Annotated in this window: 57 protein-coding genes (1 of these 57 running past the window's edge); 42 read left to right on the top strand and 15 right to left on the bottom strand. The window is 55.6% G+C overall.

Annotated elements, in window-relative coordinates:
* Both AC0LWM_RS23305 and AC0LWM_RS23300 read right to left on the bottom strand, forming a co-directional pair.
* Window positions 1-96 carry the start of an ATPase domain-containing protein gene (locus AC0LWM_RS23305; RefSeq protein WP_474677400.1) on the bottom strand. The gene continues 1326 nt to the left of window position 1, outside the view, so the window shows 96 of its 1422 coding nt (coding positions 1-96); it begins with the start codon at window positions 94-96; its stop codon lies off the left edge, out of view.
* A gap of 115 nt (window positions 97-211) precedes the next feature.
* Window positions 212-2293 carry a response regulator transcription factor gene (locus AC0LWM_RS23300; protein ID WP_474677399.1) on the bottom strand — a complete coding sequence of 694 codons (2082 nt, stop codon included), beginning with the start codon at window positions 2291-2293 and terminating at the stop codon, window positions 212-214.
* A 202-nt stretch (window positions 2294-2495) separates the two neighbouring features.
* Here AC0LWM_RS23300 and AC0LWM_RS23295 point away from each other — a divergent pair, with 202 nt between their 5' ends.
* Window positions 2496-3026: an HD-GYP domain-containing protein gene (locus tag AC0LWM_RS23295; protein WP_474677398.1), complete on the top strand. Its 531-nt coding sequence runs from the start codon at window positions 2496-2498 to the stop codon at window positions 3024-3026.
* Between the two features lie 158 nt (window positions 3027-3184).
* Here AC0LWM_RS23295 and AC0LWM_RS23290 read toward each other — a convergent pair whose 3' ends face one another.
* From AC0LWM_RS23290 to AC0LWM_RS23270, 5 genes are all read right to left on the bottom strand, one after another.
* A complete protein-coding gene (locus tag AC0LWM_RS23290) occupies window positions 3185-3502 on the bottom strand; it encodes a GNAT family N-acetyltransferase (protein ID WP_474677498.1) in 318 nt (105 codons plus the stop codon).
* Between the two features lie 193 nt (window positions 3503-3695).
* Entirely contained in the window at window positions 3696-5282 is a 1587-nt protein-coding gene (locus AC0LWM_RS23285) for an MDR family MFS transporter (RefSeq protein ID WP_474677397.1), read from the bottom strand.
* A 20-nt stretch (window positions 5283-5302) separates the two neighbouring features.
* Entirely contained in the window at window positions 5303-5977 is a 675-nt protein-coding gene (locus tag AC0LWM_RS23280; protein WP_474677396.1) for a bactofilin family protein, read from the bottom strand.
* Between the two features lie 26 nt (window positions 5978-6003).
* Window positions 6004-6744 (bottom strand): polymer-forming cytoskeletal protein, encoded by a 741-nt coding sequence (locus AC0LWM_RS23275; RefSeq protein ID WP_474677395.1) that lies wholly within the window; start codon window positions 6742-6744, stop codon window positions 6004-6006.
* 19 nt (window positions 6745-6763) lie between these two features.
* On the bottom strand, window positions 6764-7387 hold the full coding sequence (locus AC0LWM_RS23270; protein WP_474677394.1) for a YhbD family protein: 624 nt from the start codon (window positions 7385-7387) through the stop codon (window positions 6764-6766).
* 199 nt (window positions 7388-7586) lie between these two features.
* Here AC0LWM_RS23270 and AC0LWM_RS23265 point away from each other — a divergent pair, with 199 nt between their 5' ends.
* From AC0LWM_RS23265 to AC0LWM_RS23235, 7 genes are all read left to right on the top strand, one after another.
* The gene (locus tag AC0LWM_RS23265; RefSeq protein WP_474677393.1) at window positions 7587-8348 is read left to right on the top strand and encodes a sigma-70 family RNA polymerase sigma factor; all 762 of its coding nucleotides are present in this window, start codon (window positions 7587-7589) and stop codon (window positions 8346-8348) included.
* Window positions 8349-8615: 267 nt separating this feature from the next.
* On the top strand, window positions 8616-9200 hold the full coding sequence (gene cysC, locus AC0LWM_RS23260) for an adenylyl-sulfate kinase (RefSeq protein WP_474677392.1): 585 nt from the start codon (window positions 8616-8618) through the stop codon (window positions 9198-9200).
* On the top strand, window positions 9197-9919 hold the full coding sequence (locus AC0LWM_RS23255; protein WP_474677391.1) for a Stf0 family sulfotransferase: 723 nt from the start codon (window positions 9197-9199) through the stop codon (window positions 9917-9919). The genes cysC and AC0LWM_RS23255 overlap by 4 nt, the downstream gene beginning before the upstream one ends.
* 190 nt (window positions 9920-10109) lie before the next feature.
* Complete coding sequence (locus AC0LWM_RS23250; protein ID WP_474677390.1) at window positions 10110-10499, top strand: VOC family protein; 390 nt, start codon at window positions 10110-10112, stop codon at window positions 10497-10499.
* 241 nt (window positions 10500-10740) lie between these two features.
* The gene (locus AC0LWM_RS23245; protein WP_474677389.1) at window positions 10741-11949 is read left to right on the top strand and encodes an aspartate aminotransferase family protein; all 1209 of its coding nucleotides are present in this window, start codon (window positions 10741-10743) and stop codon (window positions 11947-11949) included.
* A gap of 243 nt (window positions 11950-12192) precedes the next feature.
* Complete coding sequence (locus AC0LWM_RS23240) at window positions 12193-12432, top strand: thioredoxin family protein (protein WP_474677388.1); 240 nt, start codon at window positions 12193-12195, stop codon at window positions 12430-12432.
* A 55-nt stretch (window positions 12433-12487) separates the two neighbouring features.
* Window positions 12488-13120 (top strand): MarR family winged helix-turn-helix transcriptional regulator, encoded by a 633-nt coding sequence (locus AC0LWM_RS23235; RefSeq protein ID WP_474677387.1) that lies wholly within the window; start codon window positions 12488-12490, stop codon window positions 13118-13120.
* Window positions 13121-13767: 647 nt separating this feature from the next.
* Here the strand turns inward: AC0LWM_RS23235 and AC0LWM_RS23230 are convergent.
* Window positions 13768-14067: a DUF2935 domain-containing protein gene (locus AC0LWM_RS23230; protein WP_474677386.1), complete on the bottom strand. Its 300-nt coding sequence runs from the start codon at window positions 14065-14067 to the stop codon at window positions 13768-13770.
* Between the two features lie 328 nt (window positions 14068-14395).
* Between AC0LWM_RS23230 and AC0LWM_RS23225 the strand changes: the two genes are divergently transcribed.
* From AC0LWM_RS23225 to argD, 5 genes are all read left to right on the top strand, one after another.
* Complete coding sequence (locus tag AC0LWM_RS23225; RefSeq protein WP_474677497.1) at window positions 14396-15865, top strand: aminotransferase class I/II-fold pyridoxal phosphate-dependent enzyme; 1470 nt, start codon at window positions 14396-14398, stop codon at window positions 15863-15865.
* Between the two features lie 80 nt (window positions 15866-15945).
* The gene (locus AC0LWM_RS23220; protein ID WP_474677385.1) at window positions 15946-17202 is read left to right on the top strand and encodes a serine hydroxymethyltransferase; all 1257 of its coding nucleotides are present in this window, start codon (window positions 15946-15948) and stop codon (window positions 17200-17202) included.
* Between the two features lie 13 nt (window positions 17203-17215).
* Window positions 17216-18532 carry a glutamate-1-semialdehyde 2,1-aminomutase gene (hemL, locus tag AC0LWM_RS23215; RefSeq protein ID WP_474677384.1) on the top strand — a complete coding sequence of 439 codons (1317 nt, stop codon included), beginning with the start codon at window positions 17216-17218 and terminating at the stop codon, window positions 18530-18532.
* Window positions 18533-18540: 8 nt separating this feature from the next.
* Window positions 18541-19761: a cysteine desulfurase gene (locus AC0LWM_RS23210; RefSeq protein WP_474677496.1), complete on the top strand. Its 1221-nt coding sequence runs from the start codon at window positions 18541-18543 to the stop codon at window positions 19759-19761.
* 12 nt (window positions 19762-19773) lie between these two features.
* Window positions 19774-20967 carry an acetylornithine transaminase gene (gene argD / locus AC0LWM_RS23205; protein ID WP_474677495.1) on the top strand — a complete coding sequence of 398 codons (1194 nt, stop codon included), beginning with the start codon at window positions 19774-19776 and terminating at the stop codon, window positions 20965-20967.
* Between the two features lie 489 nt (window positions 20968-21456).
* Here the strand turns inward: argD and AC0LWM_RS23200 are convergent, their stop codons facing one another.
* A complete protein-coding gene (locus AC0LWM_RS23200) occupies window positions 21457-22365 on the bottom strand; it encodes a LysR family transcriptional regulator (RefSeq protein WP_474677383.1) in 909 nt (302 codons plus the stop codon).
* 230 nt (window positions 22366-22595) lie between these two features.
* Between AC0LWM_RS23200 and serC the strand changes: the two genes are divergently transcribed.
* From serC to AC0LWM_RS23175, 5 genes are all read left to right on the top strand, one after another.
* Window positions 22596-23696 carry a 3-phosphoserine/phosphohydroxythreonine transaminase gene (serC, locus tag AC0LWM_RS23195; RefSeq protein WP_474677382.1) on the top strand — a complete coding sequence of 367 codons (1101 nt, stop codon included), beginning with the start codon at window positions 22596-22598 and terminating at the stop codon, window positions 23694-23696.
* A 38-nt stretch (window positions 23697-23734) separates the two neighbouring features.
* Complete coding sequence (locus tag AC0LWM_RS23190; protein ID WP_474677381.1) at window positions 23735-24418, top strand: MOSC domain-containing protein; 684 nt, start codon at window positions 23735-23737, stop codon at window positions 24416-24418.
* 41 nt (window positions 24419-24459) lie between these two features.
* Window positions 24460-25185, top strand: a complete 726-nt coding sequence (locus AC0LWM_RS23185) for a type 1 glutamine amidotransferase (RefSeq protein ID WP_474677380.1) — start codon at window positions 24460-24462, stop codon at window positions 25183-25185.
* A 62-nt stretch (window positions 25186-25247) separates the two neighbouring features.
* A complete protein-coding gene (pdxS, locus tag AC0LWM_RS23180; RefSeq protein WP_474677379.1) occupies window positions 25248-26129 on the top strand; it encodes a pyridoxal 5'-phosphate synthase lyase subunit PdxS in 882 nt (293 codons plus the stop codon).
* A 229-nt stretch (window positions 26130-26358) separates the two neighbouring features.
* Window positions 26359-27045, top strand: a complete 687-nt coding sequence (locus AC0LWM_RS23175; protein WP_474677378.1) for a YggS family pyridoxal phosphate-dependent enzyme — start codon at window positions 26359-26361, stop codon at window positions 27043-27045.
* Window positions 27046-27374: 329 nt separating this feature from the next.
* On the opposite strand, the gene AC0LWM_RS23170 is transcribed toward AC0LWM_RS23175, so the two are convergent.
* A complete protein-coding gene (locus AC0LWM_RS23170; RefSeq protein ID WP_474677377.1) occupies window positions 27375-28289 on the bottom strand; it encodes a LysR family transcriptional regulator in 915 nt (304 codons plus the stop codon).
* Window positions 28290-28433: 144 nt separating this feature from the next.
* Here AC0LWM_RS23170 and AC0LWM_RS23165 point away from each other — a divergent pair, with 144 nt between their 5' ends.
* The 10 genes from AC0LWM_RS23165 to AC0LWM_RS23120 all read left to right on the top strand — a co-directional run bounded on the left by AC0LWM_RS23165 (window position 28434) and on the right by AC0LWM_RS23120 (window position 36734).
* Window positions 28434-29327 carry a DMT family transporter gene (locus AC0LWM_RS23165; protein WP_474677376.1) on the top strand — a complete coding sequence of 298 codons (894 nt, stop codon included), beginning with the start codon at window positions 28434-28436 and terminating at the stop codon, window positions 29325-29327.
* 182 nt (window positions 29328-29509) lie between these two features.
* Window positions 29510-31522: a GTP-binding protein gene (locus tag AC0LWM_RS23160; protein ID WP_474677375.1), complete on the top strand. Its 2013-nt coding sequence runs from the start codon at window positions 29510-29512 to the stop codon at window positions 31520-31522.
* 92 nt (window positions 31523-31614) lie between these two features.
* Complete coding sequence (locus tag AC0LWM_RS23155; protein WP_474677374.1) at window positions 31615-32412, top strand: VOC family protein; 798 nt, start codon at window positions 31615-31617, stop codon at window positions 32410-32412.
* Between the two features lie 83 nt (window positions 32413-32495).
* On the top strand, window positions 32496-32870 hold the full coding sequence (locus AC0LWM_RS23150) for a VOC family protein (protein WP_474677373.1): 375 nt from the start codon (window positions 32496-32498) through the stop codon (window positions 32868-32870).
* Between the two features lie 54 nt (window positions 32871-32924).
* Entirely contained in the window at window positions 32925-33989 is a 1065-nt protein-coding gene (locus AC0LWM_RS23145; RefSeq protein WP_474677372.1) for a cysteine peptidase family C39 domain-containing protein, read from the top strand.
* Window positions 33990-34036: 47 nt separating this feature from the next.
* Window positions 34037-34450 carry a VOC family protein gene (locus tag AC0LWM_RS23140; protein WP_474677494.1) on the top strand — a complete coding sequence of 138 codons (414 nt, stop codon included), beginning with the start codon at window positions 34037-34039 and terminating at the stop codon, window positions 34448-34450.
* Window positions 34451-34488: 38 nt separating this feature from the next.
* On the top strand, window positions 34489-34965 hold the full coding sequence (locus tag AC0LWM_RS23135) for a GyrI-like domain-containing protein (protein WP_474677371.1): 477 nt from the start codon (window positions 34489-34491) through the stop codon (window positions 34963-34965).
* Between the two features lie 216 nt (window positions 34966-35181).
* The gene (locus tag AC0LWM_RS23130) at window positions 35182-35967 is read left to right on the top strand and encodes a VOC family protein (RefSeq protein WP_474677370.1); all 786 of its coding nucleotides are present in this window, start codon (window positions 35182-35184) and stop codon (window positions 35965-35967) included.
* 2 nt (window positions 35968-35969) lie between these two features.
* Window positions 35970-36365 carry a VOC family protein gene (locus tag AC0LWM_RS23125; protein WP_474677369.1) on the top strand — a complete coding sequence of 132 codons (396 nt, stop codon included), beginning with the start codon at window positions 35970-35972 and terminating at the stop codon, window positions 36363-36365.
* Window positions 36366-36377: 12 nt separating this feature from the next.
* Window positions 36378-36734, top strand: a complete 357-nt coding sequence (locus AC0LWM_RS23120; protein WP_474677368.1) for a VOC family protein — start codon at window positions 36378-36380, stop codon at window positions 36732-36734.
* Window positions 36735-36834: 100 nt separating this feature from the next.
* Here the strand turns inward: AC0LWM_RS23120 and AC0LWM_RS23115 are convergent, their stop codons facing one another.
* The 3 genes from AC0LWM_RS23115 to AC0LWM_RS23105 form a co-directional block, all read right to left on the bottom strand.
* Window positions 36835-37311 (bottom strand): GNAT family N-acetyltransferase, encoded by a 477-nt coding sequence (locus AC0LWM_RS23115; protein WP_474677367.1) that lies wholly within the window; start codon window positions 37309-37311, stop codon window positions 36835-36837.
* 126 nt (window positions 37312-37437) lie between these two features.
* A complete protein-coding gene (locus AC0LWM_RS23110) occupies window positions 37438-38820 on the bottom strand; it encodes a DUF4179 domain-containing protein (RefSeq protein ID WP_474677366.1) in 1383 nt (460 codons plus the stop codon).
* Complete coding sequence (locus AC0LWM_RS23105; protein ID WP_474677365.1) at window positions 38813-39256, bottom strand: RNA polymerase sigma factor; 444 nt, start codon at window positions 39254-39256, stop codon at window positions 38813-38815. Before AC0LWM_RS23105 ends, AC0LWM_RS23110 begins: the two co-directional genes overlap by 8 nt.
* Before the next feature lie 546 nt (window positions 39257-39802).
* Here AC0LWM_RS23105 and AC0LWM_RS23100 point away from each other — a divergent pair.
* The 6 genes from AC0LWM_RS23100 (at window position 39803) to AC0LWM_RS23075 (ending at window position 47002) form a co-directional block, all read left to right on the top strand.
* Window positions 39803-40771: a sugar-binding transcriptional regulator gene (locus tag AC0LWM_RS23100; protein WP_474677364.1), complete on the top strand. Its 969-nt coding sequence runs from the start codon at window positions 39803-39805 to the stop codon at window positions 40769-40771.
* A gap of 62 nt (window positions 40772-40833) precedes the next feature.
* Window positions 40834-41787, top strand: coding sequence for a sugar ABC transporter substrate-binding protein (locus tag AC0LWM_RS23095; protein ID WP_474677363.1), 954 nt, complete (start codon window positions 40834-40836; stop codon window positions 41785-41787).
* 125 nt (window positions 41788-41912) lie between these two features.
* Window positions 41913-43469 (top strand): sugar ABC transporter ATP-binding protein, encoded by a 1557-nt coding sequence (locus AC0LWM_RS23090; RefSeq protein ID WP_474677362.1) that lies wholly within the window; start codon window positions 41913-41915, stop codon window positions 43467-43469.
* Entirely contained in the window at window positions 43453-44445 is a 993-nt protein-coding gene (locus AC0LWM_RS23085) for an ABC transporter permease (RefSeq protein ID WP_474677361.1), read from the top strand. Before AC0LWM_RS23090 ends, AC0LWM_RS23085 begins: the two co-directional genes overlap by 17 nt.
* Entirely contained in the window at window positions 44442-45497 is a 1056-nt protein-coding gene (locus AC0LWM_RS23080) for a tryptophan synthase subunit alpha (RefSeq protein ID WP_474677360.1), read from the top strand. Before AC0LWM_RS23085 ends, AC0LWM_RS23080 begins: the two co-directional genes overlap by 4 nt.
* A complete protein-coding gene (locus AC0LWM_RS23075) occupies window positions 45494-47002 on the top strand; it encodes a xylulokinase (RefSeq protein WP_474677359.1) in 1509 nt (502 codons plus the stop codon). The genes AC0LWM_RS23080 and AC0LWM_RS23075 overlap by 4 nt, the downstream gene beginning before the upstream one ends.
* Window positions 47003-47211: 209 nt before the next feature.
* Here the strand turns inward: AC0LWM_RS23075 and AC0LWM_RS23070 are convergent, their stop codons facing one another.
* Both AC0LWM_RS23070 and AC0LWM_RS23065 read right to left on the bottom strand, forming a co-directional pair.
* On the bottom strand, window positions 47212-47694 hold the full coding sequence (locus AC0LWM_RS23070; RefSeq protein WP_474677358.1) for a GyrI-like domain-containing protein: 483 nt from the start codon (window positions 47692-47694) through the stop codon (window positions 47212-47214).
* Window positions 47695-47795: 101 nt separating this feature from the next.
* Window positions 47796-48602, bottom strand: coding sequence for a protein phosphatase 2C domain-containing protein (locus tag AC0LWM_RS23065; protein ID WP_474677357.1), 807 nt, complete (start codon window positions 48600-48602; stop codon window positions 47796-47798).
* Window positions 48603-48807: 205 nt separating this feature from the next.
* Between AC0LWM_RS23065 and AC0LWM_RS23060 the strand changes: the two genes are divergently transcribed.
* The 8 genes from AC0LWM_RS23060 to AC0LWM_RS23025 all read left to right on the top strand — a co-directional run bounded on the left by AC0LWM_RS23060 (window position 48808) and on the right by AC0LWM_RS23025 (window position 57317).
* Window positions 48808-49335, top strand: coding sequence for a hypothetical protein (locus tag AC0LWM_RS23060; protein WP_474677356.1), 528 nt, complete (start codon window positions 48808-48810; stop codon window positions 49333-49335).
* 234 nt (window positions 49336-49569) lie between these two features.
* Complete coding sequence (gene uxuA, locus AC0LWM_RS23055; protein ID WP_474677355.1) at window positions 49570-50625, top strand: mannonate dehydratase; 1056 nt, start codon at window positions 49570-49572, stop codon at window positions 50623-50625.
* Between the two features lies 1 nt (window position 50626).
* The gene (locus AC0LWM_RS23050) at window positions 50627-51547 is read left to right on the top strand and encodes a sugar phosphate isomerase/epimerase family protein (protein ID WP_474677354.1); all 921 of its coding nucleotides are present in this window, start codon (window positions 50627-50629) and stop codon (window positions 51545-51547) included.
* Window positions 51548-51618: 71 nt separating this feature from the next.
* Window positions 51619-52788 carry a Gfo/Idh/MocA family protein gene (locus AC0LWM_RS23045; RefSeq protein WP_474677353.1) on the top strand — a complete coding sequence of 390 codons (1170 nt, stop codon included), beginning with the start codon at window positions 51619-51621 and terminating at the stop codon, window positions 52786-52788.
* Window positions 52789-52890: 102 nt separating this feature from the next.
* On the top strand, window positions 52891-54243 hold the full coding sequence (locus tag AC0LWM_RS23040) for a glucuronate isomerase (RefSeq protein WP_474677352.1): 1353 nt from the start codon (window positions 52891-52893) through the stop codon (window positions 54241-54243).
* Window positions 54244-54246: 3 nt separating this feature from the next.
* Window positions 54247-55350: a Gfo/Idh/MocA family protein gene (locus AC0LWM_RS23035; RefSeq protein WP_474677351.1), complete on the top strand. Its 1104-nt coding sequence runs from the start codon at window positions 54247-54249 to the stop codon at window positions 55348-55350.
* A gap of 120 nt (window positions 55351-55470) precedes the next feature.
* Window positions 55471-56448, top strand: a complete 978-nt coding sequence (locus tag AC0LWM_RS23030) for a helix-turn-helix transcriptional regulator (protein ID WP_474677350.1) — start codon at window positions 55471-55473, stop codon at window positions 56446-56448.
* An 86-nt stretch (window positions 56449-56534) separates the two neighbouring features.
* Window positions 56535-57317, top strand: coding sequence for an SDR family oxidoreductase (locus AC0LWM_RS23025; protein ID WP_474677349.1), 783 nt, complete (start codon window positions 56535-56537; stop codon window positions 57315-57317).
* Window positions 57318-57671: the final 354 nt, after the last annotated feature.

Here is a 57671-nt window from a genome sequence, read left to right as displayed (position 1 = left end):
CGGGGAACCTTCGAGAACGATTTGGGCATTGGCGGGAAAACCGCCATGCAGCAGCGGGTCAAGTCCCGGAATGCCCGATAAGACGATGTCGCCCATCGATGTGCTTGCTCCTCTCAAATATAAGACTAGATCCGTTATAAGCTATAGCGATCTTATATTTATCGGTTAACGAAAGCCCAATTCGCGGAGCCATCCGTTTCCCCCAGTTGTATCAGCTTCGCACGGCTTGATGCCGGAACTTCCATTCGTACAAAATAGCTGTCGCTTGGCTACGATCCGTAATATCGAGTTTTTGAAAAATTTTGGTGACGTGATTTTTCACCGTATGCTCGCTGATGAACAGCTGAGCGGCGATCTGCTTGTTGTTCAAGCCTTGCCCGATATATTCCAGTACCTCATGCTCGCGAGACGTCAATGCGGACAGCAAGCCGATTTTATCATGAGCCGGATGCGGAGGAGGCGAGGCGCCGACCGGCATCACGACAATCTCTTGCTCGACGATTTGCTGCTGCAGAATGTAACGGAGCAGCGATTGCTTCAATGCGGGATCGCCATGCGGCAGCTCCCGAATGACCTCGGGATCTTCGTTATGCCGAAGAAATCGATCCAGCATTTGAAGCACGGCGCCTTGCCTGCCCGCCGCCATGCCAACGGACTCGTCGCTCTGGTGCAGATTCGGATTCCGGTAGGCCGCCACGATGCGGACGACCGAAGGATCGATCTCTTCTTCCTCGAGCAGCTTCGGATCGTAGCCCGACAGCCAGGCTGCTTGCCGGAGAACGTTCCATTCCGTCTGGCTTGCGCCGATCGACTCGGCATAACCAACCGCCCATTCCGCGAGCCGGGTCGAGGAACGATACATCTCCGGATTCCAGTGCTTCATGGACTTGTGCAATGTTCGCACCGCGCGGTCTTGGCGGCTGAAGCGCTCCTTTGTTTTCTCCAGCGCGATCGAAGCGACGATCGAAAACCCATGGAAAAACGTGATCGCTTCATTCGGCTCGAAGTCGGCTTCCACGTTCAGGCACAATACGCCGTACCAATGCCCAAAAGGCATAAGAGGCACCTCGATAATTCGCCCCATCGCAGACGAGCTTCGCATCACCGGAGTCAGAGGCTCCGGCTTGGCGGCCGGCCGGCTATCGCTTGAAGCGATGTACCGTCCGGTGAGCTCCCGGCTGTATGCGCGAATTTTGTCAGCGTCCATCCCGCGGGAAACGAACAGCATTTTGTCGGCGGAATCGCTGTCCGTATTGTGGCACAGCACGCAGGCGAACGTACCGCGTCCGATATGCAGGGCCATGTCGACCAAGGAGTAGATCAGCTTTCGCATGTCGGCCGTATCCGGCAGCAGCAGCTGGCTGACGTCCAGCAAAGTGGAGAGACGCAGCAGCGAGCTTCGCGCCCGCTTGTCCGACAGCTCGTTCTGCATGAGCAGCCCTGCGATCCGGGCGAAAATCGAAACCGTATGGTTCAACGTATCCGGATGTGCCGTCAATTTCTCTTGGCGGCTTCCGCCGAACAGAATGCCGGCCACCTCGCCGCAACGAATGACGGGGAAAACAAACAGATGGTTGATCTCGATCCCCGCCTCGATCAATAGCGTTTCGGCGGCGCTTTCCTCCGGGCTCGGCCACAATCCCCCTTTTTCCGTAGCCGCGACCATGCCGAGCTTGCCTTCGCCGATCATAAACCTTCGGTCCTTGAGCGGCTCGAAGCCGCCGGCCCCATAAACGACGACATATTCTTCGTCGCCGTCCTTCACCGCAAAGCCTAGGAGCGGAAAATCGGGCAGCACGACAGGGCTTAGCCGGATCCAATCGAGCGCAGAGCCGATAGATGGATCGGCCGCTTGCGACAATCGGCCTAGCGCGCTCCGTTCCGTTAGCTCAAACCGTTCCCGCTCGCCTAGCCGGTGCAAGGATCCGAGCAGCTGCGACAAACTCCCGAACCTGTGAAGCATCTCGCGGGTGGTATCCGACGATAGATAAGCGGAAGAGGTCGGTTCGCTGAGCGAACCGGATATGATTAATTGGTCAAGGGGACCCGATACGGGGGCGACAAAAAAATATTTGCCGTCCTTGGCGGCCGAAACTGTCGGTACCTTGACATGGCCGTAATCGGCGATAAAGCGCTGCAAAGTGTCCGTGTCGGGAAAAGCGGCATCAACCTTCATGCAGGATGCGCTCCTGGCAACGACATGGCTCTGCAGATCGACGACCGCGATCGGCAGTCCGCACCATTCGGAAAACGCATTCAACAAATCGATGGATTTGTCAGAGCCTTCGTGCATGCAATCACCTGCCCGCGTAGGATTTCGTTCATATTTTTCACTGTGAAATAGTTCTACAAAGCATGACAATTTCCTGCTCCATTCATCAAAAACGTAGGAGCAGGTTCCTATATGCCCGTCGGTCAAAAAAATGAGAAACGTATGCCATTACGCAATCGGCTCGATTGCCCGATAATGGAAAGGAATAGAAAGGATGAGGCGTATGCAATTACCGGAGTTATTGCTGAAACGGTTTCGGCTCGATTATAAATCGGCTTATCGCCACAGTCTGCGGGTAGCCCAATATTGTCGGAAAATGGCGGATGATTGGAGCATGGATGCCGCTGCCGCGGAGCGCTTGTCCGGCGCGGCGATGCTGCATGAAATCGGGCGATTGATGACGGATGACGAATATGAAATTCCGCTGGCGAACGTCGAGATTGCGCGGCAATGGAGGCTGGAGTCCGTTGTGGATATGGATGCCCTGCTGCAATATGGCGAAAATCTGGACGGAACAGGATTTCCGCACGGTCTAGATTGGCAGCGTATTGGATTTACGGCACAGCTGCTGCGCGTCGCGGACAGCTTCGATCGGATGACCGTATCGCCGGCGGGCAACCCGCTGCTGCCGATGCCTGCGGCCATTGAAGAGCTATACCGATGGGCCGACGTGCTGTATGATGCTGAGGTGATCCGCCGCTTCGGCCGTCTGTTGCGGGATCCTCAGCAGTCGCAGTATTCCAAGAAATTTTGAGCAGGCGTCCCAAAACGTGTTTTTATAGAAAGAGGGTGCCCCTGAATCATATTTATGACTCTGGGGACACCCTTCTTCTGTATCAATCGATCAGGAACGCTCCGAATCGTTCATCGTATTTGGTGATTTGAAAATCGATGATTTCGAATTCGGGCCAATCAGGTTAAACTTTTTTCATAGCAAAGACTCATCTCGCAATGGACATACTCACCGAACTTATCGATTTCTTTGTACCCATGATTTTTATAGAAAAGGATTGCTTCCGGTTGCTCGGTTCCCGTTTCCAGACGGATCTTGTGGAAGTCCATCTGTCTTGCCGTATGTTCCAAGAAGCTCAGCATTCTTGACGCGATGCCCATCCTTCGATAAGACGACTCCACAAAAAATCTTTTTAATTCCGTGCTCTCTTGATCGATCGGCCGGATCGCCCCACAGCCGACTGGCAGGCTGTTCCTATAGGCTACGACAAAAACGATATCCTTGATATTAGGGTCGTTGACACTCCTCCCGATGTTCTTAATATTAATGCATGCTGCGCCGAATACAAGAACAAATTGGTTTCAGCCTTGCAAAGGAACGGAAAAGCCTCCTGACCACTTGAGGTGGCCGGAGGCTTCGATCCGATCGTTGTCGCGCCTTGACGAGAGTGAGGCGAAGGACAGAGGCAAACTATTCCGTCGCTTCTGCGCGTTTCAAAGCTTTCCCGCCGCGTTCTTGCGGCTGTACGGCACCGACTTCGGCCGCTTCCGGCGCCGGGGCGCCCCAGCCGTTGCCTTCCATTCTCGTTTTGCCCATTCGGAAGACGAAGAAGAGCGCGATGACAGCGGGCACAAGTCCCCAAAGGAACGTCAGCGCAATGGAGCCCGACAGCGCTTCGGTGATTTGCTTCAGAATGCCTTCCGGAATTTGGGCTCGCGCCTCTGGCGTCAACAGCGCCCGCGGATCGGTCGTCTGCGGCGCCGCGCCTCCGGAACCGGCGAATATATCGGTTAGCTTGCCCGAGAAGTCGTTGCGCTGGAGAATGCCGAAGATCGTGATGCCAAGCGTCATGCCAAGCTCCCGCAAAAATCCGAGCGTTGCGTTCGCCGAGCCGCGCTGCGTCGCCGGCAAGTTGTTGATCGCGGCCATGTTGAGCACCGAGAAGGAGGCGCCTACGCCAAGACCGGCAAGAATCATATAGAGGGTGACCGTCAATCGCGACGAGTCCGCTGTTAACGTGCTTAACAAAACCAAGCTTGTTATAAAGACAAGAGCCGATACGACCATGATGTTGCGGAAGGACGTTTTGCTGACGAACACCCCGCCGAGCTGGGCGGAAATCGTCGTACCGAGCATCATCGGCAGCAGCACGAGACCGGAATTGGTCGCCGATCCGCCGAGAACGCCCTGGACGAAGATCGGAATGTAGATCGTTCCCGCAATAAAAGCGGCGCTATAGAAAAACCCGATAATATTGCTCGAGGCGTACAGCTTATTTTTGAACAGGTTGAACGAAATGATCGGTTCTTGCGCTTTCGTTTGCGCAAGCAGGAACATAACGGCCAACACGGCAAAGCCGGCGAACATGCCGATAATTTGCACCGAATCCCATGCGTACTTTTGCCCTCCGAGTTCAAGCGCGAACATGAGGCAAACGACGGCGCCGACAAGCGTTGCCGCGCCGACCCAGTCGATTTTTTGACGGGTGTGCATCGGCGATTCGCGGTAGAATGCCGCGATCATGATGAGCGCGATAAAGCCTAACGGCAGATTGATGTAGAATACCCAGCGCCAATGAAGGTAATCGGTGATGTAAGCCCCGAGCAGCGGGCCGAAAATACTGGATAATCCGAATACGGCGCCGAACAAGCCGCCCATCTTGCCGCGTTTCTCGGGCGGGAAAATATCGAACAGGATCGTAAAAGCAATCGGGATGAGCGCCCCGCCGCCAATCCCCTGGATGGCGCGGTAGATGCTAAGCTCTACGATGCTATTTGCCGTGCCGCACAAAATCGACCCGGCAAGAAAGACGATCAAGCCAAAGATGAAAAACCGTTTGCGTCCGTACATGTCGGACAATTTGCCGAAGATCGGCATGCCGGCCATCTCGGCGACCATGTAAGCCGACGTAACCCATACGAATTTGTCGAGTCCGCCGAGCTCCCCTACGATCGTGCCCATTGCCGTGGCGACGATCGTGTTGTCCATCGACGCCATCAGCATGCCTAGCAGCAGGCCGACGACGACAAGGGCAAGATTATTTTTTTTCGCAGTCATTTGTTGATTCTCCTCCACACCTATATTTTAATTTGGTGAATCACTTTAGCATGCTTATGCTGGTTATACTCGGTTTTATATTCGACCGTCTTGATTTGACAGCCGGGGCCGATTGTCACGCGGTTTCCGCGGACGATATCGGCATGCGTATGCTCCAGGTAGATATCGTCGCCTTCAATCGTATCGGCGGTAAGCCGAGGCGAGGCGGGCGTTTTGAACATCATGCGCAGGAAGGTGAGCTTGCCGAGTTTGCCTACGCGGATCGTTCCGCCGCCGATTTCGGCCGCGCGGCATTCGTCGTGAATGCGAAGCTTGACCGTTCCGCCGTTCAGCAGTCCGTCGATCGCGAATTGGCCATCAAGCGATAATTGCTCCGCTTCGCAGTTGCCCTTCACGATCGTATTGCCGCGAAGCTCGACCGTATTTCCGGCGATCGAGCCGTCGACCTTGGTTTCGCCGTAAACTTTGGCGCTTTGAACCGCCAGCTGTCCGCGAATGTCCGCCACGCCCTGGACGCTGAGCGTTTCCGCCTTGACGCTGCCAATAATCTCCGATGTGCCGACGCAGCGCAAATATTGGCACTCGATGCCACCGCTGATTTTGCCTTCGCCGACGATTTTTACTTTGTTGAACACGCCCCCCGTTGCGCTTCCCGTACCGGTGATGCTCAGGTTGCGGTTCATGTTCTTGTCCATGGCGATCCCTCCTTTATACGTTGTCGTCATGCTTTTTTCGAGCTTCCTACTCTTGCTTTGGCGTCGCGATGGAATTTGTTTTTATATTCAACCTTATCAATCCGGCAGCCGGGTCCGATCGTTATGTTATTGCCGCGAACCGTTCTTGCCTTCGTGTACTCAAGGTATATATCGTCGCCCTCGATCGTATCGACGTTCAGTGTATTGGAGAAGCTGTAATAGATGTAGCTGAACAATCGATGGAGGAAGTTTCCTTGCGCCTCCCGCCGAATATCGATCGTTTCCCCGCCGATTTCCTGCGCGCTTGACCCGCCGAACAGCCGGATATCGATTTGGCCTGCATTCAATAACCCCGCGATCTTGAAACCGCCGCGGGCGATGAAGCGCTCGGCTTCGCAGTCGCCGCCCGTCTTGAGCAATCCCTCGAGCCGTATTTCTTCGCCGTTCATGCTTCGCTTCGACTGAATCGTTCCTTGAACGTTCATCGTGGCAAAAGCGACCCTCCCGCCGATTTTGATCGTTCCTTCGATATGGATCCGGGCCGCTTCGAGTTTGCCTGCGATGTTGGACATGCCTTGTATGGACAGCGATTGCGACGTAATATTGCCGCTGGCCCGCATCGTTCCGTTCACCAGCATGTCGCTGCATTCGAGATCGCCGCTCACCCGGGCCATGCCCTCGATCTTCGCATCGTTGTATTGCCCGCCCGATGCCTGACCGATCCCGCTAATAACCAGATCCGGTTTCCCTGAAATGATGTGCTCCATTGATGCGCACCTCCCTGCACTAAGATAATTTCATCTTCAGCTCTTCCAGACAGCCGTTGACATTCAGGCGTATTACCACTTTGATGCCGGTCTCGAAATAAGCCTCATTCGGACTCGACAACAGCATGAACGCGGAGACGCCCATCTTGCGCAGCATGATCAATTCGCATGATTTCCCCTCGTACTTCGGGTAATGCGCGGCGAGTGTGCCCAGCAAATGCTTGCCTTCGTCAAGACTCATCTCTCCGGTTTGCAGCAGCTTGTCGAAGATCGAAACGAACAGCAGCTTGTCGAACGTAAATACACCTGGCTCGCCTTGCTGAGCGATGTAGAAGTCTAAGGCAACCATCGAAACAATGTTACGATCGATTAATTCGTTTTTGTCGATGCTTGCTTCCGCCAGATAAGGAGAAAAGACGTCGGCCAATTCATCCAAGGACAAATCCTCTTTCATGTTCATGATTTTATCGATGCGAGCGAGTATTTTATCCTTCGGGAAAAACGTTTCCTGGCCGGTAAACGTCGATTTTCGGATGAACCAATCCTCGGGGATCAAGTTTTTTCGTTTCCATCTGTACAGCTGCCCGTAGGAAATTCCGGTAAGCTCAAGCAAATCTTTTTTGGAAATCAACTGGAGTTCCACGTGTCGACACCTCCTACGCAAAACAGTGTAACATAACATTGTTACGTTGTATATCAGTCTCGGGACTGAGGGGGAAAATATTTTTCCGACGGCAAGAAGGGGCTTAACACAGATCAGCTACAAAATAGCGACGAGTAATGTTAATCTTTATTTATTAAGCGTGGAAGAAGCTGGATTAAATGCATAGGGAGTCGAACTCATGCCGGCACATTCTAATTTTTTCGTGCAACAGCGGTTTCAGCAAGAAACGGAGCAGCGACAGGCTTTTTTGCGGGCCTATTGCCGGAAGCTTGCGGGTTCCGCCTGGGATGCCGAAGATTTGATGCAAGAGACATTGATGAAGGTTTATCGATCGCTAAAGCATTGCGAGGCTCGTCCGATTACAAGGACTTATTTATGCCGGATCGCCCATCATGCGTGGATCGATATGGTGCGGCGCAGGAAAAGCGGATGGGAACCGCTGGAGGAGGAAGCCGTTGCGAATGCGACGCCGACGGATGCCGCGGAAGTGCGGGAAGCGCTCGAGCTGCTCTGCGATCAGCTCCCTGCCCGTCAGGCAGTAATCGTGCTTATGATGGACGTGTTCGATTACACCGCCCGGGAAACGGCGGAGCGTCTGGAGGCGACGGAGGGAGCGGTGCAGGCCGCCCTTCATCGCGCCCGGGCAAAGCTGAAGTGGATCGCCGCGCAGAGTAAGCAGACGGCTGATCGATTGGCGACTGGGCGCAGCGCAGCGCCGTTATCTGCCGGCAGTCAAGCTAGACCGCTTGGGCTCGCCGATTTGCTGCAATCGTTCCTGCATGCGTTCCGGCATGGGGAACCCGAAGCGATCGTTCAAGCCTACCATGTGCTCAGCCAATCCGGCGTTTCCGTTCGCAAGACCGAGCGGCAAGCGGGCGTGCTGCGGCTTTATTTTCGCGATCCGGACGGTCATTTGCTCATGGTGACGTCGCAAGCGTGACGGCGAGAAGATTATGAGATTTCTCACGAATGTTACGAGCGAGAGATTGCCGCTCACCCCGTTCTGGCAAATGAGAAGCTTTTCTTGTAACCAAACTCTCCTTTGAAAAGCGAACGGCAGAGTTATATGCTGGAAATAGACCTCATATAGACGCGAGTGGACCTGCTCTATCATTTCCGTAATGGAAAGCCGTGGGTGAACGGTGTTCATCGACGGTTTTTTCGCGTTCGTTCGATATTCACTTGATCGTTGCAAGGAGGGATAGCTATGCATAGAAATTGGATCGAAAAACTTAACGGTCACAAGGGCGGCGTCGTCTGGTTCACCGGCTTGCCAGGTTCCGGAAAAACAACGATTGCGCTGGAAGTAGAGAAGATGCTGCTGGAACAAGGCATCCGGTGTGTGCTGCTCGACGGAGACCGTCTGCGCAAAGGATTGAACCGGGATCTGGGATTTTCCGAAGAACAGCGGATGGAAAATATACGGCGCTCAGCCGAAGTGGCGCATATGTTCATGGAAGCGGGGGTTCTCGTATTGGCGCCGCTCATATCGCCTACGGAATCTTGCAGAGAAATCGTCAGACAGCGGTTTTGTCCGGAAGATTACACAGAGTTGTATATTCGATGCTCGCTTGCGGAATGTGAACGGCGCGACCCGAAAGGCATGTACCGTCTTGCCAGAGCGGGCAAAATTGCGGAGTTCACCGGAATTTCCGCGCCTTACGATCCTCCGGCCGAGCCGGATCTCGTGCTGGACACGGAGCTTCTGGATGTGCGGCAGTGCGCAGAAAGTCTTATCGGCTTTCTGCAACCTAAGATAAGATTAGAAGCCTTGGAGGAGGGAACGAAATGAAGCCGACACGCGGTTATACGATCTGGTTTTCGCAGCGGACGGGAAGTACTTTGTTGAATAAAGCGCTTGAATCGACCGGTGCTGCCGGTAATCCGGCTGAATGGCTAACATTTAAGGACCCGGCTGCATACCGCATTGAGGATATGCGGCAGATGTGGCAATCGGCGACGCCAAACGGCGTAATCGGGGTGAAACTGAACACGTATCGGTTGGATCAATGGATCGATGCTTTTACGCGTGTGCTGCAGCTGCCGGAAGGGCTGTCCAAACGACAAGTGTGGGAAGCCGTATTTCCGGAGTGCAAACATATTTATATGACCCGGCGCAACAAGGTTCGATTGGCCGTATCCTGGTGGAGGGCGATCGTTTCCGGCGAATGGCATCGGGAACACGGAACGAAACCGACGGAGGAGCTTCTCGAGGACAAGTATAATTTTGACGCCATTAATCATTTGCTTGTTGCTAGCACGATGTACGAGGCGGCTATTGAAGCATTTTTCGCGGAAGGCGGGATTGTGCCGCTTACGATCGTGTACGAGGACTTTATTCGGAATTACGAAGGGACGGTTAAGCAGGTGCTGGACTTCCTGGAGATCGAGGCGGATTCCGTACCCGTAGCGCCACCGTTCTACGATCAGATTGCCGACGAAATTGCGGAAAGCTGGGTGCAGCGTTTTCGCAAAGAGCGGCAGGATGGCTGGGAGCATGTGTCCTGGTAGCTCTGTCATTAATTTATCGGCATAATGGATTTGTGCAAAAGTAAGGAGTAGTCGCTGCGGCTACTCCTATTTTACTTGCGGTTTGTCCTGTTAAGCATACTTTTGCCCAACTTTCGTGATAGATTTTTGGCAGAAGTCGTGTCATTTTATTTGGAATGTAAAAAATGAACTGATGAGGAGCGCGATCAAGATGAGTTTGCAAAATCCTTTATTTGAGCGCATCGACGGAGTTTTCTTGCCTGTGACCGATTTGCAAGCGTCGCTGCGATGGTACGAGACCGTACTTGGTTTGCAGCTGTTGTACCAGTGGCCGGGCGGTGCCGGGTTCAAGGTCGGTCAAGGGGAGAGCTTGCTTGGCCTCATTGAAGTGCAGGAGTTTCAACCCGCGCAATTTAAGAGCAAGGAAGGCACGATGCATTACTTCAATTTCAAGAGCAGCGATATCGAGCAGTCGCAAAGGCTGCTGCGGGAAAGAGGCGTCGAAACGTCGGATATTATGGATTCGGGCAGTATCAAGGTTGTTTATTTTCGCGATCCGGACGGTAATTATCTCGGCATTTGCGAAGAGGTTCCGGCCTGACGGGAGAAATCGGAAGGAATCGAGGGTGCAGCATGCATCAATTTTAACCGATCAGGGGGACAAAAGATGAGCGAAGATTTTTATTGCGAAGAGGTGCTGAGCGGGCGTACGCCTTCGAAGCACCTTCATTTCCATGTCGTTTTTGGCAAGCCTTTGGCGTAGTTCGATCCCCCGAATTTATATTGAATAAATATACATAAATATGTATAATGAATCATCAATGTGCGGGGGGAAGCTTATCATGATTCTTAATGACAGCAAGCAATTGGAGGAAGCGAAGGATTCGATTTTATTCACCGCGGTGCGCCCGGAAATCGTCATGGAACGTGGCGACGGCATGTACTTATGGGATACGGACGGGAAACGGTATCTGGATTTTATCGGAGGGTGGGCCGTAACATGTTTGGGCCATTCTCCGGCCGTGATCAAGGAAGCTTTGCAGAGTCAGGCAGCGTTGCTGGTTAACGCCAGTCCCGGGTTTTACAACAGGCCGATGCTCGAACTGGCCAAGCTGTTGACGGTACTGTCCTGCTTCGACAAAGTATTTTTTGCAAGCAGCGGCGCAGAGGCTAACGAAAGCGCGATCAAGCTCGCCAGAAAATACGGTGCCGCAAAATTGGGCGGCGCATACGAGATCATCACGATAACGGGCGGGTTCCACGGCCGTTCGCTTGCGACGATGTCGGCGACCGGAAAAACGCATTGGGAACCTTTGTTTGCGCCGAAAGTGCCGGGATTTAAACATGTTCCTCTCAACGACATTGATTCGCTTTTGGCGGCCATCAATCCGAACACGTGCGCCGTAATGCTGGAGCTTGTGCAAGGGGAGGGCGGCGTCCATTCGGTTGATCCCGGATATTTGGCCAAGTTAAGAAGCGTATGCGACGAATCGGGGGTCATGCTCATTTTTGACGAAATCCAAACCGGGTTTGGCCGAACGGGAAAGCTTTTTGCGTATGAGCATTACGGCGTCGAAGCGGACGTCATGACGTTGGGCAAAGGCATCGGAGGCGGGTTTCCGCTTTCCGCGATGCTCGCCAAAGAGCGGTTCGACTTGTTCGAGCCCGGCGATCAAGGGGGAACCTATACCGGGCAGCCTCTTGCAACGGCCGTAGGGCTTGCCGTAGTGAGGGAGATCGTGGAACGCGATTTATCCTCCAATGCCGCGGTTCTTGGCGACTATATTTTCGAGCGGTTGGAGGAAATCAAGGAAACCTTCGGGCTTGCAAGGATCAGAGGCAAAGGATTGCTGATCGCATTCGACCTGCCTGTTCCTTCGGGCGCGGAGCTGGTTCACGAGTGCCGCAAAGAAGGGCTGCTGATCAACTCTCCAAGCCCGCATACGATTCGTTTGATGCCGGCCTTGATCGTCACGCGCTCCGACGTCGACGCCATGACGGACATTTTGTGCAAGGCGATGCGACGTGTTCTCGCGAAGTCATTCGAGTAAAATAGCGTCATTCATAAGAGCAAGGCTGCCCCATCGGCAGCCTTTTTCATTTGGGGCAGCGGAGTAAAAAGCCGGAGGCAGCGCCATATCTCGAAGAGCGGGTGCGTTGGTCGTAGACAACGATTGTAAACGATAGGTTTTTCCTATCACAACTATATAATCATTGTAATTGTACTATGGACCTTGCGAACTTATAGTGAGAAGTGTAGCCCTGCTACATAAATCATTCGAGGAGCGATGAATATGTCCAAAGCGGTATTTTATCATGCGGGTTGTCCGGTTTGCGTCGATGCGGAACAAACGGTGTTGAACTATCTCGACAACGGCAAAGTAAGCGTGGAGGTTGTCCATCTCGGAAGCCAGCGCAATCGGATCGCGGATGCCGAGCAAGCGGGAGTGAAGTCGGTTCCGGCATTGGTTCTTGACGGCAACGTCTATCACATCAACTTCGGTGCAAGTCTCGAAGATGTCAAGCAAGGGTGAACCTATGAGGCGCTGATATAGCGCCTTCTTTGTTTGCCTAGCGGCGGAGGCGTGAATGATGCTATACGATGCGGGATATCGAAGCGAACATGCCGCAGGGCGCGTTGGGATGGCCCTCATCCGGATGTCCCGGGCGATCAAAAAAATGATGCAAGCCGAGGGCGACCGTGCCGGTTTGTCGCCGATTCAAATTCAGGCGCTGCTGTTTGCCTTGCATACCCGCGAGGATGTCGCGACGGTCGGCCATTTCGCCCGCGCGATCGGCGCCACGCATGTGACGGCGGTGAAGGTGGCGAACGGCCTTGTGGCCAAAGGGCTGCTGGCGAAAAAGCGAAACGCGCACGATCGTCGGAACACCCTGCTCCGGCTCACGCCGAAAGAGTACGAATGCGTGCAAGCGTTGGACGGCTGGGGGCTCATGCTGGAGCACAACCTGCGGCGGCTGCCCGAGGAGGTGCTCGCCAATCTGGAAATCGGACTCGGCGCGATTGTCGCTTCCCTTCGGGAGCAAGGGTATATCGCTGTGTCGGAGCCATGCCGTGGCTGCATCCATTTTAGGCCGGACGTCGGGGATGAAAGCGAGCCTCATTATTGCGCCATGATCCAAAAATTTATGACCGATGAAAGCACGTTAAAAGAATGCCCGGAGCACTCGCCTCCTTCAAGCGAAATCGTGCCGGGGACGTAAATTCGTCCGGTATGCGTGAGGCATGGGGCAAGCTTGTAGCAGAAGCGTAAGGCCAGCATGGCTTGCGGCTGCTGCAGAGAGCGGAGCATCCCCTTATTAATAGAGCATCCCCTTAATAATAACTGGAAAACATGCCGTTATTTTTATCGATCTCGGCCGTTTTCAGAGAATTAAATGGAAAATATGTATTTATTTTTACCGAGTAAAGCTATTTTGGTGAATTCGCACAATATTACATGCATGTTATCCAGTTATTTTTCCCGCACACCTTAATCCCTTTCGAATTAAATACATGTTTTCCTGTTATTTTCCCAATTGAACAATCGAATCGTGATCCCGGCTCCCCCCGTATTTGGGGCGGATCTGCAGTTCCAATAAATAGGGATGCCGTATTTGACGAAAACGCCCCTCGATTCGGCACTTCGGTTGGGGTGTTTCCGTTTGTTTCCGGAATCGCCGATACAGGCGTAATGTCGGTTACCGCCAATATCGCCATTTACACTCAATATGTGAGTTGCTCCATGGGAGGATCATACAGGATCGTTTGCGAGATGCCGATAAAATATTCGATTCCCGGCGGATATGATTCAAGATGACGAGTGCGGTCGGGTTGTTCTTGATCGGATTGCTTTGCTCCGCGAGCTGATTCAGAATAACACGAACTGCTGGCTTTGCTGCAGGCAAAACTGGATAAGCCCCAGCACCTGCTGGTAAAACGCAGGGTTCAACGGGCCATGCGCCTGTATCAGCGTCTCCACATACGAGATGACGAGCGCGTGCGTTTGAGAGAAAGCCTGCTCCCACTTCTGCAGTGCTTCCTTGAACTGCGGCTCCAGGTTGGGGACAAACTCTCGGATAACGACCGTATGCTCGGCCTCCTGCTGCTTCCAAAACTCGGCTTCGTCCAACATACGCAGCGGCATTTTATCCTCATAAAAAAATTGCATGCCACAAATCACCTTCCGTCTTCACGATTTCTAACCGATGTGCACCATAGCCTATGACATGGGGCGTCTGATGGTGATTGAATGCTTCACGATTTATACGATAGGAAATACCTATGGTTATTATAAAAACAATAATATTGATGAATTAATTTGTGCCCGATATACTGAACCTCATTAACCGTACCGCCGATTCGAAGGGAATGGTGCAAGATTGAACAAGACAGACCCGACAGACCCGAAAGTCCCGACAGTCCCGACAGTCCCAAAAGTCCAAACAGATCAAACAGATCAAACAGATCAAACAGATCAAACAGTCCAAACAGTCCAAATAGATCACCGTCAAACGCCTCTGTTTACGGCATTGCTCAAGCATGCGAAACGCAATCCGATTCCTTTCCATATACCGGGACATAAAAAAGGCGGGGGCATGGAGCGGGAATTTCGAGCATTTCTCGGGGAAAACGCGCTATCGATCGACCTGATCAACATCGCGCCGCTGGACGACCTGCACCAGCCGACCGGCGTCATCGACGAGGCGCAGCGCTTAGCCGCCCATGCGTACGGCGCGGATTATACGTTATTTTCGGTGCAGGGCACGAGCGGGGCGATCATGACGATGATCATGTCGGTATGCGGCCCGGGCGACAAAATTATCGTGCCGCGCAACCTGCATAAGTCGATTTTGTCGGCGATCATTTTTACCGGCTGCAAGCCGGTGTTCGTCACGCCGGAGCGGGACGCGAACTGGGGGATCGATCACGGCATCTCCGTCCGCTCCGTGAAAAAGGCGATCGAGCGGCATCCGGACGCCAAGGCGGTGCTGGTGATCAACCCGACGTATTTTGGCGTATGCACCCATTTGCAGGCAATCGTCGACCTTGCCCATCAATACGGCATGCCGGTCCTTGTGGACGAAGCGCACGGCGCGCTGCTGCAGTTCCACGACAAACTGCCGCTGACGGCGATGCAGGCCGGGGCGGATATGGCCGCGACGAGCATGCACAAGTTGGGCGGCTCGCTTACCCAGAGCTCGCTGCTTCATGTGAGGGAAGGGCTTGTTTCGGTGAAAAAAGTGCAGGCGATGTTCAGCATGCTGACGACGACGTCGACCTCGTACATCCTGCTCGCTTCGCTCGATGCGGCGCGCAAGCATCTCGCCTTGAACGGCTACGAATTGATCGACCGGACGATCCGGCTCGCGGAATACGCCCGAAGCCGAATCAACGAAATTCCGGGGCTGCGCTCCTTCGGCCGGGAAATTTTGTGGACGGGAGCCGCATTCGATTTTGACCTGATGAAGCTGACGGTGCATGTGCGGGAGCTCGGCATAACGGGCTACGAAGCGGAAAATTGGCTGCGGGACCGGTACAACATCGAAGTGGAGCTTAGCGATTTGTACAACATTTTGTGCCTCGTGACGCCCGGCGACACGATGGACTCCGTCGACGTCCTGCTTGCGGCATTGACGGAGCTTGCGGCGTCCCACTTCGGCAAACGGGAAATCCGCAAGGTGGATATCGCCCTCCCCGAAATCCCGCAGCTGCTGCTGTCGCCGAGGGACGCTTTTTACGGCGATACGGAGTCGGTGTCTTTCGCGGCGTCGACCGGGCGGATTATGGCGGAATCGATTTATGTTTATCCGCCGGGCATACCGATTTTACTACCGGGCGAGGTGATCGCGGAGCAGCATATTCGCTATATCCGCGAGCATCTAGAGGTCGGGCTGCCGGTGAAGGGGCCGGAAGATTTGTCGCTTCGCCAAGTCAAAGTTGTCGTTGAGGCACAAGCCATTTATTAAGCCGGCTCGGCTCGGCGGACGCCGTTTCCGAAAGCGGAAGGACGTTGCCGGGCCGGGCGATTCGAGAGGAGATAAGAACGATGGAGCATTTGCGGAAGCAGGATCCCGCCATCGCGACGGCGATCGGGCAAGAGCTGGAACGGCAGCGGGACAAAATCGAGCTGATCGCGTCGGAAAATTTCGTCAGCGAGGCGGTCATGGAAGCGATGGGCACGGTGCTGACGAACAAATACGCGGAGGGCTACCCCGGCAAGCGGTATTACGGCGGCTGCGCCCACATCGATATCGTGGAAGAGCTGGCAAGGGAGCGGGTCAAGCAGCTGTTCGGCGCGGAGCATGCCAATGTGCAGCCGCACTCGGGCGCCCAGGCGAACATGGCGGTTTATTCCGCGGCGGTCAGCCCCGGGGACAAAATCCTCGGCATGAATTTGGCGCACGGCGGCCATCTGACCCACGGCAGTCCGGCCAACGCATCGGGCCAGCTGTACCAGTTCATCCCATACGGTGTGAACCGGGAAACACTGCGCATCGATTATGACGAGGTGCGCAAGCTGGCCCATCTGCATAAGCCGCGCATGCTCGTCTTCGGGGCGAGCGCTTATCCGCGCACGATCGATTTCGAGCCGCTGGCCCGGATCGCCGAAGAAACGGGGGCGCTGTTCCTCGTCGACATGGCGCATATCGCCGGGCTCGTCGCCGCCGGGTTGCATCCGAATCCGGTGCCGCACGCCCATTTTGTCACGACGACGACGCACAAAACGCTACGCGGCCCGAGAGGCGGCGTCATCCTGTGCCGGTCGGCCTGGGCGCAGGCGATCGACAAGGCGGTTTTCCCTACGACGCAAGGAGGCCCGCTCATGCATATGATCGCGGCCAAGGCGGTCGCTTTCCGTGAAAACGGCACGCCCGAGTTCAGGGCCAACATGGAGCGCGTGCTCCGCAACGCGGCCGTGCTTGCGGAAGCGCTGATGGCGGAAGGGATCGACGTCGTTTCGGGAGGAACGGACAACCATTTGCTGCTGGTCGATCTGCGGAGCGTCGGGTTAACCGGCCGGGACGCCCAACTGCTGCTGGACGAAATCGGCATTACGGTAAACAAAAACGCCATTCCGTTCGACACGACAAGTCCGCTCGTCACAAGCGGCATTCGGCTCGGTACCCCGGCTTCGACGACCCGGGGGATGGGTGAGGACGAGATGAAAGAAATCGCGGGCATTATCGCGGCCGTATTGAAGCAGCCGCGCAATACCGCCGTGCACGAGCAGATGAAGCGCAAGGTGAAGGAACTGACGATGCGTTTTCCGTTATACGGGCAACTTGGGGCCGGCGCAAAATAAGGAGGCGGGGTTGATGCTGAACGGTGCAAGGCAAGACGCGCGTTCGAACGTGGCGTTTGCAGCGGCGCAACGGGTCATTCCCGGCGGCGTGAACAGCCCGGTCCGTGCCTTCGGGACGGTCGGCCTGACGCCCGTTTTTATCGCAAGCGGCCAGGGCTCGAGAGTGCAAGATCTGGACGGCAACGAGTACATCGATTATATCGGGTCATGGGGACCGTTGATCCTAGGGCACGCCCATCCGGAAGTGGTCGAAGCGATCCGTCTGACGGCGATGCGGGGGACGAGCTTCGGGCTGCCGACGGAAATCGAGACGCATATGGCCGAGCTCATTTGCGCCAGCATGCCGTCCATCGACAAGGTGCGCATGGTCAGCTCCGGGACGGAAGCGGTCATGAGCGCCCTGCGGCTGGCAAGAGGTTATACGAACCGGGCAAAAATATTGAAATTCCAGGGCGGCTACCACGGGCACGCGGACGCGCTGCTGATCCGGTCCGGCTCCGGGATGGCCACGCTGGGGCTACCGGACAGCCCGGGCGTACCGGAACGGCTTACCGCGGATACGATCGCGGTGCCGTACAACAGCCTCGAAAGCGTGCGCCTCGCGTTCGAACGGTTCGGCGAGCAAATCGCTGCCGTGATCGTCGAGCCGGTCGCGGGCAATATGGGTGTCATCCCGCCGGCGCCGGGGTTTCTTCAGGGGCTGCGGGACATGACCGCCCGATATGGAAGCCTGCTCATCTTCGACGAGGTGATGACCGGGTTCCGCGTCCACTATGGCGGGGCGCAAGGGCTGTACGGCATCGTACCGGACCTGACGTGCCTTGGCAAGGTGATCGGCGGCGGGCTGCCGGTCGGCGCTTACGGCGGCAAGCGAGCGATCATGGATAGGGTCGCGCCTTCGGGGCCGATTTACCAAGCCGGCACGTTGTCCGGCAATCCGCTGGCCATGGCGGCCGGATATACGACGCTTCGTCTGCTCGGGCAGCCGGGCCTATACGAGCGGCTGGAGAGCAAAGCGGCGAGACTGGCCGAAGGGTTCAGGCAAAACGCGGAGATGACCGGCATTCCGCTGCGCGTCAATCGGGTCGGTTCGATGCTGTGCCCGTATTTCGCGGACCACGACGTTGTCGATTACGAGACGGCCCAGCGGTCGGACATGCGGGCGTTCCGTTCCTATTATGCGGCGATGCTCGGCGCCGGTATATTGACCGCTCCGACGCCTTATGAGGCGATGTTCGTTTCGGCAGCCCATACCGATGCCGAGATCGAGCAGACGATACAAGCTCATTATGAGGCGTTAAAAGCGGCTCGGGCCAGAAGGGAGGAATGACCATGAGCATGCGGCTTTCGGAGGTGCGCGGGCTGTTTCCGATTCTCCGCCAGGAAATCAACGGCCATCAGCTCGTTTATTTGGACAATGCGGCTTCGTCCCAGAAGCCGGTGCAAGTGATCGAGGCGATCCGGCGGTATTACGAAACGGATAACGCCAACGTGCATCGCGGCGTTCATACGCTCGCCGCCCGCGCGACGAACGCTTATGAAGCGGCGCGGACCAAGGCGGCGCGGTTTTTGGGCGCGGCGTCGGAGCGGGAAATCGTGTTTACGCGGGGCGCGACGGCGGGTATCAATCTTGTCGCCGCGTATTACGTGCGAGCGGTTTGCGGGCCCGGGGACGAAATCGTCATTTCGGCGATGGAGCATCACAGCAACCTGCTTCCCTGGCAGCGGGCCGCCCAGGCGACAGGGGCCCGGCTGATCTATATTCCGCTGCAGCCGGACGGCACGTTCACGCTTGAGGATGTCGAGCGAACGATCACGGACCGGACGAAAATCATATCCGTTTCCCACGTCTCCAACGTGCTCGGCGTCGTCAATCCGGTGAAGGACATTGCGTCCATCGCCCGGCGGCACGGGGCCGTTCTCGTCGTCGACGGGGCACAAAGCGCTCCGCATATGAAGGTGGACGTGCGGGAGCTCGGGTGCGATTTTTACGTATTTTCGGGCCATAAAATGTGCGCGCCGACCGGAACCGGCATCCTGTACGGCAGGCAAGAGCTGCTTGCGCGGATGGAGCCAGCCGAATTCGGCGGCGAAATGATCGATCATGTCGATTTGTACGATGCGTCGTGGAAGGAGACGCCTTGGAAATTCGAGGCGGGCACGCCCAACATTGCGGGTGCGGTCGGCATGGGGGTGGCGATTGATTTTTTGGAGCAGGTCGGTTTGGACCGAATCGAAGCGCATGACAGGCAGCTGACCCGTTATGCCATCGATCGAATGAAGCAAATGGACGGTTTGACGATCTATGGCCCGGAAGAAGGGCGTCTCGGGTTGGTCACGTTTCGGCTGGACGGCGTCCATCCGCACGATGTGGCGACCTTCGTTGACTCGTACGGGGTAGCCATTCGGGCGGGCAACCATTGCTGTCAGCCGCTGATGAAGCATCTGGGCAGCGGCGCGACGGCGCGGGCGAGCTTTTATATGTACAACACGGAAGAGGACATCGACCGGCTGTTGTTCGCGTTGCGGAAGGCCAAAGCGTATTTCGGGGAGGGATAAGATATGAACGGTATGGTGATGGGGGATAGCGCCTTGTTTCCGACGTATACGAGGAATCCTATTAACCTTGTCCGCGGGGAAGGCAACCGGTTATGGGACGATCAGGGCAAGGAGTACCTTGATTTTATGTCGGGACTGGCGGTGTGCAACCTCGGCCATGTGCCGGGGAAAGTGAAGCGGCGGATTGAGGAGCAACTGGGGCAATTGTGGCATGTCTCCAACCTGTTTCCGATTCCGAATCAGGAAAAGTTGGCGAAGCTGCTTGTCCGGCATAGCTGCGCGGATCTCGTGTTTTTTTGCAACAGCGGCGCGGAGGCGAACGAAGCGGCGATCAAATGCGCAAGGCGGTACCACCAGCGGGTGCTCGGGAACGGCAAATACGAGATCATCACGTTCGAAAAATCGTTCCATGGGCGCACGCTCGCCACGTTAACCGCAACCGGGCAGGATAAGGTGAAGGACGGCTTCCTTCCGCTGCCGGAAGGGTTCGCGTATGCGCGCTACAACGACATTCAGTCGGTGAAAGATACAATCACTGAGCGGACCGCGGCAGTCATGCTGGAGCTCGTGCAAGGAGAAAGCGGGGTGCATCCGGCCGATCCCGGCTTCGTGAAGGAGTTGGCCGACTTGTGCAAGCGGCAGGGATTGCTGCTGATCGTCGACGAGGTGCAGACGGGTGTCGGACGGACGGGCAAGCTGTTCGCCTACGAGCATTACGGCATCGAGCCGGACATCGTGACGCTCGCCAAGGGGCTGGCCAGCGGCTTCCCGATCGGCGCGATGCTGGGGCGGGCCAAGCTGCGGGACGCCTTGTCCGCGGGCAGCCACGCCTCGACGTTCGGCGGCGCTCCGCTCGCCACCGCAGCCGGCTTGGCGACGCTGGAGACGATGCTGGAGGAGCGCTTGCCCGAACGCGCCGAGCGGATGGGCGCGTACGTCATGCAGCGGCTGACGAGCCGGCTCGTGCTGAACGACGTCGTGCAGTGCATCCGCGGGGTGGGGCTGCTCATCGGCATCGAATGCACCATGCCGGTGGCGCCGATCATTGCGGAGCTGCACAAGCAAGGCCTGCTGGTGCTGCCAGGCGGCACACACGTCATCCGCGTCATGCCGAGCCTCTATGTGACCGAGGAGGAAGCGGACCGGGCCGCCGATATTTTGGCGGCGGTGCTGGCGCAGGTCGAGCGGACGGCTTGCTTCGATTAGAGTCTTGCCGGGTAGTTTCATTCGACTAATCATAGCTTTGTCGGCCCCCCCCGGGAGAAATAACGGGAAAATATGTAGTTAATATAGGACGGGGTATCACTTCGGAGACATTTAACTGGAAAAGATGTAGTTAAAAATGCCCCTTTTTCTCCAGAAGTCGCAAACTGGCTCGAATAGATGCATGTTTTCCATTTATTTGTTCAAAAACTGGCGAAACCGGCGAAAATAACTGCATGTTTTGTATGTATGTGTTGCAATGACATTGAAAGAGGTCGAGTCTACAGACCCTTATGTTGAAAACCCGGATGGTGCTAATTCGCTTCGTGCGACTATTCATGGTAAACCTATCATCAACCCGTACGGCGAGTCGAGCACGAAGCCCCGGTCCAGGCCAAAAAGCGGGACCGTCATAGGCGTATTAGGCGATCTTCTGGACCCAATCGGCCAGCCAAGGCTGAAGACGTCCCTGCCAGCTAACGGCTTCGGCCGTCAGCCGTTCCCTTGCTTGAACCCGTCGCTTTTGACGGTAGCGATCAGCTGCTCCATAAAAACGCGGCTCGCCGCGCACAAATATTTGTTTTTGCGGTAGACAACGCCGATCTGCGTCGTAAGCGCCGGCTTCTGGATTGGCACCGTGGCGATCGCCGGGTTGTTGATGTAGTCCAGGTAAGCTTTCGGCAAAATCGTTACGCCGACGCCCTTGCTCACCATGTTGATAATCGACTCCATCGTCGTCATTTCCAGCACCGGCTGCGGCGTGAAGTCGAGCGCGCGGCACTGGTCGTTGATCAGCTGGCGCAGATGATACGGAGCGGGCAGCAGCACCGACGGGGTTTCGCGCAAAATATTCAGCGTCACGAACGCCTCCTTGGCGACCGGGTGGTCTACAGGAGCGGCAAGCGCCAAATTGTCTTTATACAGCGGGATGCTTTCCAGATCCTCGTGCTCCATCGGCAAAAAGACGATGCCCAGATCAAGCTCGTTTTGCAGCAGCTTATCGTATATATCGCCGGTGCGCAGGCCGAGAACCGAAAGCTCGACGCCAGGATAGCTGCGGTGAAACGCGATGACGGCCTTTGGCAGCAAATAATTGACGACCGTCAGCAATGCGCCGATCTTGAGCGAGCCCCGCTGCAGCCCCTGCAGCTCGCTGATCGCGGCACGTGCTTGCGACAGCTCGTGAAATACGTTGTAGCAGTGGTGCAGCAATGTTTTGCCCGCCTCGGTCATGACGGTGCGCTTGCCGACGCGATCGAACAGCGGCGTGCCGATTTCGTGCTCGAGCAGACGAATTTGCTGGCTGAGCGAGGGTTGGGCGATGCCCATCTTTTCCGCGGCGCGGGTAAAATGCAGCTCGCGGCATACGGCCATGAAATATTCCAGTTGCTTGAGTTCCATATGAGAACCCCTCCTTCAAGGGTGATCGATGAATGTTAGGTGACAACGAATGATAGGCAAACGATAATGTTTTTAAGAAGATCATAACATATTTATTATAATATCATTTTTCAGCGGAGCTGAACATTTCTGATATTTCAAGAAAAGCTTCAAATTACGCAGGGTCAATCATCGTGGAAAAGGCTTCGAATAGAAGCTTTTCTTACGAAATCTCCCGGGGAGGTGCGCGCTTGAAACAAGTTTACAATTTTAATGCGGGACCGGCGGGTTTGCCTCCGGAAGTGATGCAGCAGGTGCGCGAGGAGCTCCTGGATTTGCAAGGCACAGGGCTGTCGATTCTCGAAATTTCGCATCGGAGCAAGGAATACGAGCACATTAACGGCGAAACGCAGCGGCTCATGAAGGAGCTCATGAACATTCCTTCCGAGTACGAAGTGTTGTTCCTGCAGGGTGGGGCCAGCACGCAATTCGCGATGGTGCCGATGAATTTGCTCGCTCCGGGCCGCCTGGCCGGTTACGTGCACAGCGGCAGCTGGTCGGGCAAAGCGGCAGCGGAAGCGGGCAAGGTCGGCCAAACGTACATTGCGGCAAGCTCGGAAGCCGAGCGGTTCCGAAAGGTGCCTGATTTGCGCGCGGTGGAAATCCGTCCCGGAACGGCATACGTGCATTTGACCTCGAACGAAACGATCGCAGGCGTTCAATTCGATGATTTCGTCGCTCCGGGCGAAGCACATTGGGTTGCCGATATGTCGAGCGATATTTTGTCCCGGACGATCGATGTCTCGAAGTTTTCGCTCATTTACGCAGGTGCCCAAAAAAATCTCGGCCCTTCCGGCGTCACCGTCGTGATCGTCCGGCGCGATGTGCTGGACGGCATCCCGAACCTTGGCGCAGGCCGTCTTCCGGACATTATGAATTTTCGGGTGCATGCGGACAATCGCTCGCTTTATCACACGCCGCCGGTATTTTCCGTGTACGTCGTCCATCTGGTGCTGCAATGGATCAGCCAAAACGGCGGAGTGGCGGGCATGGAGCGGCGGAACCGCCGCAAAGCCGACCTGGTCTACGGCGCCATCGACGAGAGCGGGGGCTTCTATGACGGGTTAGCCCATAAGGGGAGCCGATCGAAAATGAACGTGACGTTCCGCATCGCGCATGCCGAAGAGCTGGAACAGAGATTTTTGCTGGAAGCGGAACGAAACGGGTTCGTCGGGCTTAAAGGACACCGCGATGCCGGCCATTTGCGGGCGTCGCTTTACAATGCGGTAACGGAAGAGCAGTGCAGGGCGCTCGCCGGTTTTATGCGAGATTTTCGGAAAAAGTTCGGTTAAAGAGGCAATTTGTCACGATAAAAGGCAGGTGATCTTTCATGGCGCAAGCCGACATCCTTTCGATGAATGTAGGCAAGCCGCAGCAGGTGCAGTTTCAAGACAAAGAAGTGTCCACGGGCATATTCAAGCTTCCGATCGATCGGCCGTTGTTTTTAAGCCGGGTCAATTTCGAGGGGGACGGGCAAGCGGACCTTGTTTACCACGGCGGCGTGGAGAAGGCGGTATGCGTTTATCCGTACGAGCATTATCCATTCTGGGAGCGGGAGCTCGGCACCAACCTGGAATACGGCGCATTCGGCGAAAATTTGACGACGCGCGGACTTGTGGAGACGGACGTCTGCATCGGCGATACGTTTCGGCTGGGCGAAGCGATCGTGCAGGTGAGCCAGCCACGGCAGCCGTGCTACAAGCTGACGGTAAGGTACGGCCGTCCCGAGCTGCTGCTCAAGGTACAGGAGACCGGGTATACCGGCTTTTATTTTCGGGTGCTGAAGGAAGGGCTCGTCTCCAAAAACGACGGATTGCAGCGGATCGCGCACCATCCGAAAGCCGTTACGGTCGAATATGCCAACCACATCATGCATCGCGACAAAAACAACGCCGAAGGCAACCGCAAGCTGCTCGAAGTCGACGAGCTGTCGGTCAATTGGAGGCGGACGTTTACGAAGCGGCTCGAAGGCGCCGAAACGGATACGAAGGAAAGGTTAACCGGCAACAAGTAACGGCAGGCGTTGGGAAGTGTTAATCCGGGAGGTGAGAAAGCATGAGAATTCATTATATTCAGCACGTTCCGTTCGAAGGACTCGAAAACATCGACGATTGGGCGAAAAAGCAAGGGCACGGCCTCACCGGCACGTTCATGTTCGAAAAGGAGCCGCGGTTTCCGCAGCTATCCGAATTCGACATGCTGATCGTTCTCGGCGGTCCGATGAGCACGTACGACGAAGAGGCCTACCCATGGCTCGTTCAGGAAAAACAATGGATTCGGGAAGCGCTGCGGCAAAAAAAGCTCGTACTTGGCATTTGCCTGGGTGCGCAGCTGCTGGCGGAAGCGATCGGCGGCCGGGTGTCGCGCAACGAATTCAAGGAGATCGGCTGGTTTCCGGTCAAGCTGTCGGACGGGGCCCGATCGTCGAAATTTTTTCGCGATTTTCACGACGTATTCGTCCCGTTCCACTGGCACGGGGATACGTTCCGGCTGCCTTCTGCCGCGAGGACAATCGGCTTCAGCCGGGCATGCCTCAACCAAGCTTTCGAGTATGAAGGCCACGCCGTCGGGCTGCAGTTTCATTTGGAAACGAAGCAGACGGGCATCAAGAGACTGCTCGACCACTGCGCCGGCGAATTGGAGGAAGGCGCGTACATCCAGAAGCCGGAGCAAATGCTCGGCCAACATGAGTATATGGCCCATGCGAAGCTGATTTTGTTCGCTTTGCTTGATGCTTTTGAAAGGAGCTTTCTGACGGCGGACCAAGCGGCGGGGCAATAGTAACCTTCACAAAACTAAGTGATTGCTTTCGAAGCTCCACAAAACTTTCAGGAGGAATCAAAATGGAAATCGGAACGAACCGAGTTAAACAAGGAATGGCCGAAATGCAAAAAGGCGGCGTCATCATGGACGTCATGAACGCCGAGCAGGCGAAAATCGCCGAAGCCGCGGGAGCGACCGCGGTCATGGCGCTGGAGCGGGTGCCGGCGGATATCCGCGCGGCGGGTGGAGTGGCACGGATGGCCGATCCGGTCATCGTGGAGCAGGTCATGCGCGTCGTCTCGATTCCCGTCATGGCCAAAGCGCGCATCGGCCATTACACGGAAGCGCGCGTGCTCGAGGCGCTCGGCGTCGACTACATCGACGAAAGCGAGGTGCTGACGCCGGCCGACGATATATTCCATATCGACAAGCAGGCTTTCACCGTTCCGTTCGTATGCGGTGCGCGCGATTTAGGCGAGGCTCTGCGCCGAATTGGCGAAGGAGCGGCCATGATCCGCACCAAAGGGGAACCGGGAACGGGCAATATCGTAGAAGCGGTGCGCCATATGCGCATGATGCTCGGGCAAATCCGCAAAGTGCAAAGCATGAGCAAGGACGAACTGATGGCTGAAGCCAAGCAGCTCGGCGCTCCGTACGAATTGATGCTGCAGGTGAAGGAGACGGGCAGGCTGCCTGTCGTCAATTTCGCCGCCGGAGGCGTGGCTACGCCGGCCGATGCCGCGCTCATGATGCATTTGGGGGCGGACGGCGTTTTTGTCGGGTCGGGCATTTTCAAGTCCGATCAACCGGAAAAGTTCGCCCGCGCGATCGTCGAAGCGACGACCCACTTTACGGACTATGCGCTGATCGCGAACGTCTCGAAAAACCTCGGAACGCCGATGAAAGGCATCGAGATTTCTCAGCTGCAATCGGGCGAACGGATGCAGGAGCGGGGAATATAACCGGAAGGCGTTGCTCGATGTAGCAGCTAAATGCGTTGCCGCCATGGGATTTATCGAAGCTGTTGCGCAGTGCGTAGTTCCATATCGGCGGCATATAACCGTTGCGGCGTAAGTGGCCGCTAGCGATGCGTGGCCGCTGCATTGCAAGTTGCGGGGCTGTATAAGGCATAGCGTATGCGGTTCGCCGCACAATGAATTTGCGAAATGAAGACAGGCGGGGGATTGCTCAATGGATTTACAGGAACGGCTCGCGGAGATCGAGCGCCGCATTCATGAAGCTTGCCGGCGAAGCGGAAGAAGCGACGAGGACGTAGAAATCATCGCCGTCACGAAGTATACGACGCTGGAGACAACCGAGCGTGTGCTTCGGCTTGGCGTGGCCCATATCGGCGAAAGCCGGGCGCAGGATGCCCAGGTGAAGTGGGAAGCGTTGCATCCCGGAGGGACCTGGCATTTTATCGGCCACTTGCAAACGAACAAAGTAAAGGACATCGTCGGCAAATTCGATTATATTCATTCGTTGGACCGCATGTCGCTGGCCCAGGAAATCGAGAAAAAAGCGGCCCGCCTCGGTATCGCCGTCAAATGCTTCCTGCAGGTTAATGTTTCGGGGGAAGGCAGCAAGCAGGGGGTTGCGCCGGAGGAGCTGCTCGCATTTGCCCGGGAAGTCGCCCGAATGCAGCATATCCGGGTTGTCGGGCTGATGACGATGGCGCCGCTCGAAGCGGACGCCGAGGCGACAAGACCGGTGTTCCGAGGGTTGCGGCAATTACGGGATGAGTTGAACGATCACCTGATTTTTCCGTACCCCGTCCCGCACCTGTCCATGGGGATGTCGAACGACTACGAGGTTGCGATCGAGGAAGGCGCGACCTGGGTGCGACTTGGTTCGGTTCTCGTAGGAAGGTCGTATTAGGAGCTTATTCGAAGTGAAGTTTGCTTTTCGCGTCCAGCTCCCCGTTTCCCTGGTTCTCGGTATGCCGACTGCTGGCGTTGGAGTTCCCGCGTAACAACTGTAAAACCTGTCGTTAATTTGGTCCCCTCTGGCCTTTATTTGACCGATTAAATGGAAAACCTGAATCTATTTCAATCGATTTTAAGGCAATGGGAGAAAAACGAATATTTTAAATACAGGTTTTCCATTTATTTCGTCCAAGCCCTGTACTCCTTACGTAATAACTGCGTCTTTCCCGTTATTTCACAAGGGGGGCTGGGCGATGAAACGGCATAATATTTTCAAAAAGCTCAGCTTACACTTTCGACACGACCGCAAGGGTACGTGTCTTTTGTTTTTTCGGATAAATGCCCGTCGGCCGACACCATATCGATAAAAGCTTGCAGCGCGCTGCTGACGAAGGCATCGTTGCGCCAAACAAAATACGTGTTCACCCGGCTGTAGGCGGCAGGAATTTCGTGAATTCGAACGAGTCCTTCCGCCGCCGATTTCGAGATAACGGTCCTTGGCAGCAGCGAAACGCCGAGATTCGCCGCAACGCCGCCAAGAATCGCCTCGATCGTTCCGAACTCCATGACGAGCGGCTCCGTCAAGCCGACCGACTGCAGCCATTGCTCCAGCACGCTGCGGTAATAGCAGCCGATATTATACACGAGAAGCGGTTTCGTTACCGCGACCTCCGTATCGTCGATGGATGGCGAGGAGACAAGGACGAGTTCCTCCTCAAACGCGGTAGTCGATGCCAGCTCGGGATGCGAATTGCCGTAACCGACAAAAGCGCCGTCCAGCTCGTAATGCAGCACCTTCTCCATGAGCAGCTGCGATTGCCCGGTCGATAACCCCAGCTGCACATCGGGGAACTGCCGGTGGTAGGCAGCGAGCAGCTTCGGCATCCGAACGGCCGCAGCCGTCTGCATCGAGCCGATCGTCAGCCTGCCACGCGGTGCCGTTGACGCGCAGACGGCTTTGCCGGCTTCGTCCAGCAAACCGAGAATTTTGTCCGCATAATCGAGCAGCGTTCTGCCGCTTCCGGTGAGCGTCATCCCCCGGTTGTGCCGCAGGAACAACACGGTGCCCAGCTCCGATTCGAGCTGTTGTATTCGGGCGGTGACGTTCGACTGGACGTAATTCAGCCTGGTGGCCGCTTTCGTAATCGAGCCCTCGCGGGCCACCGTTTGAAACACGCGCAAATCTCCGCTTTCCATGGCCATCATCCTTTCTGTATCTAATGATTCTCTTTGGTATCACAATTAATGATGAAAGTTATCGATATCAATCATTTTACTTGAAAACAAAGCGCGATTACAATAAGGCGTATCAAACAAAGAGATACAGAGGAGCTGGGGACCATGAACAAATATGTCTATGTCGTGTTGGTGCTGTTATCGACTTTTCTGATGGGCATTGCGTTTCCCATCGGCAAAATGGGGATGGAATACGCGCCGCCCTTTTTCCTGATGAGCATCCGGTTTATCGCAGCGGGGGCGCTGCTCGCCCTGTTCCTGCGCAAAAGACAGCAACCGCGCGGCAAGCAGTGGTTTCAAGTGACGGTGCTTGGTTTGTTTCAATCGGCCGGCGTGATGGGGTGCGGCTATTACAGCATGTATTGGATCACCTCGGGCGAAACGGCGATCCTCACGAGCTCGAATCCGCTAATCGTCATCATACTCAGCTCGCTGTTTTTGGGTGCCGCGTACCGCTGGCAGCAATGGTTCGGCGTAGCGCTAGGTTTCGCCGGCGTGGCGGTCAGCTTCGGCCTGCACCTTACGCTGAATCCGGGCACCTTCATCAGTATTGCCGGAGCGGCCTGCTTCGCCATATCGACGCTGCTGGTAAAACGGTGGGGCGCCGGATTCGACATGATCGTGATGGCCGCTTATCAGATGCTGGCCGGAGGGCTTGCGCTGCTTGCGCTTAGCTTGCTGACCGAGCATCCGCATTTTATTTTTACAGGCGCTTCGCTGCTCATCGTCATATGGCTGGCTGTGATGTGTTCCATTGTTCAGTTCGCCGTCTGGTACTATGTGCTGAGCAAAGGGGATCCGGCGAAAACAAGCGCATTTTTGTTTCTGGTGCCGCTGTTCGCCGTCATCTCCAGTTGGTTTTTGTTAGGCGAGACGATTACGTGGTACACCGCGGCGGGAGGGGCGCTGATCTGCGCCGGGATTGTACTGGTCAACGGAATGGCTCAGCGGGCAGTCAAGCGGAGCCACATCCAGGATAAACAGCTCGCGCCCTCTTAATTGCTAGGGATTGCCGGAGCGGAAAAAGAACTTCAATGACGGAAGTTCTTTTTTTTTGTCCGCAAAATACGTCGGTACAAACGGACAATTGAATCGTCCCGTTCGAAAACCAACTATGGCAGGTTGGTGCGTCCAATGTATAATGAACGTATCAACGGACCATAGAGGAGAACGGGAACACCATGAACGAGCTTCAGCATGAGCAGCTGCGCAATGTGGGCATTTTCGCCCATGTCGACGCTGGGAAAACAACAACGACGGAGCAAATGTTATATATTAGCGGACATATTCGCGCGTTAGGCAGTGTCGATTCCGGCACGGCGCAGACCGATTGGCTCGAAGTGGAACGGGAGCGGGGCATATCCGTGCGGGCGGCGGTGACGCGGCTGACATGGAAAGAGACGCCCGTCAACTTGGTCGATACGCCGGGACACGTCGATTTCCTGTCCGAGGTGGAGCGTTCGCTAAGGGTGATGGACGGCGCCATTCTGATCGTATCGGCGGTGGAAGGCGTGCAGGCGCAAACCGAAGTGATCTGGCAAGCTTTGCGGGAGCTTGGCACTCCGACGCTCATCTATATCAATAAAATGGACCGCATCGGTGCCGACGGCAGGGCGGTGCTCGGGCAAATCCATCGTCTGCTTTCCAGGCAGGCGGTACCGATTCAAGCGCCGCTTGGCGCGGAGAGCGATTTCGCCGGCACGACAGATTTGCTCGTTGATGCCGTGGCGAGTTCCGTTGCTTTCCCCGAGGACGCGGCGTTTTACCGAGAGCTGCTCATGGCGACGGTAGCCGAGCAGAATGACGAGCTGATGACGTCTTACTTGGAGAACGACGGGCTTTCTTTCGTGGAGCTCATCTCCGGTCTAATCGGCGGCGCACATGGCGGGGAGCTGTTCCCCGTATTGTTCGGCGCATCAGCCCGCGGCATCGGCGTGCCGGAGCTGCTCGATGCGGTCGTGCGCTTGATGCCGCCGGCCGGGGGCTCGGAGGTGGCGCCTTTGTCGGGCGTCGTATTCAAGATGGAGAAGGATCCGACCATGGGCAAAATCGCTTACGTGCGACTGTACAACGGCGTTCTCCGCAATCGGGACACCGTGCTGAACTATACCTGGGACGTGCAGGATAAAGTGACGCAAATCCGCCGGGTGCACGGGCAGAAGACCGAGGACATCGGCGTGCTGAAAGCCGGGGACATCGCTGCCGTTTACGGCTTGAGCCGGGCGCGTATCGGTGACGTCCTCGGTTTGCCGGAAGGCGTGCCGGGCGAAACACGGCTTGCAGTGCCGCTGCTGACCGTGCAGGTGCGCTGGCAGAGCGAGGCGGATTACCCGGCCGTCGTGGCGGCGTTCGGGGAGCTGGCCGACGAGGATCCGCTGCTCGACCTGCAATGGCTGCAGGATGAGCGGGAGCTGCATCTGAAGGTGATGGGGCCGATCCAGATGGAGGTGCTCACGCATATGCTGCGAAGCCGGTTTGGCCTTGACGTGACATTCGGCGAGCCGTCCGTCATCTATAAGGAAACGCCGGCCAAGGCGGGAGAAGGCTTCGTCGCGTATACGATGCCGAAGCCTTGCTGGGCGGTGCTGCGTTTCCGGATCGAGCCGGGCGAGCGGGGCAGCGGGCTTGTGTACGCTTCGACCGCTAAGGTGGATAGGCTGCTGGAGAGCTACCAGAACGAGGTGGCGCGCCGCGTGCCGGAAGCGCTGCAGCAAGGACTGCTCGGCTGGGAGGTCACCGATCTGCGCGTCACCTTGGTCGAAGGGGAGCATCACGTGTGGCATACGCACCCACTCGACTTCGTCGTCGCTACGCCGATGGGCATCATGGATGGCCTCGCTAATACAGGCACGAAGCTGCTCGAGCCGATGCTGCGGTTCCGTTTGTCCGTTCCCGAGGAATACGGCGGCAAGCTGATGAACGAGCTCGTGCTCATGCGAGGCCAATTCGAGGCGCCGGTCGCCCGGGGCGAGCGGATGGAGATCGAAGGCGTGCTGCCTGTCGCGACGACGCTGGATTTCCCGGCGCGGCTTGGCTCGATGACGAAGGGGAGGGGCACGCTATCCACGTTTTTCGACGGCTACCGTGAATGTCCGCCGGACGTTCACGTGGAGCGGCAGCGCCGCGGCGTCAATCCGCTCGATCAGGCGAAATATATTTTGGCCGTGCGCAATGCGCTCAGCCAGAAATTTTAAAAAATATTTTTAAATCGACCGTACAGTTTTTACGCTTGGTTGCGTTAATACCGTAGAACACAAAGCTTCACAAGAGAGGAGATTTGCTTTCTATGCCGTTATTCGAGCGTATCGACAGCATTTTTGTGCCCGTGTCCGATGTGAAAACATCCGCCGCGTGGTACGAAAACCGGTTGCAGCTTAAGCCGCTTCCTTCCGAGGGTAGCGGCTTGGCGTCGTTTCAGGTATGCGAAGGGAAGACGAAGCTGACGCTGGTGGAAACGAAACATTTTCAACCGATCCGCTACATCGACGAAAAACATAAAGCGCCCTACTACAATTTGCACACGCTCCATTTTGAGCGAACGTGCGCCAAGTTGAGGGAAGCCGGCGTTCCGGTGTCGGATAGGATGGAGAACGAGTACATCTACTGCTGCGAGTTAACCGACCCCGACGGAAACTGGCTTGGCGTATGTTATGAGAAAGAGGGCTCGCCCTTCTACAAAGCGGAGCAAGAGGAGCCTCGCCTGTTCGACCGTGTCGGCGCGGTGTTCATTCCGGTGCGGGATTTGCAGCGTTCGCTCGAGTGGTATGAGAAGGGATTGGGGCTGACGCTTTACCACCATTGGGGGACAGGAGCCGATCTGGGCGTAAACGGCAAGGACAATCTGATCACGCTGCTGCAAACGGACGAGGTCGGCACGAGTTCGCTTGGAGATGCGGGACGGAGCTACTTCAGCTTTTTTGCCTCGGACTTAGAAGCGACGCGCAGCGTGCTCGACCGGAACGGCATTCCATCGATGGCATCGGCGGAGGAAGGGGCGTTTGCTTATAGCAGGCTGATTGATCCCGACGGGCACGGGCTTCTAGTTGTTTCCGGCGTGAAGGAATGGGCGGCTGCGACCGTCTAAGACCGTAACATTAGGGAACACATGTTTCCTTTATAGTTGGTATGTGGTATAATTATCCAAGTTGTATGCGAGGAGGAAGCTCTTTGAGTCGATTCATTAGTCACGTCCAAATTCCGGTTCAAGATTTAGAGAAAGCAGCGGAATGGTACGTTCAATATTTGGATTGCGAGTTTTTGGCCAATTTCGGCGATTTCGCATTGGTTCGGTTTAAAAATGACGGGGTCAACATTTTTTTATGGAAAACGTCGGATGAAACGACGGCTTCTTTCACCGTAAACGGCACGCCGCGAGCAACGATTGGCTTCCAGGTCGACGATATGGACGCGCTGCGAGAGAAAATACTGCAATCCGGAACCCGGATCGAGGGAGATGGACTTGCTGCTCCTGACGATGAAGGAAGAAGATTTCTTATTTTCTCCGACCTGTACGGGAATTGGCTTGTCGCGCATACGGCATAGGTATGACCGCACCGGCTGTAACATCATTTTATGATATGGAGGTTGTTCCTTCGTATGGAATCGGTAAGCGATAAAGTAGAATTGACCAACTATTATTTTAGCGGACTTGAAGCTTCCCAGATCGGAGCGCTCAAATCGGTCCTTAATTATTATCAAGCACCTATCTCGGCGTCATGGATTTATGGGATGACGGGCATGGCTTTTTTAACCGTGCATGATCAAACGTTTCTTAAGCCGAATGCCGGACCACCCGATTCGGATTTGTTCCGGTTGGCGCGAAATTTCGGATTGCATATCGAGGGTGTGCATACGTACGCAGAGCTTGAAAGGTTCCGAGAACTGCAGCTGGACATGTGGAATAAGGCCAAGGAAGCGATCGACCAGGGGTATCCCGTCTTTGCCAAAAACATCGATATCGAGAACCAAACCTCCGTTGTTTACGGATACGATTCGGCCGGGTATTACACTTATTCGTGGCATGGCGGAGAAGGGCACGATCTTGCGGACGATGTTATACCATGGGACAAACTGGGGAAATCGTATTGTCCTTGCAGCTATTGCAGAGGGCGCAGGGAGGGGCGAGATTCGAACGAAAACCGCGGGAACGATAAGGGGCTCATTTCTTTGCACTGGGCCGCCCCGGTCCCCGCAGCGGACCCGCGACTAGCCATCCAAGCCGTACTGGAATACGTCATTGCCTTAAACGATCAGGGATCGATTCATTGGCATAACGAAACTCTTTTTGTAGGAGAGCAAGCATATCAGGGATGGATTCAAGCTCTGGAACAAAACAAAATCGATAAATACTGGTTCAGCCTCACCTTGGAGCCGATCGCTGATGCAAGATCCCACGCGGTTCTCTTTTTGCGCGAAGTGAAAGATTTGGACATCGGCGTTTCTTCGGAACGGATCGACGAGGCTCTGGAGATTTATACGAAAGTAGCGGGAATTTATAAATATCTGGTGCAAAAATATCCCTACGAGCAGCCGCGCGAATGGATGGAAGATGCAGACCGCGAGGAGAGCGTAACATTGCTCAAGCAAGTCATGCAGTACGAGAAGCAGGCATTGGATATGATCAAAGCGTGGCATGAAGATATAAAAGCAATTCCTGAGTAACTGCTATTGAATTTTTGTATAAATGAGTGAGCGAGGGGTGATCGAAAATAAACCTTAGACATGAAATCGTTCAGATTTATTTGCCTGTAAGGGACATGAAAAAATCGGTTCAATGGTACGGCGAAACGTTCGGATATGATGTGATCTGGGAAGATGGACATATGGCGAACTTGAAGCTTGTTCACGGGCCGTTGCTGTTTTTGAAAAAAACGGCTGAAGCCGGACCGATTCATTTTACGTTCGAAGGGGCGGATCATCCGGTTATTAGCTTCAAAACTTCGGATATCGAAGCTTTTCATCGTGAATTGAAAGCACGTAATGTCGAAGTTGGGCCAATCAACGACTACGGAATGGGGAGCAATGGCCCTTATCGGGATTTTGAAATCAGGGATCCTGACGGTCATTTAATCGAAGTGAACAGTTATCCGGATCTAAGCTTACCGTGTTATAGAGGATATTGAAGAGGATACATAATACCTGAGTTTAGGAGGATCTTCAAATGAAAACGCATACCGAACAATTGAGCGTTCAAACCGAATCGATCGGCGAGCTGAAGCTGGTCGGATTGGCCGTTAACGTTGCTTTCGAGGGCGATAAATCGGCGATTAGCCGGACAAAAGCGCTGTTCAACGAAAGAAGGCACGAAATTAAGCATCAAATCAACGAAGAACGATATGTTTGCCCGTGGTTCAGCAACGACGTCATGTTCACGTACTTGTATTGCATGGAGGTCAGCAGTATAGAGTCTGTCCCTGACGGCATGATCGGCATCACCTTGCCTGCTTCGCAATACGCGACTGTATATTACGACGGTCCGAAACCATTCAACCCGGACCCCTATGGCGCTCTCTACGACTATCTGCGGCAAAATGGGCTGACTCATAAAAACGGCGGCATGAATCTGGAAATCTATTGGTTCGATCGCGAATGTACCGATGAGCGGATCAGTCTGCAAATTTGCGAACCGGTGGAATAGTCGGAATCTCAAGAATGAATAGCGCTGGATGGGGTGACTTTGATTGACATATGAAAAAAAAGAATTGGCGGAACTCATCATAACCGGCTTTAGCCTTCGTTGTCACCCGGAGGATTGTATTCATGAAATTCCTAAAGCAAGGGATATGCTGCTGCTTCGCAGAAACGAAATTGCGCATAGGGTCGATGACATGTGATCGGTGAGGGAGGACATATTGTGAATTTTCGCTATTTGGACGACATTTATTTGCCTGTTACAGACGTTGAAAAATCGGCTGCGTGGTATCGGGAGCACTTCGGTCTCAAGGTGATTCAGCGGGGAAACGTGGCGCAAGCTCCTGCAATTGCGTTGTCGTTTGCAAATACCGGCTTTGTGCTGGTCCAGTCCGATACGGTCAATCGGTATACGCATATTCCGTTTAATTTCCACACGAACCGGATCGAGGAGCTGCACCGTACGCTGCAAGCCAAAGGCGTTATCGTCACGAAACTGATCGATGAAGGGATGCTTTGCTGCGACTTTTACGATCCGGACGGCAATCGGGTCGGTTTGTGCTATGAATCGGCTCCCGAGGGGATAGAGTCCCATCTGGAAGTAGGTGGAACGTTTCTGGCCGTCCGCGATTTGGATGCGTCGGTACGTTGGTATCGGGATAAGCTCGGATTCGATTTTCATTATTTTAGCGCCACCGGAGGAGCGGGATATGTCGGGCCGACCCCGGACTATGTGGAAGGCCTGACGATCCGTTATGCGGGCGTTAGACCGTTTTCGCCCGAGTCGCCTTGGAGCAGAATGGCGCTTGTGGAAACGCCGGAGGTTTATCCGCTTATCCATATTCCGTATATGATCCAATCCTCCGATGCGAAGGAGGACTATATGCGGCTGCGGGCGTTAGGCGTTCAATCGTCCGACTTCCAGGATGATGGTTCGCGGAAACAGTTCCATTTCTATGATTACGACGGCAATCCGATTGGGATTGTCCAGAACGGTAAAGGGGAATGACGATGAACGGACCGAAGTTGACGGGCATCGACAGCATCTACATTCCGGTCAAAAACCGGGAGCAGGCCATGGCGTGGTTTATTCGGTATTTTGGCCTTGAGGTCGAAGGAGATCATTTGAAGATCGGCTCGCAGCTGGAGTTTTTCTTCTTGGAAACGGTTGACGAGACAACGACCAATTTTACGACCAAGGATTGGGTGCAAGGGGAGTCTCGATTTGAGATGCCGGCGTTTTGTTTCAGATCGGCCGATATCCAACGTTTGTACAGCGAGCTGAAAGAAGCGGGCGTTCGGGTAAGCGAGCTTATTCGTCATGGATGGTTCAGCGAATTTGATTTCTACGATCCCGACAATAACAAATTCAAAGTGTGGGAGCCGAATAAGCAAGCTCAATCATAGGAGGAGCGTAGGATGAGCCAATTATTGACGGGGCGGTACGGAATTATGCTGTATGTCCCCGATTTGGAACAAGCAAGCGATTGGTACTGCCGCAATCTTGGTTTTACGTTGGGGCCGCACGATTTGAACCATTTTGTAGAGCTTCACATCAATGGACAACATGTGCTGCATCTTTTTCATTCCGACGATTGTACTCCATTGTCTCAACCGATCATTTCGCTGCAAACCGGCGATATCGATGCGGCTTACCGTACATTGCGGGACAATGGGGTCGAAATCGTATCGGACATTGTTCGTCGTTCCGATCACGCGAGCTTTATATTCCGGGATCTCGCCGGGAATGCCGTAAGCATGGATCAGTTTTTTTAGACTCCCCCGGAAATGAAACAGCGACAGCCAGTGGACAAGAAAATGAATCCTGGACTGCCGTTATTTCATTAAAGCAGGCAGCCGAAATTTCTTTAGTAAATTATAAATCGCGAATATACCATGCGTCGCATGCAAAATGCTCGGAACCGGCAAGCGGCGCTTCCAACTGACGAAAACCGTGTTTCGTATAAAAGAGGTTAGCTGCCTGCATATTTTGCAGCGTTTCCAGATAACAAGCCCGATAATGCTGCTTTGCGAACCGGAGCGCGGTCTGCAGCAGCTCCGCTGCAATTCCTGTTCCCCTAGCTTCCGAAAGCAAATACATCTTCTGAAGTTCGCAAATCCTTTCCCCAGGGGAACCGAATTGCGCGATCCCACAGCCGCCAAGCATCTTGCCGTTTGCATCGAACGCAACCCAATAGGCCCTGCCCTCTTGGTTATAATACTCGAACAGGTGGCTTAAACTTGGGTCTTCCCATGCTAACCCTGCGCGATTTCCGCCAAACTCGACCAAGGTATGCCGGATAATCGCTTCAATGGCGCTGTTATCTATAGCCTGAATTGTTCTTATGTTCATTCACTGCCTCCATATCAACATGATGCTTATTTTCACCGTACAATTATAGCAGAAAAAGAAAGGAAGCGAAGTTTGTCATGAGACATCCATCGCTTCCTTCTTCGGTTAAGTTGGCAACTCCCTGGTCTAGCGAATCGGGATTTTAAGTTCGAGCCCGTTGTTGATCTCGGGTGCCTTCATTTCGATCGTTGACAACGTCAACTGCTTCTGCGCATCGATCGGCGGCAGCTTCATGACGAACGAGTACCGTCCCGGCTCCGCCTGGATCAAGTCCGGCATCGTGTCCTTGAATTTGTTCCCCGATTCGTCCTCAATCCATACGGCATCCGCTTGTTCATAAGGACTCGCGCCTTCGATATCGTAATAAAGCAGCGTCGCGTCCGCCGCGAACTCGACACGGGTAACCGTCAGTTTGCCGGCTTCGCCTTGGGATAACGTGATCGGCAATTGCTGCTGATTCAGCGGCGTCGTGTGATACACCGGTTCATGCTTTCCTGCTTCGGATGAGACGGAATACGGCCGAACGATCAGGTAGTCCGGAATCCGCCCGATCGGCGTAAATTCGAGGCGATGCTCGGTCAGGCGGAGCTTGTCGCCGTCGCTCGTTTGGCTGCTGCTGCTCGCGCCGGTGAACTGAAGGAGCACTCCGCGATCATCTAGCAATTGAAACAGGTTTTGATGAAACGGGATTTCCGCCACCTCCGCAGGTTCGATCATATCCACTTCGACGGAGGTTACCGCAGGCGAGAGGGTCACTTTTTTCGCTGTTAACGTGGCATCCTTGGACTGAATGCTCGGAGCATCGTTTTCTCCGAACGTTTTGACGAAAACACCGTCGGTCAGCTTCTTCACCGGGATCGTGAATGTCCAAGCTCCTTCGACGCTTAGGGGAATGCCGTCAACCTTGTGGCCCCAATTTTCCATCTTGCGGTATTCCAGCTTTAACGTGAACTGGTCCGGAAGCGGTTCTGTCGGCTTATAATCGATCAATCCTGCGTACATGCCGTCCTTGACCTGGTCGCCCCGCGCTCCCGAGCTGAAATTGATCGATTTTCCGTCCGCATACATTTCGGGGCGTTCCGGACGGAGATCGCTGTCGCCCTCGATCACGTATCCGACGGATAAACGGATGCCGTCATAGAGCACTTCCGTAATCGTCATCGCGATGTCTTGGTCTTCCGCTGTCATGTTGATTCGGGAAGACAAACCGGCTTCTCCCGATTGGCGAATGCCGTCGTCGCCCAGCATTTCGAAGACGGAGCCGATCACGGGCAGGCTTCGAATCGCCCGGGCCATGTCGGGATTCACGAGACTAACCCCGATGACGCCGCCGAAGGCGACGCTAGCGGCGATGACCGCGTAACCCGCTTTGCGCCATAACTTGCGGTTCGATCTCGCGGGCAAGGCTGCAAGCGTTTCGTCGATACGCGTGCGAACAACCTGAGGCGTATCCGGATAGCTCCCTTTTAGACGGCGTCCTAGCTCTGCATCGATCCACGAATCATTCATACATAACGCTCCTCTCATCATCAACGTTCAAAAAACGAACCAACTTTTCCCGGGCGCGGTACAAACGCGATTTGACCGTTCCTTCGGGCATGTCCAGCATCAAGGCAATGTCCTTGAGCGCCAAGTCCTCGATATAAAACAACGTGACGACCACGCGCAGCTCTTCCTCCAGGGAGCGGACCGCTTCCCACAGCTCCAAGCCCATCTGCATTTCATTGTCATACGCTCGTTCGACAAGCTCCGCCATCGGAATCACTTGCTTGTTCGTCTTCAGCATGCGCTGGCATACGTTAATCAGGATACGAATGAGCCATGTTTTGAAATAACCGGGTTCCTTGACCGAACGTATCGCCTGGAACGCCTTCAGAATCGTTTCCTGAATCGCGTCGGCGCATTCCGTATCGGACTTCAGGAACGATTTGGCCACCCGATACATCGTCGGCCGCTTTGATCAGACGCACGAACGCTTCGCGGTTTCCCTTTTGCGCCCGGATGACGTCTTCCGAATGATTCACTATATTCACCGCCTTCTTGTTATCTGTACATTAGATCACCCGGTAGTGCGGTAGGTTCACGGCAGAGCATTAATCATAGCAAAAACATAATAAAACCCTCATGCTAACCGGTTGCGGCCGGGCATGAAGGAAGTGGATCTGCCTTACTTTTTCGATGTTGGTTAAAAACGAAAGCTGCCTAATTTTACAACAAATGTTCTTCAAAATAACGCTCGAGCACCGTCGCAACGCCGTCTTGATCGTTCGTACCGGTGATTTCCGTCGCCGATCGCTTCAGAAGGTTGTAATTGTAAGCCCCAAGCACTAAACGAAATGCAATAATGAACCGATTATACCATGTGGGCGTATTTTTCACTCCGTTCAAAGAGTGATCGAAATTTGTTGCAAATTGTAAAAATCCGCTATATACTGTTACTGAACAAAATTTCATAAAAGAACAAATGTTCAACAGGATGTGGAGGCTTGTTATGGTAGGCAACGAGGAGAAAACCCGGCTGTTGGTTAAAGTGAGCAGTTTATATTACATCGATGGTTTGAATCAGCAGGAAATCGCCGCACGGCTTGGCATTTCAAGACCGCAAGTCAGCCGGATGCTCAGTTCGGCCAAATCCGAAGGGATCGTGCAAATATCGATAAAAAATCCGTATTCGGAGGAGCAGCAGTACGAGCGGGCGATCGCAGAGACATTCGGCATTCACGATGTGATCATCGTTAACGTTGCGGACGCCGACCGGGGGCTTGTCGATTTGCAGCTGGCAAGGACAAGCGCGGCATTGCTCGAAACGGTATTGAAAGACAACGACATCGTCGGTGTCATGGCAGGCAAAACGGTAGCCGCAATTGGCGCAGAGCTAGGCTTTACCGCTCGCAAAGGGCTGCAGTTCATTCCGCTAGTAGGCGGATGGGGAGCGGACGGCGCAACCTGGCATGCGAACTCGAATACGCGATTGTTCGGCGAGAAGCTGCGGTCGAAGTTTTTGCAGCTGCACGCGCCTGCCGTCGTCGCTTCGGCGGCCGCACGGGAAGTATTCTTGCAAGAGCCGGAAATCGCCGAGGTGATTCAATTCGCGAAACGGGCGACGGTAGCGATCGTGAGTATCGGACAAGTTTCCGATCAGGCAACGATGGTGCGAACCGGGTTTTTCGACGTCAAAGAGATGGAGGAAATGAAGCAGGCGGGCGCGGCGGCCAACTTGTGCACTTCGTTTATCGACGCCAAAGGCGCGGTAGTTCCGTATCCGACCGAATCGCGGATGATCGGGCTGTCCGCCGAGGAGCTGCGCGAAATCCCGAACATTATTGCGGTGGCTAGCGGCGAGGACAAGGTAGCAGCTGTCGGGGCTGCACTGAGAGGACGCTGGATGGACGTGCTGGTCACCGATTTGGAAACCGCCAAGGGCATTTTGGAGTGGCATCGCTTGCATCCGGTTTCCTAAGCGAAAGCGGAATGCGATGTATATAGATTAGTTCAGTTTATATTGAGGAGGACAAACGACAGATGAAAAAAGCAATGCTTATCATGGCAGCCCTTATTCTTGCATTCTCGCTGTCAGCATGCGGAAAGAAGGAAAGCGGGGGAACCGAAGGCGCGGGTACCGAAGGCGGGAAGCAAAAAACAGTGGCGATTTTGACGCCATACCTGCAGTCGGTCACGACAAACGAGATGGTCGAGGCATTAAAGAAACAAGCGGAAAGCCACAACTGGAAAACGAATGTCGTGGATACGAAAAGCGATTTCGGCATGCTGGCAAGCCGCATGGAAGATTTGATCTCGACCAAGGTCGACGCCATCGTGCTCGTAAGCGCCGATCCGTACCAGTTGAAAGCGCAAATTAAAAGCGCATCGACGAACGGGATTCCGGTTTTCGGCTGCGACTCCGGATATATTGAAGGCATGACGATGAACGCGACAAGCGACAACACGGAAATGTCGAAAATGATTACCGATCACTTGTTCAAAACGATGGGCAACAAAGGCAACCTCGTCGTTCTGACGCACCGTCCGCATCCTGGCGTACTGAAGCGCTCGCAGCAGCTGGACGACATGCTGGCCAAAACGCCGGACATCAAAGTCGTAACCGAACAGCACGTGCAAGTGCCGGGCCCGATCGAAAACGCGCGCCAATCGATGGAAAACCTGCTGCTCGCGAACAAGGACGAAGGCTCCATCACCGCCGTATGGGCGGGCTGGGACGAGCCGGCGATCGGAGCGGCTCAAGCTATCGAAGCGGCTAACCGGAAAAATATCGTCGTCGTCGGCATCGACGGCACAAGCCAAGCGGTCGACATGATCAAAAAGGGCTCGCCGCTGATCGCTACCGTCAAGCAAAATTTCTCCGGCATGGCTGACATCGTCACCAAGCAAATGGATCTTGTATTCCAAGGCAAGCCGGTGGAAGGCACGGAACTTTACGCTCCGGCTACGCTCATTACGAAAGAAAACGCAGGCTAATCAACGGCATGATTCGATAACCATATGGGAAAGAAGGAAGCGAGCGGCTCGTTTCGCTCGCTTTTTTCGTCCCAAGATTTTCGCCATCATGATGACACAGCGAGCATACAACGGGAGGAATAACAATGTCGCTGCTTGAAGTAAAACGGCTCGACAAAAAATTCGGCCAGCATTACGCGCTTTCCCAAGTTACGCTGGCGATCAAGCCGGGGGAGACGCACGCGCTTGTCGGCGAGAACGGAGCGGGCAAGTCGACGTTCATCAAAATGATTACGGGCGTATACGCTCCGGACGGCGGCGAGATCGTATGGCAAGGCAAGCCGGTCCATATATCGAGCCCCAAGCATGCCCGCGAGCTCGGCATTAACGTCATCCATCAGGAGCGCCAGCTTGTCCCTTCGTTTACCGGGCTCGAAAATTTATATCTCGGAATGCCTTACCCGAAGGGCAAATTAGGTATTGGAGTAGGCTGGAAGGCGATGCTGGAACGGGCCGAGAAGCTGAAGCGGGAGCTTGGCGTCGACGTGCCGCTTGACGTTCCGGCACAGGATATGTCGCCGCCCGAGCGTACGATGCTGGAAATCGTCAGGGCGATGATGATGGAATGCCGGCTGCTTTTCCTGGATGAGCCGACGGCGGCGCTGACGGACCGGGAAGCCGACATCTTGTTCCGGTTAATCGGGCAGCTTAAAGCCCAAGGCACGTCGATCATCTACGTGTCGCACAGGCTCGACGAGGTGCTGCAGCTATCCGATCGGATCAGCATTTTGCGAAACGGCACGCTAGCGGCGACACTTCAGCGAGGGGAAGCCGACAAGGCGGCGTTGATCCGCTTCATGACGCATGCCGAGGGGAAAGCGGAAGCTGAGGAGTCGAAAGCCGTGAAACGGAGAGCGGCGACTTCGGAGCATGCGCAGGACGTGCTGCGGGTAAGCGGCCTCGCGACGGCCGACGGCAGAGTGAAGCAAGCGAGCTTGCATGTCCGGCAAGGCGAAATCGTCGGTATTTTTGGCTTGGCCGGCTCGGGACGAACCGAGCTGATGGAGGCGATTTACGGCACCCGTGGCAAAAGCGCCGGAGAAGTCGCCATATCGGGGCAAACGATCCGCCGCCCTTCGCCGAAACGATCGTTAGCCTCCGGCATGGTATTGATCCCGGAGGAGCGCCGCGCGGATGCGTTAGTCATGGGGATGACGATTCGCGAGAATATGACGCTTCCAGTATTGTCGGAATTTTCAGACGGCTGGAAGGTTGCCGGAGCCAAGGAGAGGTCCGCGGTCGACTCGTGGATGCAATCGCTCAAGGTCAAGGCGGTTGGTCAGGAGCAGGCCGTAGGCGAATTATCCGGAGGGAATCAGCAGAAGGTCGTATTCGCCAAGGCGCTGATGTCGAAGCCGGTATTGTTCCTGTGCGACGAACCGACGCAAGCGGTCGACGTCATGACGCGCGAAGAAATTCACCGCTTGCTGAAAGAACAAGCGGACAGCGGATGCGGGGTTCTCTTCGTTTCGTCCGACCTGCAGGAAGTGCTCGACGTGTCGGACCGGCTTGTCGTTATGCATAACGGGGAAACGATTGCCGAGCTGCCGAACGACGGCTTGACGGCGGACCAGGTGCTTCAGCTCTGTTTCTCCCAACATCAAGGAAAGGAAAGTGAAGAACTTTATGGAGCGGCAAAGTAACGCAACTGCAGCAACCGCGGCAACCGCGGCATCGGGCTTCCGTTTCGGCAAGCTGATGCGCACCTATGGTACGGCATTCGCCTGTATCCTGATCATCATCGTATTCAGTGCTTTAAGCCCGGAATCATTCGCGACATTAACGAACGCGATTAACATCAGCCGGCAAATCTCGTTTCTGGTGACGATCGCGATTGGCGCGACGCTCGTCATGGCCGTCGGCGAGTTCGACTTGTCGGTTGGGGCGACCGCCAGCCTGGGCGGCGTCATCGCGGCCAAGATGGCCGTAGCCGGCGCGCCGATCGGCATCGCTTTTCTCGTGCCGCTGCTTGTCGCGGCGGCGATTGGCTTCGTAAACGGCTGGATCGTGACGAAATTCCGCGTTCTTTCGTTTATTACGACGCTCGCCATGGGCACGGTTCTCGGCGGCTTTACGTTTTGGCTGACTGGCGGGTCGACCGTATTCGAGAACATCCCGGAGTCGTTCCGTACGGTTGGGCAATCGGAATGGCTCGGGCTGCCGCTGCTGTCGATCATCATGGTGCTGCTGACGATTTTGTTCTGGTTCATCATGTCGCAAACCGCTTTCGGCCGCAGGCTGTATGCGATCGGCGGCAACGAATCGGCATCCCGGATTGCCGGGGTCAACGTCACGCTGAACAAAAACGCGGCGTTTGCCCTTTGCGCGGTGCTTGCCGCATTAACCGGCATTTTGATGGCTTCGCGTCTAGGTTCCGCGCATCCGACGGGTGGCGGCGGGTTGTTCCTTCCGGCTTATGCCGCGGCATTTTTGGGCATGACCGCGTTTAAGGAAGGCGTTCCGAACATTTGGGGGACGTTCGTCGGGGCGGCGATCATCGGCATATTGGCCAACGGATTAACGATTCTCGAGGTGCCGACCTTCATGCAGGACGTCATTACCGGCTGTATCATCATCGTAGCGGTCATCTTGCAGAAGCTGGGACGTGGCGGACGTTGACGAAACAAGAGCGGGTAATCAACAAGAGAAACATGATGGCATGGGAAAAAGCGGAACGGAAGCAGGAGGCTTTGCTGGTCGGTTATTTTGTGGCCGGCGACCCGGGAGTGGAGCGGTCGCTCAGTATCGTAAAGGGCGCGACGCTGGCCGGGGTCGATATATTGGAAATCGGCGTGCCTAGCGCCGAGCCGTCGTTCGACGGGGAAGTGATCAAGCGGGGGCATCGGCGCGTGCTGACTCGAATTGGCAGAGAGGTCGGAGAGCGGCCTGCCGATGAGGGTGTCGCAGCCGGCAGCGAAGTTTCGGCGGCTGCGGCTGCAACTGCAGCTGCGGACAAAGCTGACGGCGCGCTGCCGTCGGCCGTTCGCTCCGATGGCGCGGTTTCGCCGGAAGTTGTTGGCCCCGCTAGTACGGTAGCTTCCGACGTGGGTGCGGGACTTGCGAAGGCGGATGCGCTGAAGCAAGCTACGGACGCCCAGGTGCAACGCGAAACGATGGCTTATTGGCGCAAGCTGCGGCATACAACGGACGCGCCGCTATGGGCGATGGGCTACAAGCGTGAGGTCATTGCCTCCGGTTTGTACGTCGAGCTGGCCCGAGAAGGACTGCTGGACGGCCTTGTGCTGCCGGATTGCTCGCTTGCCGAGCAGCTTGAAATCGCCCGCGATATGGAGCCTTACGGCGTGGACGTCATTCGTTTCGTCCATGCGGCCATGAATGAAGCGGAGCTACAGGCAGCACTTGAGGGCGCCACGATCGTTTACGCGCAGCTGTACACGGGAGCTACCGGCAATCCTTTCGCCCAATTCAAGGATTTTGGCGAATTGTGCCGCCGGGTCAAGCGTTACACCGATGCGATGGTGCTCGCCGGATTCGGTCTGCGTTCGCCGGAACGGGTGCGGGCCGCGGTGGAAAGCGGCTTTGACGCCGCCGTTGTTGGCTCCGTTTTTGTCGCCCGGTGCGAAAACGGCGAGGTCGATTATTTATACCGGTTGATCGCGGATATGAAGGAAGCGACGAGTCGTCGCGGGAAGGAAGGGAATGAAGGATGAATGCCCCGAAATACGTGGCTTCGTTCGATATCGGGACGACCGGCGCCAAAGGCGTCTTGGTCGGCAAGGACGGTACTTTAAGCGGCGGGGCGAGCATCCCCCTCGATACGATCTACGGGGAGCATCATACCGTGGAGCAGCATCCCGAGCAATGGTACAAGGCTGTAGCCGAAATTACGCAGGCATGGTGGGCGTCAGGCGTTGATCCGAAGCAGATCATGATGATCGTGTTCAGCGGACAAATGCAGGATTGCATCCCCGTCGACGGTGACGGCAATCCGGTCCGGCCGGCGATATTGTACTCCGACGCACGGGCATCGCTTCAAGCCGGACAGGTGCTTCGCAAGCATGGCGAGGATACCGTTCGGAGAGTGACGGGCAATCCGTTCGACGGATCGATGACTTTTCCGAAGATAATCTGGATGAAAGAGAACGAACCGGAGCATTACCGGGCAACGGCAAGCTTCCTGATCAGCTCGAAGGATTACGTCGTCCGCAAGCTGACGGGACGCTTGGTTACCGATCCGACGACAGCCGCTACTTCCGGCATGATGGAGCTGCCGGAGCGAAGATTCGTCCGCGGATGGCTGCAAAGCGCCGGCATTGAAGCCGATAAGCTGCCGGAGCTGCTCGCTGCCGACGAGGTCGCCGGCTTTGTGCTGGAGGAAGCTGCGGCATTCACCGGCTTCGTGGCCGGCACGCCCGTGCTGTGCGGAATCGGCGATGCCGGGGCGACAACGCTGGGCGCCGGCGTAACCGAGGTCGGCGAAATGTACGCCTACCTGGGGACGACAGGCTGGGTCGCTTTACCTACGCGCGAGCCTGGCAGCTTTAGCGGCGGCGTGTTTCAGCTTGCCCACGTGGATCGTGAGCTGCTTATTACAATAGCGCCGCTCATGAACGCGGGCAACGCCCATCGGTGGGCGCTTAACGTGTTCGGATGCGGAGAAGCCGTAGGGGACGCCGCTTTCGCCGAAATGGAGCGGGCAATGGAACAATGCGAGCGACGCGACCACGGCGTCCTGTTCCTGCCGTATTTGAACGGCGAACGCTGCCCGGTACAGGACCCGCATGCTACCGGCTGCTTTATCGGCTTAACCGCCTCGACGACCAAGGCGGAGATGAGCCGCGCGGTGCTCGAAGGGGTGGCGATGGCGATGCGCCAGGTCAAGGAGCTGCTCGCCTGCGGCTGGGACGTGAAGCGATTGACGCTGATCGGCGGCGGAAGCCGAAGCCGGGTATGGAGCCAGACGATCGCCGACGTGCTCGGCGTGGAGGTTGTCGTCCCGCAGGAGTCGCAATATTTGCCGGCGCTTGGCGGTGCGGCGACCGCATTCGTCCGGTTCGGCTGGGCCGAGAGCTACGCTGCATTTGCCCGCAACGTGCTTGACGGCTTCCCCGCGGAGCGATATTCGCCCGATGCGAGCAGCGTGGAAATGTACGACCGGGCGTACGCGAAATACGTCAAGCTGTATCCGGCATTGGCGGATGTGTTCGGAAGCTGAGCAAGCGGTAGCCGGGCTAGACGTATACCGGGCAACGGAAGGTTAAGCAAAACGAAAGGTGAGTCTAACGGGGGAGCTAGCCGGACCGAAGCTGGACTAAGTGGACATTGACCTAACCAAGCGCTCCGACCTTTTAGGAAACCTGCAACTGTACATTGTTGATGCGCTTTTGCAGGTTTCTCCTTCCAAATGGTGTATCGTTAAAAAATTTATTTCATCGGAACCATCAGTTCGATTTCCTGTCCCGCCTTCGTTCGGTCTCGAAGATCGATGGAGGCGCTTTTTACTTCCAGGACATACTCATTCTGATTCACTTCGTAACCGTTCTGCCGAATGAACGAGTTCACTTCTCCGTAAGCGACGTCTACGTAGGACTCCAGAGGCCCTTGATAGTGTAAGCTTGCATACCACAGCGGGGGCAAGACGATACGGACCATATCTTCGGGCACCTCAAGCGGGTGATGCACTTCGAATCCGAGAATATAATGGCACCGTTCGGGATCGGGATCGTCCGAAATTTGCGGATACATTCCGAAAATTTTGTCCGGCACCGGATGCACGCGCAGTTCAATCAGCCTTTTCTTCAGTTTGTCCCATGTATTCGGAATTTCGGCTCCCATCTCCGAAAAAGGGCAAATCAAATGCAAACCCACGATCGTGCTTTGTTCCCGCAGAACGGTTCTCGCCTTCAAGCCCATAGCATCTCCTCTATATTGCGTTCATGTTCATTCGAAGCATACCACATATTACAATTACCGAGCGAAAAACTTGTTTTTGTTTGGGATGCGGTCGTTCAAAAATAAACGAACAGTCCCGTTTTATCGTCCGGCGTTAAGGCGTACTCCCGCTCGTGATGGGTCAGCTTGTCGACATATTCGCGCAAGCCAAGACCGGCGATCATCCGGTACGTTTCTTCCAAGCTTTTGCCGGGGAAAAATAATCCGTCGGATATCATCAGCACCTGCTTCAAACGGTCGATCCGAACCCGCCCCGTTCTGATGTACTCCGGGACCTCATCCATTCCGTTCAGAACGGAGTATCCTTCAGGCGTGTTCGCCAAATAACGGTTGTACGTATAGGTATGAACGGGAACTTCGTAATAGCTTTCGTCCGGCAGCTCGGCCCCCCGAAGACGATCGCGCTCCCTTACGGCTCGCGCTCTTTCGTTTAACTGCACGAGCGTGTTCGGGGTAAGCACTTCGACCTGCCCGTCCCGGTACTCTGCGATGACGATGCTGTCCCCCAGTTGGCCGTAGGTAAGCCATCCGTCTTGAATGTGCACGGCCGCAATGCAAGTGGCCCAATACTCATGCTTGATCGCCAAATCGAGACCGCTTTCCAGCATCCGACGCTTCAAGAGGGCGTTCGTCGCGCCGATCTCTTCCGTTAGCGAGCCTACACGCTCCAGCCCCTCAAAATGCGCCTTCACGTGCCGCGAGGCGATAACTGCGCCGTTATGGCCGTCAGTATCGCGGAAATCGCATAATGGAGTAACGCCGTCCAGGACGCCGAACACTCCCGCTTGTTCATTCACGATAAAAGCGTCCTCGCATATTGGTTTTAACGGGCTGCATACCGACAAAACGTCATGCCGCATCATGATCTACCTCCGCATTCCTTGTTCTGAAACTATCGCTAAACTATAACTAAACTATCGTTAACGCCGTTAACACCGATTATATCACGATGAGGGCAAACGCGTACGGTGTGTGGTCAACGCCAAGGTGGTTGCCTTTTTGCTCACGTTTACTCTGCCTGCTTCCGGTGATATGATACAAATAACGTCCGGCGGAGGAGGTGGGGGATTGAGCGCGCTCGGGCAGTCCAAACGATGGAAGCTGCTGCTTGCTATATTGCTGTGCCTACAACTGATCTCGATTCCTTCGATCGCCGAAGCTCAGACGTCGGATGAAATCTCCTCGATCTCGGCCCCGAAGCAGAAGCGACAGATCGAAACGGCGCATCGAACTCTTCCGGTGCACCATGTTGTTTTCGCGGCTGTCGTTTCCTTAATCGCATTCCTGACCGTAAGGGAGATCAACCGTACGACAACGGCGCAGTTTCAGCCATATGCCGATTCAGCCGTACCGATTCGTTTGAAGCACTTGATTCTGTACCCGCTTAAATTTACGTCCACTTTCGTGGGCAAAGCCATGGTTTCCGCACCGCTCAATTCCAAATACGGAAAGGGGATACGGACCATGGAGGATAAATCTTCATACCAAGCCGATGCCAAAGAAGCGAAACGAGTCAGCGGAGAAGTTTTTAAAGCGCTGCTGTTTTTCGTGATGATGATCGTTGGCTTGCTCGCCTATTATGTTTTGAAAGGATAATGGTCGCTTTCGATAAGGAGCAGTCTGCCGCCGGCGGATTGCTCTTTTTGGTTCGTCGTACGCTGTTGATCGAAAAGCTGATCTTTCACCGATTGTTTGACTGTGGTTAAGATCATGGCGAAAAGCGTCAAGCGGCCGTCTTTCGTGTGCTACAATGGGGCTGATTCATCCGATAAGACGAGGAATATGGCTTGCATACAAAATAGAATGACAGGTTGGAAAGAGGTGCTTAGCATGAAGATGACGTTTCGCTGGTTCGGCGGAAGCGACCCTGTGAAACTGGCGGAAATTCGCCAAATTCCGGGCATTTACGGCATCGTATCGGCCGTGTACGATGTTCCCGTCGGAGAGGCGTGGCCGCGCGAGACGATCGCCGCGTTGAAGTCCGAAATCGAATCGCACGGCCTAAAGCTTGCGGTCGTTGAAAGCGTTCCCGTACACGAAGATATTAAGCTTGGAAAGCCAAACCGGGATCAGTTGATCGAAAATTACAGTCAAACGATCCGGCGGTTAGGCGAGGCGGGTGTGCCTGTCGTTTGCTACAATTTTATGCCGGTGTTCGATTGGACGCGTTCCCATTTGGCCTTTACGCTCCCGGATGGCTCCACGACGCTGACGTTCGAGGACGAAACGATCCAGCGGATGAATCCGGCACAAGGCGATTTGTCGCTGCCCGGTTGGGATTCCAGCTACACAAGGGCGGAAATGCAGCATTTGCTGGAGCAGTACCGCGGCATGGGCGAAGACGACTTGTGGAGCAATCTGGCTTATTTCCTGGAGCGTGTCATTCCCGTTGCCGAAGAAGCCGGCGTGAAGATGGCGATCCATCCGGACGATCCGCCATGGCCGATATTCGGTTTGCCGCGCATTGTTAGCAATTTGCGGCAGCTGCGCAGGCTTGTGGACCATATCGACAGCCCTGCGAACGGCATCACGTTCTGCTCCGGCTCGCTTGGCGCCGACCCCGACAACGACTTGGACGAGATCATACGTTATTTCGGAGGGCGGGGACGGGTCCATTTTGCCCATACGCGCAATATTCTTCGCACCGGCTATCGCTCTTTCCAAGAATCGTCGCACCTTTCTGAGGACGGTTCCATCGATATGGTGCGCGTGCTGGAGGCGTTATGGGATACCGGCTTCGAAGGGCCGCTGCGTCCCGACCATGGCAGGATGATCTGGGGAGAGCAGGGACGCCCCGGATACGGGCTGTATGATCGCGCATTGGGAGCTACGTATTTGAACGGCATTTGGGAGTCGATCGATAAAATAAAACGAGGGGGCAACTAACATGAAGCTATCCGTATTTACCGTCGCAACGCCGGATTTGACGCCGGAGGAGCTGGCCGCTACCGCTTCGGAAGCCGGCATTCAAGGGGTGGAATGGCGCTGCAAGGAGACGCCGGAAGGAGCGGAGCAGCAGCCTCCTTCGTTCTGGGGTATCAACCTAAGTACGATCGATCCCCGCGCTACCGACGAGCAGCTTTCCGTATACAGCGGTGCCGCGAGCCGTTACGGGCTGCAATCGATCGCGCTGACGCCGTATCTGACCTGCGGTGATTTGGAAGGGACCGAGTCGATGTTCAAGCTCGCCGGGCGGCTTGGCGCGTCGATGGTCCGCGTTGGCGTTCCATTTTATAACGGTAAACGGCACTACAATGAGCTTCTTCGTGAAGCGGTCGATTATTTGAAGGCTGTCGAAGATTTGGCCGGCGACTATGGCATCAAGGCGCTCGTCGAGACGCACCATTTTACGATTGCGGCAAGTGCAAGTGGAGCCTACAGGCTCGTGCAGGGGCTGAACCCCGACAAGGTCGGCGTGTTGTACGATCCCGGCAACATGGTGCACGAGGGCTTCGAAAATTACCGGATGGGCATGGAGCTGCTTGGCCCTTACCTCGCTCACGTCCATGTCAAAAACGCCGGCTGGAAGCCGGTCGCGAAGGATCCCGACGGAGCGACGCACCCGAATTTGCCGCAAGCGGAAAACGGCGGCAAGGAAGCGGAGCCTCTCAATCCGATCGCTTGGTCGGGCTCCTGGAGGCCGATCGCATCGGGCATGGTACCGTGGAAGCGGGTATTGGCCGACCTGAAGGCGGTAGGCTACGACGGCTGGTTCGGGGTTGAAGATTTCAGCGAAGCGTACGACACGAAAACGATGTTAAGCTTATACGCCAAGCAGATGAGGGCTTGGTGGGAAGAGGTTGGTTGAGCGGCAAACGATTCCACAATGAAGCAAACAGAAATTAAGCGGCTTGGCCGCAATCGAGAGGAGCGGACAATATGAGTAACGTTCGAATTGGAATTATCGGCATCGGCAACATGGGGGCGGGTCATGCCAATCATTTGAAATCAGGCACGATCAAAGGCGCGGTGCTCACGGCGATTTGCGACGGCATCGCCGAGAAACGCGCCTGGGCGGCGGAAACGTATCCGGGAGTCGCCATCTATGAGGATTCGGCGGCGATGCTGGCATCCGGCAACGTGGATGCCGTTATCGTGGCGACGCCGCATTACGATCATCCGGTAGAGGCGCAGCGTGCTTTTGCCGAGGGACTCCATGTTCTGATCGAGAAGCCGGCGGGCGTGTATACGAAGCAGGTGCGGGAGATGAACGAAGCCGCGGCGGCAAGCGGCCGCGTATTCGGCATCGTGTACAACCAGCGGATGAACCCGCTGTACCGGAAGCTGCGCGACCTGATCGCGTCAGGCGAATTAGGCGAAATACGCCGCACGAACTGGATCATCACGAACTGGTACCGGTCGCAAAGCTATTACGATTCCGGCTCCTGGCGGGCTACCTGGGGCGGCGAAGGCGGCGGGGTGCTGATCAACCAATGCCCGCACCAGCTTGACCTGTGGCAATGGACGACGGGACTCATGCCGGTACGGGTGCGCGCCTTCTGCCACTTCGGCAAACACCGCAATATCGAGGTTGAAGACGACGTCACCGCTTACGTGGAGTACGCAAACGGCGGAACGGGCGTATTCATTACGACAACGGGCGAAGCGCCGGGGACGAACCGGTTCGAGGTCGCGGGGGACCGCGGCAAAATCGTCATCGAGGACGGCAAGCTGACGTTCTGGCGGCTGCTCGAGTCGGAGCGCGACTTTAACGCTCGCAACCGCGAGGCATTCGGCGCACCGGAGTGCTGGAAATGCGAAGTACCGATTTATGGCTCCAGCTCGGAGCATGCGGGCATCGTGCAAAATTTCGTCGATGCCATTCGCAATGGCACGCCGCTTGTCGCTCCTGGCGAAGAAGGGATTCAAGGCCTGACGATCTCCAATGCGATGCATTTGTCGACATGGCTCGACGATTGGGTCGAGCTGCCGTTTAACGAGGATTTGTACGAATCGGAGCTGCGCAAGCGGATTGCCACGTCGCGATATCGCAAACCGGAACCTGCTGCAAGCGGCACGGCGCCGGTTGATTTGAAAGGGACGTTCTAAGGGGAGCTCCCTGGCAGAATCAAACACACCTCGATTAGACTTCGAAAAAAAACACGTTCTTCGCGTTCTCCGCGGAGCGTGTCCAATAAGGGGGAACGACGGATGGAATTACATCCTTCAAGTGATGCGAATCCCGCGAATGCCATTCAGTCGCGCCGGCCGGATGCACCGATCGAAACGTTGACCGAGCTGGAGCAAACGGTACGGCATATCGTTTCGGAAACGCCGGTCTACGACATCCATACCCATCTGTATTCGGCCGATTTTGAAGAGCGGCTGCTGTGGGGCGTCGATCAATTGCTCGTTTATCATTATTTGACGGCGGAATATTTCCGCCAAGGCGATTTGTCGTACGACGAGTTTTGGTCGCTGGACGATGCGGGCAAGGCGGACGCGGTTTGGAAAGCGCTGTTCGTCGACCGCATGCCGGTGAGCGAAGCGGCGTCCGGCGTCGTCACCGCGATGAACCGGCTTGGCTTGTCGCCGGCCGTTTACGGTCGCGACCTGGACGCATACCGCGCCGCCTGGGCGGAGAAAACGGCCGCCGCCCAAGTAGACGACGTGCTCGCCGCGGCCAAAGTGCAAACGGTCGTTATGACGAACGACCCGTTCGACTCGGTCGAGCGAGCCGTATGGCTGGACGGCGCCGGTTGCACCGACGAGCGCTTCCAGGCGGCGCTGCGCATCGACAAGCTGCTGCTCGATTGGCCGTCGGCGGCGCAAGAGCTGCGCAGCTTCGGCTACGACGTCGCAGCCAGCGATCCTGCCGCGCTGTCGCAGGAGGCAACGCTCGCCGAGGTGCGCCGCTTCCTGCGCGACTGGTGCGGCCGCATCGGCGCCTTGTACATTATGGCGTCGCTGCCCGGCGACGCCCATTACCCGGCGCCGGACGAGGCGCTGACGGCGCTGCTCGACGGCGCGGTCGTGCCGGTCTGCCGCGAGCTCGGCTTGCCGCTGGCGCTGATGATCGGCGTCCGCCGCCAAGTCAACCCGGCGCTGCGCCTGGCCGGCGATATGAGCGGCCGGGCCGACCTTGGCCTGCTGGAGCGGCTCTGCCTGCGCTACCCGGAGCTGCAGCTGCTTGTCACCGTGCTTGCGCGGGAAAACCAGCACGAACTGGCCGTCCTTGCGCGGAAGTTCCGCAATCTGACCATTTTCGGCTGCTGGTGGTTTTTGCATACGGAATCGATGATCCGCGAGATGACGGCATTCCGCACGGAGCTGCTCGGCACGAGCTACATTCCGCAGCATTCCGATTGTCGGGTGCTGGAGCAGCTCGTCAACAAATGGGATCATTCGCGGTCCGTCATCGCCGGGGTGTTGTACGGCAAGTACGCCCGATTGCATCAAGACCGCTGGCTCGTCAGCGCCGATGATATCCGCCGCGATACCGAACAATACTTCGGCGGCGTATTCCGGCAAGTGTTGGACCGCGCGAAGAGAGGAAGGCGATAATAGATGACCGAAACTTCAGGTACGCCTAATTTTCAGAAAAAAGACGGCATGACGTACGCCCCGACCTCTGCGAAGCCTGCACCGGTGTGCGCGCCGGGCGAATTCGTCTTCGCGGCGGCGGGTCTCGATCACGGCCATATTTACGGCCAATGCAACGGATTGATCGAAGCGGGCGGAACGCTGAAGTGGGTATACGATCCTGACCCACTTAAGGTGGCGGCGTTTTGCCGGACGTACCCGCAGGTGCAGGCAGCGCCTTCGCTCGACGTCATTTTGCACGACGAGGAGGTCCGGCTCGTTGCGGCGGCGGCGGTGCCGTCGGAGCGGTGTGCGCTTGGCCTAACGGTCATGGACCACGGCAAAGATTATTTTACCGACAAGACGCCGTTTACGACACTTGCGCAAATTGCGTCGGCTCGGGCCAAGGTGTCGGAGACGGGCCGCAAATATATGGTCTATTACAGCGAGCGGCTCCACACGGAAAGCTCGGTTTATGCAGGAAAACTTATTCATGACGGCGCGATCGGAAGAGTCCTGCAGGTGCTCGGCACGGGGCCTCACCGGCTGAACGCCGCCTCGCGGCCGGACTGGTTTTTCCGCAAGGCGCAATACGGGGGCATTTTATGCGATATCGGCAGCCATCAGGTGGAGCAATTTTTGTATTTTGCCGGCTGCAAGGATGCCCGCGTGGCGCACAGCAAGGTGGCGAACTACAATAACCCGGATTACCCCGATCTGGAGGATTACGGCGATGCGACGCTGATCGGGGACAACGGGGCGACGAACTATTTTCGCGTCGATTGGATGACACCAAATGGCCTCGGCACTTGGGGAGACGGCAGGGTGACCATACTCGGCACGGACGGCTATATCGAACTGCGCAAATATATCGATGTGGCGCGCGATCCACGGGGGGACCATGTGTACATGGTGAACCATGAAGGAGAGCATCATTTTGCCGTGGCCGGTCAGGTCGGCTTTCCGTTTTTCGGGGAACTCATCTTGGATTGCCTGAACCGAACCGAGCTGGCGATGACGCAGGAGCATGCGTTCAAGGCGGCGGAGCTGTGCATTGAGGCGCAGAATATGGCGGTTGTGATCAAGTAAGAGAATTGGGAAAAGGCTAGGGATAACCGAAAAGGCTGTCGTGTGGTACAATCGTTTCAACAATGTACAACGTATACCACCGCAAACCGACGCCGGAGCGCGTCCCTGGAGGTTGATCCCGTGTCGCTAAGCCTGCAATGGCAGGAGCCGATCGAGCTTATGTACCGCAATTCGCTGCCGATGGACGGAGCTCGCTTTCACGCTCACGCCTTTTATGAATTGTATTATTTCCATACCGGAGAATGCACGTATCTGATCGGGGACAAGCTCATGACGCTTGTCCCCGGCGATCTTATCTTAATGCACGGCATGACGCTGCACCGTCCGAATCCTGCGCCGCACGTTCCTTATGTGCGGACGATCATCCATTTTGACCCGTCGTATTTGACGACCGTTCTTCAGCCGGACAAGGCGGCGGAGCTGCTGCGGCCTTTCGAGGAATTGCGCAACATCCGCCTGCATTTGAACGAGCGGGACCAGACCGATTTTGAGAAACTTTTGGCTGAGATGAACGACTTGTACATGCGCCGGGGCGATGCGGCCGTTCATGCGGCGTATGATCGTTTTGCGTTGCGATTCATGGAGCTGCTGCACATTGTCGGCGGGTGGTGCAGACAGCATGTGCACGAACGAGAGCACCGATCGGAGAAAGAACGGCACGTGCAGCGGGTGATTTCGTATCTGGAGGATCATTATGCGGAGGAGATTACGCTGGAGACGATCTCCTCGTCGCTTCATCTGACGAAACCGTATTTGTCCAATTTGTTCAAGGAAATTACCGGCACGACGGTGTTCAAATATTTGTACAATCGCCGCATCAATCAGGCGAAAATTTGGTTTCGGCTGGAGCCCCACCGCTCGGTTTCGGATATCGGCAGGCTGGTCGGCTTCCGCCATCTGGCGCATTTCAGCCGGTTGTTCAAGTCGATAGCCGGGTGCAGCCCTGAGGCATACCGCAAAGGAATTTTGCAGGAGTCGTCGCATCGCGAGGGAGACGCTGCCAGGTCGCATGTGCAGGAAGCGGGATACAACGAGTCAGCCAAAACTGCTCCATCGGAAGCCGCATCCTCGAACACTGCTCCCGAAAGAACGGTTTAACGCTGTCTGTGCTGGTAGGCAGCCTTCTAGTAGGCTGCCTCCTTGCGATGCCCGACGACGAGCAACATAAAGGAGGATTACGTCCGATGCAACCTTGCGCACCATCCCCATTATTTGATTTGACCGGCCGGACGGCGGTCGTGATCGGAGCCGGCAGCACTTTGGGCCGCGTCATGGCCGAAGCGCTGATCGCGCACGGGGCTCATGCGGCGCTTGTCGTCCGCAATCCGGACAAAGCCGCCGCCGATCTGCAGCCGCTGCTTGGCACGGGAAAGGCTAAGCTGTTCCAAGCCGACGCCATAAGCAAACCGGAACTGGAGCAGGCATTGCGCGACATTATCGAGTGGACGGGGCGCGTCGATATTTTGCTGAATACGGCCGGGGTGAATAGCGCTACGCCGTTCTTCGAGATTACCGAAGAAGAATGGGACCGGATTATGGACGTCAACGCCAAGAGCGTCATGCTCGCCTGCCAAGTGTTCGGCAAAGCCATGGTCGATGCCGGAGCCGGCGGCAGCATCATCAATATCAGCTCCGTTTCGTCCGGACCGCCGTTGTCGCGCGTGTTTTCCTACTCTGCTTCCAAGTCGGCGCTGAACAGCATGACGCAATATCTTGCCCGCGAATTCGCGCCTAGCAAAGTGCGGGTTAATGCAATCGTGCCGGGCTTTTTCCCGGCGGAGCAGAATCGTTCGATTCTGTCGCCCGAACGCGTCGCTTCCATCATGAGCCACACGCCGATGAATCGTTTCGGCGAGCCGAAGGAGCTTCAAGGCGCCGTGGTTTGGCTCGCCTCCGAGGCGGCCTCCAGCTTTGTAACGGGGGCGCTGATCCGAGTCGACGGCGGTTTCGGCGCAGTGACGATATAAGTTAATAGAACTGGAATGGATGTTGGATTTAACAAGGCGAAAGTTCAATGGTGTTCAATATTTATAGCAACAAACGAGGAACTCTATGAAAAATGGAGATGAATCGTGGACGAACGGTGGCTCTCATACGAAGCCACCGTTTTTTTTGCTTTTAAAAAGGTTAACTTTTCTTTTAAGGAAATCGAAAAAAGTTTTTTCTTTTATATGAAGGTGATTAATGGAGCTAGTTTAGGATAAAATATAGGTCGTACAAATCTTGTTGTTCGACATTTTCTCTAAAATTTTGGTAAAATGCGACATACCATTTTCCATATTATCAGATTTTCGGATAAAAAACTATATCTCGTCAAGATA

It is taken from the genome of Paenibacillus sp. sgz302148 (genome assembly GCF_056120465.1).
This window is presented reverse-complemented; position numbering and strand designations above follow the sequence as displayed.

Excerpts from the sequence above, each read along its gene's own strand:
- AC0LWM_RS23230 (WP_474677386.1), bottom strand. The coding sequence starts at position 14,067 with ATGCAATTTTTTTATGAGGATAAAATGCCGCTGCGTATGTTGGACGAA.
- AC0LWM_RS23085 (WP_474677361.1), top strand. The coding sequence starts at position 43,453 with ATGGAGCGGCAAAGTAACGCAACTGCAGCAACCGCGGCAACCGCGGCA.
- hemL (WP_474677384.1), top strand. The coding sequence starts at position 17,216 with ATGCTGAACGGTGCAAGGCAAGACGCGCGTTCGAACGTGGCGTTTGCA.
- AC0LWM_RS23135 (WP_474677371.1), top strand. The coding sequence starts at position 34,489 with ATGAAAACGCATACCGAACAATTGAGCGTTCAAACCGAATCGATCGGC.
- AC0LWM_RS23200 (WP_474677383.1), bottom strand. The coding sequence starts at position 22,365 with ATGGAACTCAAGCAACTGGAATATTTCATGGCCGTATGCCGCGAGCTG.
- AC0LWM_RS23240 (WP_474677388.1), top strand. The coding sequence starts at position 12,193 with ATGTCCAAAGCGGTATTTTATCATGCGGGTTGTCCGGTTTGCGTCGAT.
- AC0LWM_RS23255 (WP_474677391.1), top strand. The coding sequence starts at position 9,197 with ATGAAGCCGACACGCGGTTATACGATCTGGTTTTCGCAGCGGACGGGA.
- AC0LWM_RS23160 (WP_474677375.1), top strand. The coding sequence starts at position 29,510 with ATGAACGAGCTTCAGCATGAGCAGCTGCGCAATGTGGGCATTTTCGCC.
- AC0LWM_RS23145 (WP_474677372.1), top strand. The coding sequence starts at position 32,925 with ATGGAATCGGTAAGCGATAAAGTAGAATTGACCAACTATTATTTTAGC.
- AC0LWM_RS23220 (WP_474677385.1), top strand. The coding sequence starts at position 15,946 with ATGGAGCATTTGCGGAAGCAGGATCCCGCCATCGCGACGGCGATCGGG.
- AC0LWM_RS23275 (WP_474677395.1), bottom strand. The coding sequence starts at position 6,744 with ATGGAGCACATCATTTCAGGGAAACCGGATCTGGTTATTAGCGGGATC.
- AC0LWM_RS23075 (WP_474677359.1), top strand. The coding sequence starts at position 45,494 with ATGAATGCCCCGAAATACGTGGCTTCGTTCGATATCGGGACGACCGGC.
- AC0LWM_RS23265 (WP_474677393.1), top strand. The coding sequence starts at position 7,587 with ATGCCGGCACATTCTAATTTTTTCGTGCAACAGCGGTTTCAGCAAGAA.
- AC0LWM_RS23115 (WP_474677367.1), bottom strand. The coding sequence starts at position 37,311 with ATGAACATAAGAACAATTCAGGCTATAGATAACAGCGCCATTGAAGCG.
- cysC (WP_474677392.1), top strand. The coding sequence starts at position 8,616 with ATGCATAGAAATTGGATCGAAAAACTTAACGGTCACAAGGGCGGCGTC.
- AC0LWM_RS23170 (WP_474677377.1), bottom strand. The coding sequence starts at position 28,289 with ATGGAAAGCGGAGATTTGCGCGTGTTTCAAACGGTGGCCCGCGAGGGC.
- uxuA (WP_474677355.1), top strand. The coding sequence starts at position 49,570 with ATGAAGATGACGTTTCGCTGGTTCGGCGGAAGCGACCCTGTGAAACTG.
- AC0LWM_RS23295 (WP_474677398.1), top strand. The coding sequence starts at position 2,496 with ATGCAATTACCGGAGTTATTGCTGAAACGGTTTCGGCTCGATTATAAA.
- AC0LWM_RS23235 (WP_474677387.1), top strand. The coding sequence starts at position 12,488 with ATGATGCTATACGATGCGGGATATCGAAGCGAACATGCCGCAGGGCGC.
- AC0LWM_RS23090 (WP_474677362.1), top strand. The coding sequence starts at position 41,913 with ATGTCGCTGCTTGAAGTAAAACGGCTCGACAAAAAATTCGGCCAGCAT.
- AC0LWM_RS23245 (WP_474677389.1), top strand. The coding sequence starts at position 10,741 with ATGATTCTTAATGACAGCAAGCAATTGGAGGAAGCGAAGGATTCGATT.
- AC0LWM_RS23045 (WP_474677353.1), top strand. The coding sequence starts at position 51,619 with ATGAGTAACGTTCGAATTGGAATTATCGGCATCGGCAACATGGGGGCG.
- AC0LWM_RS23250 (WP_474677390.1), top strand. The coding sequence starts at position 10,110 with ATGAGTTTGCAAAATCCTTTATTTGAGCGCATCGACGGAGTTTTCTTG.
- pdxS (WP_474677379.1), top strand. The coding sequence starts at position 25,248 with ATGGAAATCGGAACGAACCGAGTTAAACAAGGAATGGCCGAAATGCAA.
- AC0LWM_RS23125 (WP_474677369.1), top strand. The coding sequence starts at position 35,970 with ATGAACGGACCGAAGTTGACGGGCATCGACAGCATCTACATTCCGGTC.
- AC0LWM_RS23120 (WP_474677368.1), top strand. The coding sequence starts at position 36,378 with ATGAGCCAATTATTGACGGGGCGGTACGGAATTATGCTGTATGTCCCC.
- AC0LWM_RS23035 (WP_474677351.1), top strand. The coding sequence starts at position 54,247 with ATGACCGAAACTTCAGGTACGCCTAATTTTCAGAAAAAAGACGGCATG.
- AC0LWM_RS23100 (WP_474677364.1), top strand. The coding sequence starts at position 39,803 with ATGGTAGGCAACGAGGAGAAAACCCGGCTGTTGGTTAAAGTGAGCAGT.
- AC0LWM_RS23040 (WP_474677352.1), top strand. The coding sequence starts at position 52,891 with ATGGAATTACATCCTTCAAGTGATGCGAATCCCGCGAATGCCATTCAG.
- AC0LWM_RS23175 (WP_474677378.1), top strand. The coding sequence starts at position 26,359 with ATGGATTTACAGGAACGGCTCGCGGAGATCGAGCGCCGCATTCATGAA.
- AC0LWM_RS23280 (WP_474677396.1), bottom strand. The coding sequence starts at position 5,977 with ATGGACAAGAACATGAACCGCAACCTGAGCATCACCGGTACGGGAAGC.
- AC0LWM_RS23185 (WP_474677380.1), top strand. The coding sequence starts at position 24,460 with ATGAGAATTCATTATATTCAGCACGTTCCGTTCGAAGGACTCGAAAAC.
- AC0LWM_RS23065 (WP_474677357.1), bottom strand. The coding sequence starts at position 48,602 with ATGATGCGGCATGACGTTTTGTCGGTATGCAGCCCGTTAAAACCAATA.
- AC0LWM_RS23165 (WP_474677376.1), top strand. The coding sequence starts at position 28,434 with ATGAACAAATATGTCTATGTCGTGTTGGTGCTGTTATCGACTTTTCTG.
- AC0LWM_RS23025 (WP_474677349.1), top strand. The coding sequence starts at position 56,535 with ATGCAACCTTGCGCACCATCCCCATTATTTGATTTGACCGGCCGGACG.
- AC0LWM_RS23285 (WP_474677397.1), bottom strand. The coding sequence starts at position 5,282 with ATGACTGCGAAAAAAAATAATCTTGCCCTTGTCGTCGTCGGCCTGCTG.
- AC0LWM_RS23105 (WP_474677365.1), bottom strand. The coding sequence starts at position 39,256 with ATGTATCGGGTGGCCAAATCGTTCCTGAAGTCCGATACGGAATGCGCC.
- AC0LWM_RS23300 (WP_474677399.1), bottom strand. The coding sequence starts at position 2,293 with ATGCACGAAGGCTCTGACAAATCCATCGATTTGTTGAATGCGTTTTCC.
- AC0LWM_RS23110 (WP_474677366.1), bottom strand. The coding sequence starts at position 38,820 with ATGAATGATTCGTGGATCGATGCAGAGCTAGGACGCCGTCTAAAAGGG.
- AC0LWM_RS23155 (WP_474677374.1), top strand. The coding sequence starts at position 31,615 with ATGCCGTTATTCGAGCGTATCGACAGCATTTTTGTGCCCGTGTCCGAT.
- argD (WP_474677495.1), top strand. The coding sequence starts at position 19,774 with ATGGTGATGGGGGATAGCGCCTTGTTTCCGACGTATACGAGGAATCCT.
- AC0LWM_RS23095 (WP_474677363.1), top strand. The coding sequence starts at position 40,834 with ATGAAAAAAGCAATGCTTATCATGGCAGCCCTTATTCTTGCATTCTCG.
- AC0LWM_RS23210 (WP_474677496.1), top strand. The coding sequence starts at position 18,541 with ATGCGGCTTTCGGAGGTGCGCGGGCTGTTTCCGATTCTCCGCCAGGAA.
- AC0LWM_RS23050 (WP_474677354.1), top strand. The coding sequence starts at position 50,627 with ATGAAGCTATCCGTATTTACCGTCGCAACGCCGGATTTGACGCCGGAG.
- AC0LWM_RS23190 (WP_474677381.1), top strand. The coding sequence starts at position 23,735 with ATGGCGCAAGCCGACATCCTTTCGATGAATGTAGGCAAGCCGCAGCAG.